Genomic DNA, 54,971 nt, shown 5'->3' with positions numbered 1-54,971 from the left:
CGAGGATCGCAAAGATGTTCGAGGTGTAGACGATGAACGGATCCGTGGTGATGGCAAACACCGCCGGGATCGAATCGACCGCGAAGATCAGGTCGGCGAGTTCGACCATGACCAGCGCCAGAAGCAGCGGCGTGATATAGGTCCGGACCTTGCCGGTCTTCTCGTCGGTCTCGCGCACCATGAACCGGTCCTCGCGAAGCCCGTCGGTCACCGGCAGGTGGCGGCGCAGGAATTTCAGCAACGGATTGCCGGAGACGTCGTATTCCTGGTCGGCCGAAAGCAGCATCTTGATGCCGGTGATGACCAGGAAACCGGCGAAGAGATAGAGAACCCAGTGATAGTTCTCGACGATCGCGGCACCGGCGGCAATCATGATGCCGCGCATGACGATCACGCCGAGGATGCCGTAGAGCAGCACCCGGTGCTGATAGGCGCGGGGAATGGCGAAATAGGAGAAGATCATCGCGATGACGAAGATATTGTCCATCGCCAGGCTCTTTTCGACCACGAAGCCGGTCAGATATTCAAGACCCGCCTGCGGTCCGGACTGGAACCACACCCAGCCGCCAAAGGCGGTGCCGAGCGCGATGTAGAAAGCCGAGAGCGCAAAACTCTCGCGCATGCCGATTTCGGCGCTCTTCTTGTGAAGAACACCAAGGTCGAGGGCGAGAAGAAAGAGAACAAGGGCGAGAAAGGAGAGCCACATCCAAGTAGCGGTCCCCAAAAAGTCGATCCAAAGAAAATCCATAAGGGTTTCCTTTGCCGGATGGTTGATGATTGCAGCTCCGACATCACGGGAATCCGGCACTCGCGTCAGAGGGGCCCGGTGCTGCAGTGACCGTTAGCTGGGGTGGATAAGGCGAAACTTCAAGGCGGGCGTTGACATTCCGACGTCCTCTGCGTAAAGACCGCGCAACGCCGGGCAGAAATGCCGGGCGTTTTACTGACATGTCCCGTGGTTCTCTCCATACGCTTTTTGTGAGAAGCCTGTCAGAGTTTCTAAATCGAAACTCAGAGGAGGGCGTGTTTCCTTGATCCGGTTTGGCAACAAACCGGTGTAACCTGTTGAAAGGAAATGCGATGAGCAAGCGCGCTTCATCCAAGTACAAAATCGATCGCCGCATGGGCGAAAATATCTGGGGTCGTCCGAAGTCCCCGGTCAACCGTCGCGAATACGGCCCCGGCCAGCACGGCCAGCGCCGCAAGGGCAAGCTTTCGGACTTCGGCGTGCAGCTGCGCGCCAAGCAGAAGCTGAAGGGCTACTACGGCGACCTGCGCGAAAAGCAGTTCCGCGCCACTTACGACGAAGCAAACCGTCGCAAGGGCGATACTTCGGAGAACCTGATCGGCCTGCTGGAATCGCGTCTCGACGCGATCGTCTATCGCGCCAAGTTCGTTCCGACCGTCTTTGCGGCCCGTCAGTTCGTCAACCACGGCCACGTCACGGTCAACGGCGTCAAGGTCAACATCGGCTCGTACCGCTGCAAGGCTGGCGACGTGATCGAAGTTCGCCAGAAGTCGAAGCAGCTGGTCACGGTTCTCGAAGCCGTTTCGCTCGCTGAACGCGACGTTCCGGACTATATCGAAGCCGACCACAACAAGATGGTCGCCACCTTCGTTCGCATCCCGGGCCTGTCCGACGTGCCTTACGCCGTCGTCATGGAACCGCAGCTCGTCGTCGAATTCTATTCGCGTTAATCGTCGCGATTGGGTATTCAGAAAGCCGCCCCTCGGGGCGGCTTTTTTTTTGGAAGAAGATGGGGATGTGCATGGATCTGCAGGCGATCATCGATGACATTGCCTTGGCGTTTGCCGAGCGGCGCGGCGAAGGCAAGGTTGCCGACTACATCCCGGAGCTTGCCAAGGTCGACCCCAAGCAATTCGCCATCGCCATCACCACGGTCGATGGCGCCGTCTACACTGCCGGCGATGCCGCAACGCCCTTCTCGATCCAGAGCATTTCCAAGGTCTTCATGCTGACCCTGGCGCTCGGCAAGGCCGGCGAGACCGTCTGGAACAGGGTCGGCCGCGAACCGTCGGGCTCCGCCTTCAATTCCATCGTGCAGCTCGAACACGAGCTCGGTATTCCCCGCAATCCCTTCATCAATGCCGGCGCGATCGTCGTCTGCGACATGGTGCTGGCCGGCTACAAGCCCAAGGAAGCGATCGGCGAATTGCTGCGTTTCGTGCGCTACCTGGCCGATGACGAGACGATCAGCATCGATCAGGCCGTGGCGAGATCGGAAACCCAAACCGGTTTTCGCAATTATGCGCTCGCCAATTTCATGCGCTCCTTCGGCAATCTGCATCACGATGTCGACCACGTGCTCGGCGTCTACTTCCACCAATGCGCCCTGTCGATGACCTGCCGGCAGTTGTCGCGGGCCGGCCTGTTCCTGGCCGCGCAAGGCGCCGATCCGATCAGCGGCTACTCCGTGGTCTCGCCGAAGCGGGCGCGCCGCATCAATGCGCTGATGCTGACCTGCGGCCATTATGACGGCTCGGGCGATTTTGCCTTCCATGTCGGCCTGCCCGGAAAAAGCGGCGTCGGCGGCGGCATCATGGCGATCGCGCCGGGCAAGGCGTCGATCGCCGTCTGGTCGCCGGGTCTCAACAAGGTCGGCAATTCCCAGCTCGGCTCTCTGGCGCTGGAGATGCTGGCTGCGCGCACCGGCTGGTCGGTGTTCGGCGCCTGATCGCTTGGCGCAGGCCCGCGCCATGCTGCGATCACACAAACGTGTTTGCATCGTCACCCCTGAACGGATTGCATGATCGGCAGATTGCCACTGTAGATACTGGGATTTAGGGCGCCGCATTTAAAGAAAAGGAAATAAAATGCCGTATGTAAATGTCTGGCTCCAAGATGACCGGAGAAGGACATGGCTTTACTGACGATCGTTGCACCTTTCTTGAACGAGCGCGATTCCGCTCTGGAGTTCGCGGCGTTTGCGAAACGGCTCGGCTCGGAAGTCAAGCGGCTTCATGATCTGGATCTGGAACTGGTCATGGTCGATGACGGCAGCACGGATGACAGCATCAAGATTTACCGTGAAAATCTCGAGGGCCAATGGCGCATCGTCGAACTCAGCCGCAATTTCGGCAAGGAGATCGCGCTGTTTGCCGGCATCGAGGAGAGCCGCGGCGACTATGTCATGATGGTCGATGCCGATCTGCAGCATCCCTATGACGTCTGCATGGAACTGATCTCGACGCTTCTGGCCGATGACGATCTCGACGTGGTCTACTCGATCCGCGACGACCGCCACAAGCAATCGATGAAAAAGGCCATTGCCGGCAGTTTCTTCTACTGGATGATCAACTCCAAGCAGCGCTTCATCATTCCGGAAGATGCCGGCGATTTTCGGATCATGCGCCGTCCGGCGGTGGATGCGCTGCTGCGGGTGCGGGACCGCCGCCGCTTCAACAAGGGTCTCTATGCCTGGACCGGTTTCCGGCAGAAGGGCATCTATTACACGCCGGATGTGCGCAGTGCCGGCGCCACAAAATGGTCGCGGCTGTCGCTGGTCGCCCTGTCGCTGGAGGGCATTACCTCGTTTTCCGCCATGCCGCTGCGGTTCGTCTCGCTCTGCGGTTTCGTCATCGGTACCCTCGGCATGCTCTATGGTCTTGAAATCATTATCTCGACGCTGATCTTCGGCGCTGATGTGCCGGGCTTTCCGAGCATCATGTCGGCCGTCTCGGTGCTCGGTGGCCTGAACCTCGCTTTGCTCGGTCTGCTGGGCGAATATGTCTGGGTGTCCGTCAGCGAAGGCAAGGATCGGCCGCTCTACATCGTGCGCCGGCTGCACAAGTCGGATGCCAAGGGATGAGCCTTGACGGCCGGCGGCTGCCGGACGGCACGCCTGACCGGCGCTTCGTTCTGGTCGCCGATGATTACGGCCTGTCGCCGGGCGTCAGCCGCGCCATCCGCGAATTGCTGGTCGCCGGAAAGCTGACCGGAACCGGCTGCATGACGCTGTTTGCGGAATGGCCGGGGGAGGCGGCAAAACTGCTGGAGCTGGCGCCGTCGGACCGCACCTGCATCGGCCTGCATTTGACCCTGACCGATTTTCGACCGCTGAGCGCAGCGCCTGACAAAGTCGCCATGCCGGCGCTCAAGCAGCGCTTGCTGGCAGCCTATGGCGGGCAGGGCGAGGAGGGTGCCATCCATGCCGAGCTGGATGCCCAGCTATCCGCCTTCGTCTCAGCCATGGGCCATGGCCCGGCCTATATCGACGGTCATCAGCATGTGCATTTCCTGCCGGTCGTGCGCCGCTGGCTGCTGGCCCGCAAAAGCCATCTGCAATCACTCGGCCCCTTGCCCTGGCTGCGCGGCGCCCCCAGCCTCGCATGGGCGCCAAATGTCAGGCTGCGGGCCAAGGTGGCCATCGTTGCCGTCATTGCTCTGGGGTTTGACCGTCAGATGCGGGCCGCCGGTTATCCGGTTAAGGGGCCGCTCGCAGGTTTTTACGACTGGTTGCAGCCTCAGGCCTTTCCTCCTCTGATGAACTTCCTTAAAGAGCGGGGGCAGCATGGCATGGTCGTCATGTGCCATCCCGGCCATGGCGATGACCTGCTGCGCGCCCGCGATCCGCTGGTCGCCGCCCGTGCGGTGGAATTTGCGGAGCTGATGGGCCGGGACAGCATGGCCCTGCGGGCACGCGACGCCGCATAGGGTTTAACCGTCGAGAGGCTTGCCAATGGATATGCGCGCGGTTCAGGATACCACCGCCGAGCTTGCAGACGACGGCGCCGACGACGCGCTGCGCCATCCGCTGTTTGCGGCGGCCCAAAGCTCCGTTTCGTTCAACAAGCTGCGCAAGCGCCTGCTGCGTCAGGTCCGCCAAGCGATCGGCGATTTCGACATGCTGAAGGACCAGCGTCGCTGGCTGATCGGTGTGTCGGGCGGCAAGGACAGCTACGGCCTTCTGGCGCTGCTGCTCGATCTCAAATGGCGGGGCCTGCTGCCGGTCGAACTGATTGCCTGCAATCTCGACCAGGGCCAGCCGAACTTCCCGAAACATGTCCTGCCGGACTATCTGAAATCGATCGGCGTCGCGCATCGCATCGAATATCGCGACACCTATTCGATCGTGAAGGAAAAAGTGCCGGAGGGTGCCACCTATTGCGCGCTCTGTTCGCGGCTGCGGCGCGGCAATCTCTATCGCATCGCCCGCGAGGAGGGCTGCGACGCCCTGGTGCTCGGCCATCACCGCGAAGACATTCTGGAAACCTTCTTCATGAACTTCTTCCATGGTGGGCGTCTCGCCGCCATGCCGGCCAAGCTGATGAACGACGAGGGCGACATGTTGGTGCTGCGGCCGCTTGCCTATGCCGCCGAGGATGACATGGCGAAATTCGCCGCCGCCATGCAGTTCCCGATCATCCCTTGCGACCTCTGCGGCTCCCAGGACGGCCTGCAGCGCAATCTGATGAAGGAGATGCTGGCCGGTATAGAAGCGAAGATGCCGGGCCGCAAGGATGCCATGCTGCGGGCGCTCGGCCACGTCAATCCGTCCCATCTGCTCGATCCGAAACTTTTCGACTTTTCGGGCCTGACTGTCACGAAGCCTTCTTGAGCCAGGCGCATGCGAGATTTTTGAGTTTTCACCAGCCTTGAGAGAGTTTTTCCGTGTTTCATGACCATGATATCGACGCCGTCCTGCAGATCGTCAAGGACGCCGCCGCAAGCCAGATCGCGCCCCGCTTTCGCCGGCTCGGTCATGCCGATATCGCCCAGAAAAAATCGTCGATCGATCTGGTGACGGAGGCCGATCTTCTGTCGGAAAAGCAGATGACGGAGGCGTTTCTGGCCCGTTGGCCCGGCGCTCTGGTGGTGGGCGAGGAGGCTTGCGAAGTCAATCCGGGCATGATCGGCGCCCTGAGGGATGCGGACCTGGCTTTCGTGATCGATCCGGTCGATGGAACCTTCAATTTTCAGGCCGGCCTGCCGCTCTACGGTACCAATCTCGCGGTCGTGGTGCGCGGCGAGACGGTGGCGGGCATCATCCATGAATCGGTGCTGGGCGATACCCTGGTGGCATCGCGCGGTGCAGGTGCGCATTTCCTGCGCGCCAATGGCGAGCGCACGTCCTTGAAGGTGGCCGCCGGCTGCGATCTCTCGTCCATGGTCGGAACGATCTCCATCAACGAATTGAAGGGCGACGAAAAGCGCCGCATCGCCGGCAACCTGACCAAGGCCAAGATGGCCTTTGCGTTTAATTGCTCGGCCTATGAATATTGGCTGGTGGCCACCGGCAAGGTGCATTTCATCGGCCACTATAAACTGATGCCCTGGGATCATCTGGCCGGCGTCCTGATCCATGCCGAGGCCGGCGGCTATACGGCGCGTTTCGACGGCAGCCCCTATCTGCCGGGCGATCTCTCCGGCGGCATTCTGTCGGCACCGGATCGCGACAGCTGGGACATGGTCTTGAAGGACGTGGTTCTCGCCTGAGCCGCCTCACACAGATATGCAAAATCACTGAAAGGAACTGTTATGGCCGAACTCGATATTGCTGCCCTTGCCAATCTGCTGCAGGAGGCAGCCTATACCGAGATCATGCCGCGCTTCCGCAATCTCGGCGATGGCGATGTGCGGATGAAGTCCGAGGCGATCGATGTCGTCACCGAGGCGGACGAGGCAGCCGAACGGCTGATCCGCGCCCGCGTTGCCGAGATCCTGCCCGATGCCGTGTTCATCGGCGAGGAGGCCGTGGCCGCCGACCCGTCCATCCTTGACAAGATTGCCGATGCCGAGCTTGCCGTGATCGTCGATCCCATCGACGGCACCTTCAATTTCGCCGCCGGCCTGCCGCTTTTCGGGGTGATGATGAGCGTGGTCAAAGCCGGCGAGACGGTGGCCGGCATCATCTTCGATCCGCTCGGCAACGACTGGGCGATCGCCGAAAAGGGCTCCGGCGCCTGGCTGTGCAAGCCGGACGGTTCCCAGGAGCAGATGTTCATGCGCCCGTCGCAGCCGCTGGCGCAGATGATCGGCATCGCCAATACCGGCTTCTTCGACATCGACACCCGCCGGCGAATCCTGTCCAATCTTGCCGACGTCCGGCTGTTCACCAGCTATCGCTGTGCCGCCCACGAATACCGCATCCTGTGCCAGGGCCATATGGACTTTGCCATGTACAACAAGCTGATGCCCTGGGATCACCTGGCCGGCACGCTGATGGTGCAGGAGGCCGGCGCCCATGCCGCCCGCTTCGACGGATCGCCCTATCTGCCGCATCACACATCAGGCGGGCTGCTGATTGCCGCCGACGAGGACGCCTGGCAGGAACTGCGCGACAAGATCTTTACTGTCTAACGAAAAAGGCCCGGATCGCTCCGGGCCTTTTTGTGTCTGCTGTGGCTCTTCAGCGCGGCGCGTTCTGGGCCTGGAACAGCCGGCCTTTTTCGCCGATCAGCACGAAGATCAATCCGATCAGCGACACGACGAAATAGCCGGTGACCATCGGTAGGGCCGTTCCGTCATAGGCCTGGCCGATCATCGCGCCGATCAGCGATCCGCCGACCGTGCCCATGAACCCCAGCACCGACGAGGCCGTGCCGGCCACATGGCCGAGCGGCTCCATGGCCAGCGAGTTGAAGTTCGAGCCGATCCAGCCGAACTGGAACATGGCGAGCGAAAACAGCGTGATGAAGATCGCAAACGGCATCGGCTGCGGCCCGAAATACTGGCCGAGAAACCATACGAAGGTGATGCCGATGAAACCGAGCAGCGAGGCATGCGACAGGCGCCGCATGCCGATACGCCCGACCAGCTTGGAGTTGACGAAGGACGACAGCGCCATGAACAGGGCGACGGCGGCAAAGGCGACCGGGAACCAAACCCCGAGCTGGTAGATGCCGACATAGACCTGCTGGGCGGAATTGATGAAGCCGAACAGCGCGCCGAAGATGAAGGTGCTGGCAATCGTGTAGCAAAGCGCCATGCGGTTGGTCAGCACGATCTTGAACCCGGCCAGGATCGACGTCACCGTGAACGGTCTGGTATCGGCCGGAGACAGGGTTTCCGGCAGGCGCAGATACATCCACAAGCCAACCACCAAGGCGGCAATCGCCATGAAGATGAAGATCAGGTGCCAGTGGCCGAGCAGCATCACCACCTGGCCCGTGCCCGGCGCAATGACCGGCACGACCATGAACACCATCATGATCAGCGACATGACCTCGGCCATCTGCCGGCCGCCGTAGACGTCGCGCACGATCGAGACGGTGATGACGCGCGTTGCCGCCGAACCGATGCCCTGCACGAAACGCAATACCAGAAGGCCGGCAAACGACGGCACGAAAATCACGGCCAGCGATGAGAGGACATAGATGCCAAGGCCGAAGAGCATCGGATTGCGGCGACCGAAGCGGTCGGCGATCGGCCCGTAGAACAGCTGCGCGACGCCGAAGCCGATCAGATAGGCAGTCACCACATATTGCCGGTGGTTCTCGTTCATCACGTTCAGCGACTGGCCGATCTCTTGCAGGCCCGGCAGCATGATGTCGATGGCCAGGGCATTCAGCGCCATCAGAAGGGCCATCATGGCAATGAATTCGACTTTGCCCATGCCTTTCAAGGCGGCAGGGGCCGTTTGTGACGGATTTGTCATAAAATTGGATCCTGAAACGGAAATAAGGCGTTGCTTGACGCAACGCCCCATATGCAATGAAACCGATGTGGTTCGGCCCCTTCAAACAAAGGGGCGTGGCGAGAGCTTATGCCGCGCCGCGAACGCTGATGCCCTGTTCCTGAAGGTGGCCCTGCAGCTCACCCGCCTGGAACATTTCCCGGATAATGTCGCAGCCGCCGACAAACTCGCCCTTGACATAGAGCTGCGGAATGGTCGGCCAGTTCGAATAATCCTTGATGCCCTGGCGGATTTCCGCATCTGCCAGCACATTGACGCCCTTGTAGTCGACGCCGAGATAGTCGAGAATCTGCACGACTTGGCCGGAGAAGCCACATTGCGGAAACTGCGGCGTGCCCTTCATGAAAAGAACGACATCGTTGCTTTTCACTTCATTGTCGATGAGGTCGTGAATTCCGCTCATAGGTCTGTTCCTTTCACATGCGGGGTCAAGATCCGCTGCTTGAAATCTGTTCTCTAGATAGCATGCGACGCGACAAATTCCAGCCCGAATTGAAACGAAAGCGTTTCTGCCGGTCCGCCATGATCATGCCTGGACCGGTGAACGGGGCCTTAGCGGCTCTTCCGGGTGACGCGGCGGGCGTTGCGGGCCCGCTTGCTGCGCGCCAGTTCCTTTTCTGCCGCCAGCTTCTTCTTGGCAGCGATCGTCGGGGCATCGACCCGGGGCTGCCGTCGCTTCGACTGGGACAGCTCCTCTGAAATGGACTTCACCAGCGAGCTGAAAAACGTACCGATAATATTCGCCATGGTCGTGTGCCTGTTGTGACTGTCAAAGCTCGGGAGGAATGGAGGTCTGCAGGGCGAGCGCATGCAGCACGCCGCCCATATTGCCCTTGAGGGCGTCATAGACCATCTGGTGTTGCTGAACGCGGGTCTTGCCGCGGAAGGCTTCGGCCACGACTTCGGCCGCATAATGGTCGCCGTCGCCGGCCAGGTCACGGATGACCACCTTGGCGCCGGGAATGCCTGCCTTGATCATGTCTTCGATGTCGCCGGGATTCATGGCCATGGGCAAGCTCCTTGTTCTTCGTCTTACTCTGCAGCGGCGAGCTGGTTGGTCTCGCCATCCATGAAATCAGGGAACCACGATTCATGGGCCCGGCGCAATTGCTCAATCGGCAGGGCAAAGAGGCCGTCGACCGAAAGGGCCGTGCCGCCCACCGTGCCGAGCCGGCGGAACGGAACGCCCGAGCCTTCGGCATTGGCGCAGATGAAATTGGCAAGCTCGGACGGTACGGCCAGCACGTAACGGGCCTGGTCCTCACCGAACAGCAGGGCATGGCTCATGCCGCGGCCTTCCGACAGATCGATGCTCATTCCCTTGTCCGAAGCCATCGCCATTTCGGCAAGGGTAATGGCAAGGCCGCCGCTGGAAATGTCGTGGCAGGCGGTCACCTGGCCGTTGCGGATCGCCGAGCGCACGAAGTCGCCATTGCGGCGTTCGGCATGCAGGTCGACCTCGGGTGCCGGACCGTCGACCACGCCGACGACGTCGCGCAGGTAGACCGAGGAACCCAGATGCGAGCCATCGACGCCGATCATCAGAAGATGGTCACCGTCCTTGGCCGTGCCGATCTTCGCCATGCGGCTCCAGTCGGGAAGTAAGCCGACGCCGGCAATGGTCGGGGTCGGCAGGATGGCCACGCCATTGGTCTCGTTGTAGAGCGACACATTGCCGGAAACGATCGGGAAGTCGAGCGCCCGGCAGGCCTCGCCGATGCCCTCGATCGCCTTGACCAGCTGGCCCATGATTTCAGGCTTTTCCGGATTGCCGAAATTGAGGTTGTCGGTGGCCGCCAGCGGCTCGGCGCCGGTCGCCGTGATATTGCGCCAGCATTCGGCCACGGCCTGCTTGCCGCCTTCGAACGGATCGGCCTCGACATAGCGCGGCGTCACGTCCGACGAGAAGGCCAGCGCCTTTTTCGGATGGGTCTCGACGCGCACCACGCCGGCATCGCCGCCCGGCAGCTGCAGCGAATTGCCCTGGATCAGCGTGTCATATTGCTCGTAGACCCAGCGGCGGCTCGACTGGTTCGGCGAGCCGACCAGCGTCATCAGCGCCTGGCCGTAGTCGGCCGGTTCGGCCACCAGATTGGCGGGCAGGGGCGCGCGCTTGGCGGGCTCGCGCCACGGCCGGTCATATTCCGGTGCCTGGTCGCCCAGGTCCTTGATCGGCAGATTGGCGACTTCCTCGCCCTGGTGCAGGACGCGGAAGCGCAGATCGTCGGTGGTCTTGCCGACGATGGCGAAGTCCAACCCCCATTTGACGAAGATCGCCTTGGCGACCTCTTCCTTGGAGGGCTCGAGAACCATGAGCATGCGCTCCTGGCTTTCCGACAGCATCATCTCATAGGCCGTCATGCGGTCTTCGCGCACCGGCACGGTGTCGAGATCGAGTTCAATGCCGAGATCGCCCTTGGCGCCCATTTCGACCGCCGAACAGGTAAGACCGGCAGCCCCCATGTCCTGGATGGCAATGACCGCGCCGGTCTGCATCAGCTCAAGGCAGGCTTCCAGCAGGCACTTTTCGGTGAAGGGGTCGCCGACCTGAACAGTCGGGCGCTTTTCCTCGATCGATTCGTCGAATTCGGCCGACGCCATGGTCGCGCCGCCGACGCCGTCGCGGCCGGTCTTGGCACCGAGATAGACGACCGGCAGGCCGACGCCCTTGGCTTCCGACAGAAAAATGCCGTCCGACTTGGCAAGGCCCGCCGCAAAGGCATTGACCAGGATATTGCCGTTATAGCGTTCATCGAATTCCACTTCGCCGCCGACCGTCGGCACGCCGAAGGAATTGCCGTAGCCGCCGACGCCGGCGACCACGCCCGACACCAGATGGCGGGTCTTGGCATGGTCCGGCGCCCCGAAGCGCAGGGCATTCATCGCGGCAATCGGCCGGGCACCCATGGTGAAGACGTCGCGCAGAATGCCGCCGACCCCGGTCGCAGCCCCCTGATAGGGTTCGATATAGGACGGGTGGTTGTGGCTCTCCATCTTGAACACAACGACATCGCCATCGTCGATATCCACCACGCCGGCATTTTCGCCGGGCCCCTGGATGACCCGGACGCCGGTGGTCGGCAGGGTGCGCAGCCAGCGCTTGGAGGACTTGTAGGAACAATGCTCGTTCCACATGGCGGAAAAGATGCCCAATTCCGTAAATGTCGGCTCGCGGCCGATCAGGTCCAGAATGCGCTGATACTCGTCCGGCTTCAGGCCATGGCTGGCAATCAGATCGGGAGTGATGGGGCGGGAATTGGAAATCGTCATCGGTGCCGTCAGATCCATTCAGGAGAGGTTCTGACGTCTCTTTAGCGCATGCCGCCAGCCGGTGCGACAGGAAAGTGTTGTCCTGAAGGCACGATTGCGCGGCAATCCACCAATTCCGCCGGGCGGCGCCCTTCAGGCATAGCTGTCATAGCCGGAGCGACCATTGTCGAGCAGGCGGCGCAGGGTCAGCATGCCCTGGCGCACCTCTTCGCGGTCGGCCGGAGCCGAATAGCCGATGCGGGCACGGTGGAAGACCTTGTCCGGCCGGCCCGCCTTGAACTCGTCTTCGTCATCGACCAGAACACCGGCATCAAGGGCTGCATTGCGGAACGTGCCGGACAGCCAAGGCTCCGGCAATTTCAGCCACAGGAATGGAATGTTGGGCAGCGACTGGTAGTCGAGACAGGACAGGATCTCGTGGGCGATGCGCTGGCGCGCATTGATCTCGTCGATGCATTTCCGGCGAATGGCCGCAGCCTCGCCCGACAGCACCAGCCGCGCGCAGATTTCGGCCAGCATGAACGGGATGCCACCGGTCACCATCTTGTGGGCAATGCGGATGCGCTGGCTGAAATGTGGGGGGCAGGCGACCCAGCCGCCGCGCACGCCGGCCGCCACCGATTTCGACAGGCCACCGACCAGAAAGGTGCGGTCAGGCGCCAGTTCTGCCAGCAACGGCAGGTCGTCGTCGGCCATCGAGCCGTAGAGATTGTCCTCGATCAGCCAGACGGAATGGGTCCGGGCGATCTCGGCGATCTGCTGGCGCCGCTTCAGGGAAAGGGTGGCGACTGTCGGGTTCTGCGCCGAGGGCATCAGGAAGGCGGCTCTCGGGTGTTGCTGCGCGCAGACCCGCTCGAAATCCTCGGGGATCAGCCCGTGTTCATCCGATTCCACCTGAATGCTGCGGCGACCGATCAGGCCGGCGCTGCGGCTGATCTGCGAATAGGTGAGGTTCTCGAAGACGATCTTGTCGCCGGGTGCGGTGACGGCCGACAGAACCGCCATGACGCCGGCATGGGCGCCGAGCGTCGGCACGATACTGTCGATCTCCGGCGACCATGGCCCGCGCGACAGCCATGTCTGACCGGCCTCGAACCAGGTCTGCGGAAAGCTGCGGGTGTAACTGGAGATCTCGGACGGATGGTCGCGCATCATCTCGGCGAACATCCGGCCAAGGATCACGCCCTGGCCGATATCGGGCGCTGCCGTACTGTCGAAGCGGATCTTGCCCGGTGGCGCGTTGATGACGCGCGTGCCGGCGAGGTTGACGCTGACCGGATCGAGGGCTGCATCCGGCGCCTCCGTTGAGCGGTCCAGCACATAGGTGCCCCGCCCGACTTCGCCGCTGACAAGGCCGCGCTCGCGGATCATCGTATAGGCGCGACCGATTGTACCGATTGTCACCCCGAGATCATAGGCGAGATTGCGCTGCGGCGGCAATTTGGCGCCGGGCGGCAGGGCGCCGTCCGAAATCGCCCGTTCGATCTGATCGGCAAGCCGACTGTAAAGCGGACCGGAACCCGCGGAGAGATTGGGAATCCAATTTGTCATGGTGACAATTCCCTATATTGTATCGGTATCTCTGTCAAGCTATCAGCATTGTCATCCGAAATCGAAGGATTGGCTGGAATGTTATGAGTGCAATCGATACAATATCTGGATGTCAATCACTGCTATCCGGTTCCACCGAGACGAAGGCGCTGCAGGCAAAGCGCGCGGGTCTGCTCTCCGCCGCTTGGTCCTGGTGCATGACGCGCATCGACAAGCGCCGCAGCCGCAAGACGCTGGCGGATCTGACCGACGAGCAATTGCGCGATATCGGTGTCACGCGGGCTCAGGCGCTCCGCGAGGCAAGCCAGCCGTTCTGGCGGTAATCTCTGGCGGTCGTCTCGGTCAGCAATCGCGATCTGCGCTGACGCCGATCAGCAGCCCTTGTCGCCGGCCGCCCAACGCTTGACGTCGGCGGCGATACGGGCAGCCGTCGGCTCGCCCATCATCGGACCGAAGGCGCTCAGCTTGGCAGGCCGGCCTTCGGCCTGCACGACCAGAACCGGGCGGATGTCCCGGCTGCCGCGCCGCACCAGCAGAAAACGCGGCTTGCCGCTGAAGGAATTCAGCTCCGGCGCCATCTCATAGGCCTTGAAGGCCGCATCGCCGGATTTCATCCAGCAGCGATTGGCGCCGACCGCCACTTTCTCCATGACGTCGAGCGCCGATTGCGTTCTGGCCGCGGGGCCGGGTGCCTTCGGCTGGCAGGCGGAGAGGGCCAGAAGGCCGAGGCAGGCGAAGACGGTAAGGGCAATGCGCATGAAATGCTTTCGGTTGGGGCTTTCGCCCTCCCTATCACGCTGACAGTTAAGCAGCGATTACGTCGAGTGCCGAGGCAAAGATGCCGCGGCCGTCATTGCCGCCATGGGCCGCTTCGATCAGGTTTTCCGGATGCGGCATCATGCCCAGCACATTGCCGCGCGCATTGATGACGGCGGCAATGTCGTTCATCGAACCGTTCGGATTGGTGCCGTCAGCATAGCGGAACACCACCTGGCCATTGTCCTCGATGCTTTTCAGCGTCTCGGCATCGGCGAAATAATTGCCGTCGTGATGGGCGACCGGGCAGCGGATCACCTGATCCTTGGCATAGGCGCGGGTAAAGTCTGTGTCGTCGTTGACCACCTTCAGCTTGATCTCGCGGCACACAAATTTCAGCGAGGCATTGCGCATCAACGCGCCGGGCAGCATGCCGGCTTCGACCAGGATCTGGAAGCCGTTGCAGACGCCGAGAACTTTGACGCCCTGTTCCGCCTTGGCCTTGATCGCCTGCATGACCGGCATGCGCGCAGCAATGGCGCCGCAGCGCAGATAATCGCCATAGGAAAACCCGCCGGGAATGACGATCAGGTCGACATCGGGGATTTCGGTTTCCGTCTGCCAGACGGTGATCGGCGCATGGCCGGAAATCTTGGTCAGCGCCGCCAGCATGTCACGGTCGCGATTGAGGCCTGGAAGTTGAACGACGGCTGATTTCATGGATGTGGCTCGAACCTTGATTGTGCTTCCTGGAGTTCACGCAACTCCAGCCGATTTTCGATGCGGTCTAGTCGTGTCTCGAAATGCGCGAGGGATCCGCGCATGGTATTGAAGTCGCCCTGCAGGAGATGAATCTGGTTGCGCAGGCTCAACAGGTCCTGCCGGATATCCTTTTGACCGTCCTTCAGGCCGGCCAGATCCGTATGCATCCGCTTCATCAGCTCAAATAAGAGCTCACTCGTGACTTCAGCCATCGCATCACCCTTCAACCGTTAGGCGAGAGCGATAGTATAGTTCTCGATGACCGTGTTGGCGAGCAGCTTTTCGCACATCGCCTTGAGGTCGGCCTCGGCCTTGGCCGTGTCGGTGCCGTCCAGTTCAAGATCGAAAACCTTGCCCTGGCGGATATGTCCGACGCCGTCGAAACCGAGCGCGCCGAGCGCGCCTTCGATCGCCTTGCCCTGCGGGTCGAGAACGCCATTCTTCAGTGTGACGGTCACGCGTGCCTTGATCACTTCCACTCTCTCCGTTGTTACTTGACCAGAACCGGTCCGGTGCCGCGCAGCGGCTCGTTCTCGTTGATGATGCCGAGACGGCGGGCGACTTCCTGATAGGCTTCCAGCAATCCGCCGAGATCCTGGCGGAAGCGGTCCTTGTCGAGCTTTTCGTTGGTCTCGATATCCCACAGACGGCAGCTGTCCGGCGAAATCTCGTCCGCCAGGATGATGCGCATCATGTCGCCTTCGTAAAGCCGGCCGCATTCGATCTTGAAATCGACGAGCTGGATGCCGATGCCGAGGAAGAGACCGCTCAGGAAGTCGTTGACGCGAATGGCCAGCGCCATGATGTCGTCGAGTTCGGCGGGATTGGCCCAGCCGAAGGCGGTGATATGCTCTTCGGAGACGATCGGATCCTCGAGCGCGTCGGACTTGTAATAGAATTCGATGATGGAGCGAGGCAGGACCACGCCTTCCTCGATACCGAGGCGCTTCGACAGCGAGCCGGCCGCCACATTGCGCACGACGATCTCGAGCGGAATGATCTCCACTTCCTTGATCAGCTGCTCGCGCATGTTGAGGCGGCGGATGAAATGGGTGGGGATGCCGATCTTGTTCAGGTTCGTGAACACATATTCCGAAATTCGGTTGTTCAGGACACCCTTGCCGTCGATGACATCATGCTTCTTCTTGTTGAACGCGGTGGCGTCGTCCTTGAAGAACTGGATCAGCGTGCCCGGCTCCGGTCCTTCATAAAGGATCTTTGCCTTGCCTTCGTAAATACGGCGGCGACGGTTCATGGCTGGTTGTCTCTGCTGTTGGCGTCGCTCAAGGGACGCGTTGGGTCGATCATTGAAGCGGTCCCTTAGCGGAAACCGGAGGTTTTCACAATGCGGCTGTTGTTCCTTCCCTTTATTTCGTCCAAATGGGAACAGGCCTTAGAATCGACAAACGGTGCATTGCACTTTGTACAGGCTTTTGATTAATGGGGGAAACAAACCCCGCAATCCACGGCATTATTTTGGGAGACGCAGATGAGCGGCATCAGTGATCGCGAAAAAGCTTTCGAAAACAAGTTCGCGCATGACCAGGATCTGAAGTTCAGGGCGGAAGCACGGCGTAACAAGCTGCTCGGCCTTTGGGCCGCCGGACTGCTCGGTCATGCCGATGCGGACGCCTATGCCAAGGACGTGGTGGCGTCCGATTTCGAGGAAGCCGGCGACGAGGACGTGTTCCGCAAGGTCCGCACCGACCTGACGGCCGGCGGCGTGTCCATCAGCGACGACGAGATCCGCGCCAAGATGCTGGAACTCCTGGCCCAGGCCGTGGATCAGGTCCAGAGCAACTAAGCGACTTTCAACACCGAACAAGCGCGCGTGACCCTGTCAACGCGCGCTTTTGTCGTTTTGGGGCCAGGTATAGTCCCCGACCGGTCTGCCTTGTCAGTGCGTTGGCTTGCGGCCGAGCATTCCCTGCCGCCAGGACTGGGCGGTGATGAAGGCCTGGACATCCGCGGAGGCCATGGGCCGGGCAAGGCCGAAACCCTGCAGCGTGTCGCAGCCCAGTTCCAGCAGCACATGGGCGTGATCCGCCGTTTCGACGCCTTCGGCGATGACGCCAATGTTCAGGGAATGGCCGATGTCGATGATCGCACCGACCAGCTTGCGCTGTTCCTTGGAGGTCGTGATCGACTGGATCAGCTGCCGGTCGATCTTGAGCGTACGCGGATTAAGCCGCAGCAGGCTGACGATCGAGGCGTGGCCGGTGCCGAAATCATCGATCTCGATGTCAATGCCCATATCTTGGAGATGGGCGAGGTTCTCGACAACCTGGTCGTCATGCTTGTCGAGAAAGATCGATTCCAGCAATTCGAACGATACGGTTCCCGGCTCCATGACCAAGGCACTGAGCGTCTTCTTCAGGGAAGGATCATGCAGGCGCCGCGCCGACACGTTGACCGAAAGTTTCGGAATGGCAAGGCCCGCAGCGCGCCATATGCCGAAATCAACGAGCGCCTTGTCAAGGATCAGGCCATCGATGTTCGCGACGACGTCGAGATCGTCGGCGATGGTGAGAAACGCGTCGGGCGTCAGAATGCCGCGCGTCGGATGCTGCCATCGCGCCAGCGTTTCGACGCCGACGATGTCAAGGGTCTTGGCATCGAACTGGAACTGGTAGTAGGGCGTGAATTCGTCACATTCGAGGCCGCGCAGGATCTCGTCCGAAACGCGCTTGGTCGCGACCATTTCGCGGCGCGAATCCGTCGAGAAGAATTCATACCGGTTCCGCCCGCGGTTCTTGGCATGGTAAAGCGCGATGTCGGCATTTAAGAGCAACTGGCGAGCGTCGATCTGCGGACCATTGCTGAACGCGATGCCGATGCTGGCTCCGACCCGGCACTCGTGGCCCTCGTAGTTGACGGGCTTGCGCATCTTGTCGATGATCCGGTCGGCGAGATGGGACAGCGCGCGCATGGATCCGTCGTATCGGGCAATGAACACAAATTCATCGCCGCCGATCCGCGCCACGAAATCGCCGCCGCGCACATTGGCCTTCAGCACTCTTGAGGCATGCTTCAGCATCATGTCGCCGGCATTGTGACCCAGCGTGTCGTTGATCTGCTTGAACCGGTCGAGATCTATATGCAGCACGGCAATGCCACCGCCCTGGCCGGCGAAATTCTGCGCCAAACCGTCCAGCATCTCATCGAGATAGCGCCGGTTCGGCAGGTCGGTGAGATGGTCGTGCAGGGCGATATGCTCGATATGCGCCTTGGTGATTTCCAACTCGCTGTTGCGCGCTTCGGCAAGGACCTTTGCCCGCTCCAGTTCGTGATGCAGGGCGAGATCCGCCGTGACGTCCCAATTGGCGCCAATCATCTTGCGGTGTCCGTCGTTGTCGATGAACGGCATGGTCCGCGAGCGGATGTAGCGCTCCGAACCGTCCTGCAGGATGATCCGATATTCGTCGGAAAAGGGTAAGAGATTCTGGACGTGATAATCGACCCGTTCGAACACCCGCTTGGCATCGTCGCGATGCAGCATCTGCTCCCATTTTCCGCCGATCTCGACCGTTGTCTCGCCGCGCTCACCGCTAAGGCCGAAAATGCCCAGCATGCCTTCGTCCCACTGGGCTGTGCCGGCGTCGAAATCGGCTTCGAAGACACCGATGCGCGAGACTTCAAGCGCCAGTTTCAGCCGGCGCGACATGCGTGCCAGCATTTCCTCCGACGCCTTGCGCCCGCTGATATCGGTGTCCGTGCCGATAATGCGCGCCGGCTGGCCGTCAGCATCCCATTCGACACAGGCGCCGCGGCATTCGATCCAAACCCAATGGCCGTCCTTGTGACGCTCCCGGTATTCGAAAGTGGTATAATTTGGATCGCCGGCGTTTTGCCGTTCGATGCTGTGCAACACGCCGACCCGGTCGTCGGGATGGACCAGTTCCAGCCATTCCTCCGTGGTCGGTGGATAGGGATCTCCGGGCCCCAGCCCGCGGATTTTGCGCCAGACATCCGAATAATACATCTGGCCGTTATCCAGGCGATGATCCCAGACACCCGACGCCGAGCAGATCAAAGCGGAATTCCAGCGGCTTTCGGTCTCGGTCAGGTCGGCCAAAGCAGTCTTGTTGGCGCTGACATCGGTAAACTGCACGATCAGGCTCGGAAGCGAACCAGAGATGCCGCGCGCCAGCGGGGCGATGGCCGCCGCCACAAAGCGGTCACGGCCCGAAAGGTCGATCAGGCGAAGTTCCGTCTGTCGTGGTCGGACCGTCGGCATGGCCGAGGTCAGCATGGCCTGAAAGATGGCCCGGTCGTCGGGATGGATGAGATTGGCAAGCGGTGTGCCGAACAGGCTCCATTCGTTTCGGCCGCAAAGCTCGCAGAACAGCGGATTGACCGACTGAACGCTCCCGTCGTGGCCAAGCAGCGCGGCCGGCAGCGGCAAGCTATCGAAAAACCACCTGAATCCAGTGGCTTCGCTCTTGTCTGCGTCTGCGGGTTCAAGATGGCGCAAGGGCAACTCTTCGTCTGCTTACATCTCAGGTTGAGACAAGCTAGCGAATGTTGCTTAAGGTGGATTTAATTCGTCAGGTTAAATCTGAGTAATCCGGCTGGAAACGCGAGGTCTGGCTTCGGGAGAAGCCCGACATCAGGCCCTGGCTGTTACGGCTGCAGGCGGCTCAGGAACTGGGCAAAGACCATTGTGCCTTCCGGCCATGGCCCGTGGCCGGAATCGGCATTGATATGCCCGGCTTCGCCGGCATCGACCAGCATCGAACCCCAGGCATTGGCCATCTCGTCGGCATGCTCATAGGTGCCGAACGGATCGTTGCGGCTGGCAATGGTCATCGACGGAAAGGGCAGGGGATCTCGCGGATAAGGCCCGAAGGTCATCAGGTGCTTGGGCCGGATGGCGGGATTGGCGACATCCGGCGGCGCCACGAGAAAGGCACCGGCAACCGGCACCTTGAACTGCGGAACGGCATGGATCGTGGTGGCAACGCCGAGGGAATGGGCGACCAGCACCACCGGCTTGGTCGAGGCATTGACCTCCTCCACGAGACGCTGAACCCAGTCTTCGCGCACCGGCTTCGACCATTCGGCCTGCTCGACGCGCCGCGCCGTCGACAGCTTGTTCTGCCATCGGGTCTGCCAGTGGTCTGGTCCGGAATTGGTATAGCCGGGAACGATCAGAATATGTGCGTCTGCTACCTTCATGGGCCTTATCTGCGTATCGTCGGGGGTTGCGTCAAGGTCTGGCAGGCGTTCGGGCGGAAAAAGGCCCGGCAATACCGGGCCTCAGCCATTTGTGATGGCTCGGAGCTTAGCCGAAAACCCGCTTGAAGATCGTGTCGACATGCTTGGTGTGATAGCCAAGGTCGAATTTTTCGCGGATCTCGGCCTCGGGCAGGGCGGCCCGCACCTCTTCGTCGGCCAGCAGTTCCTCCAGGAAGTCGGCTCCCTTTTCCCAGACGCGCATCGCATTGCGCTGCACCAGGCGGTAGGAATCTTCGCGGCTGACGCCGGCTTGCGTCAGCGCCAGCAGCACCCGCTGGCTCATCACCAGACCGCGGAACTTGTTCATGTTTTTCAGCATGTTTTCCGGGTAGATCACCAGCTTCTCGACCACGCCGGCGAGGCGATTCAGGGCGAAGTCGAGGGTGATGGTGGTATCGGGCCCAATCGCCCGCTCGACGCTCGAATGGCTGATGTCGCGCTCGTGCCACAGCGCCACGTTTTCCAGCGCCGGCACCACCGACATGCGCACCAGCCGGGCAAGGCCGGTGAGGTTTTCGGTCAGCACCGGATTGCGCTTGTGCGGCATCGCCGACGAGCCTTTCTGGCCGGGCGAGAAGAATTCTTCCGCCTCCAGCACTTCGGTGCGCTGCATGTGACGGATCTCGATCGCCACATTCTCAATCGACGAAGCAATGACGCCAAGCGTTGCGAAGAACATCGCATGGCGGTCGCGCGGAATGACCTGGGTCGAGACAGGCTCGGGGGTGAGGCCGAGCTTGGCGCAGACATGCTCCTCGACGGCCGGATCGATATTGGCAAAGGTGCCGACGGCGCCGGAGATCGCGCCGGTGGCGACCTCAGTGCGGGCGGCCACCAGCCGGGCGCGGTTGCGGCTCATCTCGGCGTAGAAACGGGCAAAGGTCAGGCCCATGGTGGTCGGCTCGGCATGAATGCCATGGCTGCGGCCGATGCGCACCGTGTCCTTGTGCTCGAAGGCGCGGGTTTTCAGCGCCGCCAGAACCCGGTCGACGCCGACGAGCAACAGGTCTGCCGCCCGCACCAGCTGGATGTTGAACGTGGTGTCCAGAACGTCGGACGAGGTCATGCCCTGGTGCACGAAACGGCTGTCGGGCCCGATGAACTCGGCCAGATGGGTCAGGAAGGCGATGACGTCATGCTTGGTGACGGCCTCGATCTCGTCGATGCGGGCGACGTCGAAGGTGGCGCTGCCGCCCTTTTCCCAGATCGTCTGAGCCGCCGATTTCGGAATGACGCCGAGCTCGGCCAGAGCGTCGCAGGCATGCGCCTCGATCTCGAACCAGATGCGGAACTTGGTTTCCGGCGACCAGATGGCAACCATGTCGGGTCGGGAATAACGCGGGATCATGGGCTTTCAGCTTTCTTTCAAGATGCGGCGGTTGGCGCCGCTTTAGCAAAGACCGGCGGCAATCTCAACGGCTGCGATGGGCAAGCAGCAGACTTGCGCCCGTCAGGAACAAAAGCCCGAGCGGCAGATAGAGCCGCAGGCCGAGAACGGCGAACTGGTAGGCGGCGGAGGCCGAGGTGAAAACGAACTGGAAGGCCCAGATCCGGGTCCCGAACGGCGCATGCCATTGCGCATAGAATAGCCGGTATTGCAGGGCAAAGATCAAGGCTGTTGCCGCCGTCGTGCCGATCGTCAGGAACAAAAACGAGGCGGCAAAGCGGGTCTCCGGCGCCCGGCCGAGGGCACAGAAGCGGATCAGCGGCAGAGTGATCAGCCAGGCCAGCATGCCGCCGGCGAAATAGACGAGGAGCAGCCGCGGCAGGTGGATTTCCGGCAGGCGCTGGTTCAGCGTCAGCGAGAAACAGATGCAAAGCGCCATGGCCAGGCCCCAGAGCGCGGCGCCGATGGTCCATTCGCCAGGGTCTGGCCGCGCTGCCCTGAGCCTCGCGGAAAAGCCTCTCACGCCGACACAGCCGTGGCATGGGGGGTCGACGGGGCGAGAGCATTCGTCACGGGCGCACCGGCAGGGCGATCCAGCGACCGTCGCGCCCTTCGAAGCCGTGGCTCAGCACCATGACCAGCGCGATGTGCAGCGTATCGCCATTGTCCGGCTGGAAGGTCATCACGCCGCCGAGGCGATAGCCGGTCGGGCAATTGCGGCTGCCCGGCACATGGCCGTCCTCATAGACGGTTTCCTTGACCGCAGCACCGTCGCGCTCCGTCAGCAGCAGCCGGAAACCCTTGACCACCTTGACCACGTCCTTGCAGGCCGCCGGCGGTGCCTCTTCCAGCTCCTCGATCTGCAAGGTGAAGGGTTCGCCGACAGCCGGCTCGGCGGGGAAGGCGCGATAGCGGATATGGTGCGGATCGGCGCCGACTTCGCTGACCGGATCGAAGGCAACGATCTGGCCGGGATGGTCGGCCAGTCTGTGCTTGGCAATCCACGCCTGCGCCTGGGCAAGGCTTGTCGCGCGGGCCTCCCCGACACCGGCCGCTTCGTTTTCGATGCGGGTCCGGATCGGCGTTCCGGGCAGGAACGTGTCGTCGACGGTATTGATGGCGTAGATGTTGGAATAGGGGAAACCGGAGCCATCCTGAACGCCGTATTCCTCGAACGCGAATAGGCTGCCATCCGGCGAAAAGCCGATCGGCGAGAAGGCCGCGATATCGCCGGCGCAGACCGGGCCTGCCAGCAGTGCAACAAGCACGGCAGCGGCCAGTCGCTTCACCCTCATGATCAACGGCGTCCTCCTTCAGCGGCTTTTTTCAAACTGTCGACCGTTTTGCGATAATCGTCAACGCCTTCGCCCTTGAAGATCGCCGAGCCGGCGACCAGCACATTGGCGCCGGCCTTGGTGGCAAGCGGTGCCGTCTCGACCGTGATGCCGCCATCGACCTCCAGGTTGATCGGCCGGTTGCCGATCAGCGCATGGGCCTGGGCGATCTTGTCCACGGCATAGGGAATGAATTTCTGGCCGCCGAAGCCGGGATTGACGCTCATGATCAGGATCAGGTCGAGATCGTCGAGGACGGTTTCCAGCACCGAGACGGGGGTTGCCGGATTGATCGACACGCCGGCCTTTTTGCCGAGTGAGCGGATGGTCTGCAGCGAGCGGTGCAGATGCGGCCCGGCTTCGGCATGCACGGTGATCACGTCGCAACCGGCATCGGCGAAGGCCTCGAGATAGGGATCGGCCGGCGAGATCATCAGATGGCAGTCGAACACCGCCTTGGTATGCGGCCGAAGCGCCTTGATGACGGCCGGACCATAGGAGATGTTGGGTACGAAATGGCCATCCATGACATCGAGATGGATCCAGTCGGCGCCGGCCTCAGTCACGTCGGCGACTTCCTGGCCGAGTTTGGCGAAATTGGCGGCAAGGATCGACGGGGCGATCAGAAGCGGGCGGGTCATCGGGTTGGCTCCTTGGATGGTCGTGGCTGTCGGCGGTGCCATAGCATCGGGAACCCCAGCTCACAACCATGCCCTTGGTCGAGAGGCCGTCCGGGCGCGCTGGAGTTTGCCGGTGTCTGGCGGTCGGCACCGGGATGATGTTATGTGCGGCCAAGAGGAACCGCAGCCACAGCGGACGGGCGGCGCAGCATATTGGGGAGGCATGCATGACGAAATGTGCGATCATCACCGGCGGCAGCAGCGGCATCGGCCGGCAGCTGGTCATGTCCTTTGTCGAGGCCGGCTATGCCGTCGCCTTCACCTATATCGGCAGTCCGACCGAAGCCGACCGCCTGGTGATGTCTTTGGGCCGCAAGGGCGCCAAAGTCGAGGGCTTTGCCTGCGATGTCGGCCATGGCGAGTCGGTGGCTGCGTTCGTCAAGAAGGCCTGCGAATGGTTCGGCGGCGCGCCGGATGTGCTGGTCAACAATGCGGGCATCCAGACCTGGTCGTCGCTGCTCGATCTGACGGAAGAGCAGTGGAACAAGGTCATCCGCACCAACCTGACCGGCTGTTTCCTCAACACCAAGATCGTCGCCCAGGCGATGATCGATGCGAAAAAGCCCGGCTCGATCATCAATCTCGGCTCCGGCTGCAACAAACTCGGTTTTCCCCATCTGGTCGATTACACTGCCTCCAAGGGCGGCGTCGAACAGTTCACCAAGGTGGCGGCGATCGAACTGGGGCCGAAGGGCATCCGCGTCAATTGCGTGGCGCCCGGCGCCATCCTCACCGAACGCACCCTCGACGAGGCGCCGGATTATGATGCGGTCTGGTCGAAGGTCACGCCGCTGCGCCGGGTCGGCACGCCGCTCGATATCGCCGGTCCTGTGTTGTTCCTGGCCAGCGAGCAGGCGGCATTCGTCACCGGCCAGACCCTGTGGGTCGATGGCGGCGTCTTCTCCCAGGCCACCTGGCCCTACGACTTGCCGGCCTGATCGATTTGGCGGCCTATTCGGTTGCCGGCGTTGGCGCGACGAAACCCGTGCCGCGCCATTCCAGCAGCCGGTACGGATTGTCTTTGAGTTCGTGACCGGCGGTAAAGGCGATCGGTCCGAGAACCGTCTCGAACGTGCCCTTGGCGATCGTATCCTTGAGGGCCGCGCCGCTCGCTGCCGAACCGTCCGCGGCCGTCTTCACCAGCGTGATGGCGGCATAGGCCGGCAGGACATAGCCTTCGGGTTCGATACCCCGCTCGCGAAAGGCGGCGGCAACCGTTGCTGCGGATGGCGCGTCTGCGTAATTGGGCAGGGTGACGGCCCGGACTCCATCGGCAAGCGGCACCGGCTGGTTGGCGGCCGTCATCGCATCGCCGCCAAGCAGCGACAGCGCAATGGCCTCAGAGGCCGCATCCCGGGCGATGATCGCCACGTCATTGCGGTCGCCGCCGACAAAGACATGGGTCGCACCGGTCTTCTGCAGGCGCCGCACCAGGGCCACCTGTTGTTCCTGGCCGGGGCGGTAGGTGTCGGCAAAGACCGGCTTCATGCCGCGCTCTTCGAGCGAGACCCGGATTGCATCGGCCAGTTCGCGGCCGTGGATGGTGCCGTCGTCGATCAGCGCAAAGGCCTCGCCGGGCCAGTCGCGTAAGATCACCTCGACCAGCTTCTCGGCCTCGGCATCGGTGCTGGGCGCCATGCGGAACAATGGCCAATCCTGTTTCAACGCATCTTCCATGACGATGGTCCAGCGCACCGACAGGGTCAGCGCCGGGATTTTGGCAGCACTCAAGACCGGAAGCGCGCCGTCAAGGCTTTCGCTGCACAGAAAGCCGATGGCAGCCTCCGCCTTGGCTGCCTTCAGCTGTTCGGCGATCGCCGCTCCGCTGCCGGCCTCGCAGCTCTCGTCGATGAAGGTCAGCACCGTGCCATTGGCCGCAGCGGCGGCTGCCGCACCGTCGCGCAGCTGCTGCCCGAGCAACTGGTAGGGCCCCGATTGCGGCGCGACCACGCCGATGGTGAGAGCTAGTGCCGGTGTCGCGACTACGAGAACCGGCAGGCAGAGCAGCGTGGACAGGTGGCGCAGGTAGGTCATGAAATTCGGATATCCGTTTCAGGCAAGACGTGGCCGCCATTCTAACCGCGCCGCCCCAAACCGCAATCCTTGCATGACAACGCAGCTGCGAAGGAATTTATTGATACGGTGGTAGAAAACGTAACCCTTCGACGTCATATTCCCTTGCACGGATCAGCAAGCAGGCCCACGGCCGGGAGAATGTCATTGTCGAGTGAACAGCCGATGGACCCTGTCCTCTATCGCGAGGCGATGAGCCGCTATGCCGGCCATGTGCAGCTGGTGGTGACGGAATTGGGCGGGGTGCGGCGCGGCGTGACGATCACCGCCGCCTGCTCGGTCTCCGACCAGCCGCCGAGCCTGCTGGTCTGCCTCAACAACACCAATGAAAAGAATGCGCTGTTTTTCGAGAGCGGCCGGTTTTCGCTGAATTGCCTGAGCGCCGAGCATCAGGAGCTCGCCAACGGCTTTGCCGGTTTCGGCGGCTTGAGCACCGACGAGCGCTTTGCGCGGGGTCGCTGGGATACGCTGGTGACCGGCGCTCCGGTTCTGGTCGACGCCATCGCCTCCTTCGACTGCTTCGTCACCGACAGTAAGGTGACGGCGAGCCATACGGTGCTGTTCGGCGAGGTCGCCGCCATTCGGCTCGGACCAAAGGCTCCGGCGCTGATCTATCTGGACCGGGGCTACCGCGCCCTGTAAGCTCCCTTGAAAAAGGGAGGAACCATGCCGGATCTGTCACGCAAGGACCAGCCCAACTCGGATCTGCCGGGATCGATCGATGCCATGGTCGACCTGCTGGCAAGCGGCGACTACCTGGCCGGCCGTCCGTTGGCGACCGTGTTGTTTCTGGCGCTGAAGATGCAGCGGCCGCTGTTTCTCGAAGGCGAGGCCGGCGTCGGCAAGACGGAGATCGCCAAGGTCCTGTCGAAGGCGCTGGACCGGCCGCTGATCCGCCTGCAATGTTACGAAGGTCTCGATATCGCCTCGGCCGTCTATGAATGGAACTATCCGGCCCAGATGCTGGAAATCCGTCTGTCGGAAGCGGCTGGGATCTCGGACCGCGACAGGCTTGAACACGATATCTTTTCCGAGCGTTACCTGATCCGCCGGCCGGTGCTGCAGGCCCTTCAGAGCCAGAACGGCAAGGCGCCGGTCTTCCTGATCGATGAACTCGACCGCACCGACGAGGCCTTCGAGGCCTTTCTTCTGGAGGTGCTATCCGATTTCCAGGTGACCATCCCGGAATTCGGCACCGTGCGCGCCGAGACGCCGCCGATCGTCATCGTCACCAGCAACCGCACCCGCGAGGTGCATGACGCCCTGAAGCGCCGCTGCCTCTATCACTGGGTCGATTATCCGAAGGCGAGGGAAGAGCTCGAAATCATCCGCCGCAAGGTGCCGGGCTGCAATGCAGCACTGTCGGCCGAGATCGTCGCCTATGTGCAGAAACTCAGGACCATTGACCTCTTCAAGAATCCGGGCGTGGCCGAGACCATCGACTGGGCGACGGCTTTGACCGAACTCGACCGGCTGGCGCTCGATCCGGAAACCATTTCCGATACGCTCGGCACGTTGCTGAAATACCAGGACGATATCGCCCGCATCCAGGGCGGCGAGGGGCAGAAGCTGCTGGCCGAAGTGACAGCCGAACTCAGGGCGGCGGGGTAGGCCATGGCAGGCGCGCAGGCAGACGGCATCGTGGTGGCACCGCCGAGCCTCGGCGACGGCCGTTTTGCCGACAATATCGTGTTTTTCGCCCGCGTGCTGCGCAAGGCGGGTCTGAAGCCGGGACCGGGCGCGGTCGCCGATGCCATCGCGGCGGTGGCCGCCATCGGCATGGGCTCGCGCATCGAATTCCACGCGGCGCTCTCCTGCGTCTTCGTCAAGCGCCATGAGGACCAGGCGGTGTTCGACGAGGCCTTTCGGCTGTTCTGGCGGTCGCGTGATCTGGTCTCCAAGATGATCGCCATGATGTCGCCGGTGGCCCCCGACACGCGCGACAAGGAAAAGGCCAAGGCCGGCGCCTCGCGGGTCAGCGATGCGCTGTTTGCCGAACGGGAGCGCCAGACCCGCGAGCGCGATCCGGAGATCGAGATCGACGCACGGTTTACGACCTCCGGCACCGAACTGTTCCGCCGCATGGATTTTGCCCAGATGTCGTCGGCCGAAATCGCGCTCGCCCGCCGCGAGATGGAAAAGCTGGTGCTGCCGTTCGACACGGTCAAGGTGCGCCGCTTCCGGCCGTCCCATCTGCCGCGCTCGATCGATGCGCGGGCGATGATGCGCGCCTCGCTGCGCACCGGCGGCAGCCTGATCCTGCCGAAATATCGCGCTCGACGGGAAATTCACCCGCCGCTGGTCGTGCTGGCCGATATTTCCGGCTCGATGAGCCAGTATACCCGCGTCTTCCTGCATTTCCTGCATGTCATCACCGAGAAGCGCCGCCGTGTGCAGACCTTCCTGTTCGGCACGCGGCTCACCAATGTGACGCGGCAGATGCGCAATCGCGATCCCGACGAGGCGCTCGACCAATGTGCCGGTGCCGTCACCGACTGGTTTGGTGGCACGCGGATCGGCGAGACCCTGCTGGAGTTCAACCGGCTGTGGGCGCGGCGCGTGCTGGGGCAGGGCGCCGTGGTGCTGCTGATCACCGACGGGCTGGAGCGCGACGATGTCGGACAACTCTCCCACGAGATGGACCGCCTGCACCGCTCCTGCCGCAAGCTGATCTGGCTCAATCCGCTGCTGCGTTTCGACGGTTTTGAGGCGCGCGCCCGCGGTGTGCGGGCCATGCTGCCGCATGTCGACGAATTGCGCGCCGTGCACAACCTGAATTCCTTGAGCGATCTGGCCGCAGCGCTTGGCGCCAAGGCCGCTCCCGATGCCGATCCCCGCCGTTACATGGACAGACTGCGAGCCGTATCATGACCCTCTCCGCCGAAAATCTGGATCCCCTGATGATTGCCGAGGACTGGCGGTCGAACGGCCGCGATGTGGCGATCGCGACCGTCATCGAGACCTGGGGCTCGGCGCCGCGCCCGGTCGGCAGCCATCTGGTGATCGACGGCGACGGCAATTTCCACGGCTCGGTGTCGGGCGGCTGCGTCGAGGGTGCCGTCATCACCGAGGCGCTCGACGTGCTGGCGAGCGGTGAACCGAAGATCATCGAGTTCGGCGTCGCCGATGAGACCGCCTGGCGGGTCGGCCTGTCCTGCGGCGGGCGCATCCGCGTCTATGTCGAAAGGCTCGGCTGATGGATCCGCTGGTTCTGCAACGGCTGAACGCCGCAAGGGCCGGTCGCAAGGCGGCCGTGCTGGTGACCGATCTGGGCGACGGCGGCAATCGGCTGGTGCTGGAGGGCGAAACGGCGACGGATGCTCTGGGCACTGAGATCGCCGCACGGCTGCGCTCCGGCAAATCGGGCCTGTTCGAGGTGGAGGGACAGTCGATCTTCCTCAACGTCCATCTGCCGCCGCCGCGCATCGTAGTGATCGGCGCGGTGCATATCAGCCAGGCGCTCTATCCGATGGCCGCCCTTGCCGGCTACGACCTGTCGATCATCGATCCGCGCACCGCCTTTGCGACGCCCGAGCGCTTCGAAGGCGCCGATCTCTCCGCCGACTGGCCGGAGGATGCCCTGAAGGTCCGTCCGCTCGATGCCTACACGGCCGTGGTCGCCGTCACCCATGATCCGAAGATCGACGATCATCCCATCGCCGAGGCGCTTAAGGCCGGCTGTTTCTATATCGGCGCGCTTGGCAGCCGGAAAACCCATGCCAAGCGGGTCGAACGCCTGAAGGCAGAGGGATTTGGCGATGGTGACATCGCCCGCATCTCCGCCCCGATCGGCCTTGATATCGGCGCATCGAGCCCGGCGGAGATTGCGGTGGCCATCCTGGCCGATATCATCCAGGCCTTTCGTCGGCGCGACCTTAAAGAGACGGGAACGGCGCTGGCATGATCTTCGGCAATCTCCCTTTGGATCAGGTCGAAGGCGCGGTGCTGGCCCATGCGGTGCGCCTGCCGGGCGGCAAGCTCGCCAAGGGCCGCAGGCTCGAGGCCAGCGACGTGGCGCGGCTCAGGGCGGCCGGCATCGGCAGCGTCGTCGCCGGACGGCTGGAGCCGGGCGACCTGCTGGAAGACGACGCGGCGCAAAGGCTGGCCGATGCGCTCGGGCGCGATCACATGCGGCTGACGCCGGCCAATACCGGCCGGGTCAACGTCTATGCCACGGTCAACGGCCTGTTCACCGCCGACAGAGAGCTGGTCGATCGCTTCAACCGCGTCGATCCGGCCATCACGCTCGCCTGTCTCGCCGATCATGCGCCGGTCATGGCCGGCGACATGGTGGCGACCATCAAGATCATCCCGCTCGCCGTCTCCGGGGCCAGCGTCGAAGCCGCCCGCGCCATCCTGCAGGAGGCCTCGCCCTTTGCGGTCAGCGCCTATCAACCCCATGCCGTGACGCTGATCGCCACCGAACTGCCGTCGCTGAAATCCACGGTGATGGATAAGACGGCGCGCCTGCTGGAGCAGCGCCTGGTGCCGAGCCATAGCCGTCTGGTGAAGGAGATCCGCGTCGCCCACACGGCCGAGGCTGTCGCCGCCGCATTGCGGTCCAGCCTGACCGAGAAAAATTCTTTGCCGCCGATGATTGTCATCTTCGGTGCCTCTGCGGTCTGTGACCCCTATGACGTCATCCCGCAGGCGATCCGGCTTGCCGGTGGCCGGGTCGAGCAGGTCGGCCTGCCGGTCGATCCCGGCAATCTGCTGGTGCTCGGCTTCATGGACGATATCCCGGTGGTCGGCGCGCCCGGCTGTGCGCGGTCGCCGAAGGAGAACGGTTTTGACTGGGTGCTGAGCCGGCTACTGTCGGGCGAGGTTCCCGATGCCTTCGCATTGTCGGGGCTTGGGGTCGGAGGATTGCTGATGGAAATTGCCAGCCGGCCGCTGCCGCGCGATCTCGTCCAGAAAGGCGAGCAACCGCCGGCCATCACCGTGGTCATCCTGGCCGCCGGCCGCGCCAGCCGCATGGGGAGCGACAGCGGCCACAAGCTGCTCGCCGAATTCGACGGCGTGCCGCTGGTGCGCCGCGTTGCGGAAATCGCCGCTGCGGCATCGCCGAACGGCCTCGTGGTGGTCACCGGCTATCGCGGCGAGGAGATCGCCGCCGCGCTCGACGGTCTGGATCTCACCATTCGGCCCAATCCCGACTATGCCTCCGGCATGGCAAGCTCGCTGCGGGCGGGCCTCAGCGATCCCTTAGCCGTCGAGGCCGATGGCGTGCTGGTCATGCTGGCCGACATGCCGGGCGTCATCACGCCGGACCTGCGCCTGCTGATGGCCACCTTCCGCCGCGCCGGCGGACGGGCGATCGTGCGCGCCGTGGCCGATGGCAAGCGTGGCAATCCGGTCATCCTGCCGCGCACCACCTTTGCCGCCGTTCTGAAGCTCGAAGGCGATATCGGCGCCCGCCATATCGTCGAGACCTCGGGCCTCGATGTCATCGACGTCGAAATCGGGGCGGCTGCCCATATCGATGTCGACACACCCGAAGCGGTGATTGCCGCCGGCGGCATCCTGAAAGGCTGAGGCGATGGATAATGACGCGATCGAGGAGATGTTCGAGGCGCTTGGCCCCGTCACCATCAAGCGCATGTTCGGCGGCAAGGGCATCTATCACCAGGGCCTGATCCTGGCGCTGGATTTCCGCGGCGATATCCTGCTGAAGGCCGACACGGAAAGCGCGCCACTCTTCGCGGAAGCCGGCGCCGCGCAATGGACCTATCCCGGCAAGACAGGCAAACCGGTCGCCATGCTCTATTGGTCGATCCCCGATGAAGCTCTGGATGATCCGGATATCATGGCGAAATGGGTGAGGCTCGCCTTCGAGGCGGCGCTGCGGGCGAAGTGATCTATTTGAGATAAGGCAGAACGGCGACGGTGAAGGCCGATAGCGGAGCGGGCAGGGCGTCGAGATCGAACCAGCCGAAATCCGACAGCTTGTCCGGTTCGGTCAGCTGCGGTTCGCCCTTGATGTCGTCGGTCTTGTAGAGCAGCGAGATCCAGTGCTGCCGGTCGGCCGCGATGATCTGCTCGGTATGGCCGAGGAATTCCAGCCGGCCGATGGCAAGGCCGGTTTCTTCTTCGGCCTCGCGGCGCGCCGCATGTTCGGCGGGTTCCAGGTGATCCACCTTGCCGCCGACAATGTTCCAGAAGCCGGCTTCCGGCGGCTTCATGCGGCGATAAAGCAAGAGGCGGCCGTTACGCATGATCGCAAGGCCGACGCCGACGCCCGGAAAATCTAGGCCGGGAGACGCCATTAGGCCTTGGCGCTGGCAACGATCAGCATGAAGGCGGGGATGTCGTCGCCGAAGCCGACCGGCGTCGGGCCGTCGTCGTGATCGCGGTAATGGCTGCGGCGGCGCTCGCGGTGATCGTCATTGGCCGGGTTCGGCCTGATATCACGATTGTTCTGCTGCGGCCGCTTGTCTGCCTTACGTTCTGGTTTCACGCTTTCCACCTTCGCTGGTGCCGGCTCTTCAACGGGAGCAGGCTTAATCTGTTCGATTTGGGTGTCCGTTTTATGACTGGCGGCTGGGCGCCGATCACGATCGCGATCACGACCTCTGTCGCGGTCCCGTCCGCGGTCCTTGGAGCCCGGGCGGCTGCGGCCTTCGTCATGGCTTTCGGCAGCGGGTGGCAAGGCGGCGATATCGCCGTTCAGCCATTCGATCTTCTGATTGATCAGCTTTTCGATGGCGTCGAGATGCTTGGCATCGGACTTGGTGACGATCGTAAACGCACGGCCTGAGCGGCCGGCGCGACCGGTGCGGCCGATCCGGTGCACATAGTCCTCGGCATGGATCGGCACATCGAAGTTGAAGACGTGACCGACATCGGGAAGATCGAGGCCGCGGGCGGCGACATCGGAGGCCACCAGAAGCTGGATCTGGCCATCGCGGAAGTTCTGCAGCATCGTGGTGCGCGAGCGCTGGTCCATGTCGCCGTGCAGCGCGCCGACCGAGAAGCCGTGACGTTCCAGCGAGCGGAACAGGTCGGCCACATCCTTCTTGCGGTTGCAGAAGATGATGGCGTTCTTCAGGTCGTCCTGCGCCTTGATCACCTCACGCAGCGTCGACCGCTTCTCGTAATCCTTGTTATGGGCGGCAATCAGGCGCTGCGTCACGGTGGTGGCCGTCGAAGACGGCAGCGACACTTCGATTCGCTCCGGGTTCTGCAGGAAGCGATCGGCCAGCTTCTGGATTTCCGGCGGCATGGTCGCCGAGAAGAACAGCGTCTGGCGGGTGAACGGGATCATCTTGGCGATGCGTTCGATATCCGGAATGAAGCCCATGTCCAGCATGCGGTCGGCTTCGTCGATGACCAGGATCTCGACACCGGTCATCAGCAGCTTGCCGCGCTCGCAATGGTCAAGCAGGCGGCCAGGGGTGCAGATCAGCACGTCGGCGCCGCGTTCCAGCTTGCGGTTCTGGTCTTCAAACGACACGCCGCCGATCAGCAGTGCGACGTTAAGCTTATGATTCTTGCCGTATTTTTCGAAATTTTCGGCAACCTGTGCGGCCAGTTCGCGCGTCGGCTCGAGGATCAGCGTGCGCGGCATACGGGCCCGCGCTCGGCCGTTCTCAAGAAGTGTCAGCATCGGCAGGACGAAGGAGGCGGTCTTGCCCGTTCCGGTCTGGGCAATGCCGCAGATATCTCGGCGCTGCAGCGCCGGCGGAATGGCACCCGCCTGGATCGGGGTCGGGATCGTGTAGCCGGCATCGGTGACGGCTGATAATACTTTTTGGCTCAGGCCAAGGTCAGCAAATGTGGTCAAAGGGAAATTTTTTCCGTTCAGTTCTTACGAACAGTGATGAAGCGCCCTGAAACGCGGACGATTACGCCAGCGCGAGATAGTGCCAAAACACCGAAAAGTCAAGGAATACGCTCGGCGGGCCGTAACGCAGGCTTAATATACACTCAATATTGGCAATTGATCAGCGACGGGTGGCAACAATGGCCAATCCTGCGGCGGCCAGGAAGCTGCCGGTGATGCGATTGGCCCGCCTGACGATGGACGGCGTGCGCAGCAACCGGCGCGCCCGGGTCGCAAGCCAGACATGGCCGCCGATCACCACGACCTCGACCAGCAGGATCACCGCCACCAGCGCCAGGAAGGTCTCAAGCCCCACCGTGTCCGATACGAAATTCGGCAGCAGGGCCAGATAGAAGAGCGGCATTTTTGGATTGCCGAGATTGAGCGCGATGCCGGTCAGGAAGACCGGCAGCAGGCCCTGGCGCTCGCGCATCGGCTGCAGGGCCGGCACGACGGGCTCGGCCATCCACAGCCGGATGCCCATCCACAGCAGATAGGCCGCACCCGCATAGCGCAGCACCGTCATCAGCATGCCCATTTCGCTGGCCATCAGCGACAGGCCGACAAAGGCAAGGCCGAGATAGACGAGGATGCCGGCAACCGTGCCCATGCCGTAAGCGACCCCGGACAGGGCGCCATGCGAGACGGTGCGGGCAACGATGGTCATATTGTCGGGGCCGGGGCTGGCGGCAAACACGAAAAAGGCTGCGGCAAAGCCCAGGAGCGTCTGTCCATCCATGCCAAGCCCTCCGTTATGTTGCGCTGCCAGAGAATAACCGCGGTCGCGCGCCGACGTCAATTCGAAAGCAGGATCAGTTCAGAAGGCCGCTCAGTTTCAGTCCGGCATTGAGAAACCGCATCGGATCGACCGCATCGCCATTGCGGCGCACCTCGTAATGCAGATGCGGACCGGTGGAGCGTCCCGTGCTGCCGGCCAGGCCGATCGTATCGCCAACGGCGACCGTATCGCCGACACTGACCAGCACACGGGACATGTGCCCGTAGCGTGTCGATATGCCATGACCATGGTCGATCTCGACCATATTGCCGTAGCCGCCGGCAGAACCGGCCGCGGTCACCACGCCGGCCCCGGCACTCTGGATCTCGCCGCCGGTGCTCGCCCGAAAATCGATGCCGGCATGCATGGCAAGCTTGCCGAGGAAGGGATCGACCCGATTGCCGAATCGGCTGGTGATCTCTTTGCCCGGCGCCGGATTGGCAAACGGCAGCTTGCGGGCGGTGTCTCTGACCGTATCGAGGCGGCTCAGCGCCGAATCGAGGTCATCCAGCGACGTCTCGAACCGCAGCGGCATTTGCGGCTCCAGATAGGGGCCGCCGAGCGCATCCGTCTCCGGCTTCAGGTCGGTCGGCTCCACCGTGATGCCGTTACGGTCGAGAATGGTCTCGATGGCGGATGCCGTTTCCGTGGCGCCGACGGTCAACCGCTGGATGCGGTCGAGCTGCTCCTGCTCGATGGTCTTCAAGGACAAGGTGACCTTGGAAAACACCCGGTCGGCGCGGTCGGCCACGGTCTCGCGCAGCGGCACATAGGCAAGCGTCACATTGTCGGGCGTGGCTTCAGCCGTGGTGTCGGTGCCCAGCAGACTGTCGATCGCCCGATGGCCGTCTCCGGACAGGCTGGCCTTCTGCAGCGGCTTTGCCGGGGCGATGACCGGGGTCTCCTTGGCGACGATGCCGGAATCTTCGGCCCGGTCCAGCAGTGAGCCGAGCTTGCCATGCCGCGACGACAGCGCCACCTGCTGCTCGAGCAGCTTTTCGACCTTGTCTTCGACCACCTGCTGGTCGAGCAGCTGCCGCGACGTGACGCGGTCGACCTGGGCCCTGAGCGCCGCGATGCGGTCTTCGTAATCGTGCTGCATGCGCGCCTGACGGGCCATGGTGGCGCCGATCAGGTTGTCGCGCAGCACCAGATAGGAGGTCGCGGCGAGATAGCCGATGGCCATCACGCCCAGGAACGAGAAGGCAAGGGCCGCCATCCACGGGCGGACCGTCATGTGGCGGATCTTGTCGCCGCTGGCCAGAATGATGATGTGCTGCTGACGGCGTTTTCCGAAGGTGCGATTCTCTGTTTTGTGGGTCACAGGGTCTCATCCTCTCGCCATTCCCATCGCACACGCCAGTCCTCTGCGGCGTCGCGAAAGCCTTGCCCGTCCGGTGCCGGCCAGAGGCCGGCGCCTCCCGCCGGGAAAGCCGGGAGCTGACTGGATTACACACGCTTATGGTTAATAAATCCTTGATCCGACGACGGATCGGGCCGGTCTTTCGGCCGGATTGCCACTTTTTTTAGGCGTGGCTGATAGAGGCGAGGGCGCGGTAGAAGGAAGGGGTGAGGCCGGCTTCCGCCCGGGCGATGTCGTTGAACGGCGCCTTCAGCGCGCCGCGAAAATTGGCGCGCACCAGGGCCTGGAAAGTCTTTGCCGGGTCCTTGCGCTCGCGGGCACAGAGGAAGCGGAACCACTTTGCGCCGATCGCCACATGGCCTTTTTCGTCCTCGTAGATGATTCTCAGCACCTCGGCGCTGTCCAGGTCGCCAGTCTCGCGCATCTTGTCCTGCAGGGACGGGGTGACGTCGAGACCGCGTGCTTCGAGGATGAGCGGCACGACGGCCAGCCGTGCCGTCAGGTCGTTGCGCGTCGAATGCGCCGCCTGCCACAGGCCGTCATGGGCCGGCAGGTCGCCGTAGTCAGCCCCGAGCGCCCGCAGCCGGTCGCAGACCAGGTTGAAGTGCTTGGCCTCCTCGAAGGCCACCTGCATCCAGCCGTCGAAGAACGAATGCGGCACCGGTTCGGAGGCGAATCGCGCCACGATGTCCAGCGCAAGGTCGACGGCATTGAGTTCGATATGCGCCAGCGCATGCAGCATGGCGATCCGTCCGGGCACCGTGTGCAGGGAGCGCTTCTCCGTGTGGCCCGGCCGCACGAGCTCCGGTTTTTCAGGCCGACCGGGTCGCTCCGGCAGGGCGGGATCGAGCGGCGAGCGCAGCGACAGCCGGCGCTGATGCCAGCGCCGGGCGGTTTCCTGTGCCAGCCCCGTCTTAAGCCTCAGATCGCTGGCCGCGATTGCGGCTGTCGCACCGGCGCGCAGCGAGGCGATGGGCGGCAGCGGCTCGCTCATCAGCGGGCGGGCAGTTCGGTAACGGCCTTCAGCACCGCCTCGGCATGGCCCGGAACCTTCACCTTGCGCCAGATCGCAGCAATCTTGCCGTCCGGATCGATCAGGAACGTGCTGCGCTCGACGCCCATATAGGTCTTGCCGTACATGCTCTTCTCTTTCCAGACGCCATAGGCCTCCAGCACCGACTTGTCCTCGTCGGCCCCCAGCACAACGGACAATCCGTGCTTGGCGATGAACTTGTCGTGGCTTTTGACCGAATCAGGCGAAATGCCGATCACGGTGGCGCCTGCAGCTGCGAAGTCGGCGGCCATCGACGAGAAGGCGATCGCCTCCGTGGTGCAGCCGCTGGTATCGTCCTTGGGATAGAAATAGACAACGACGGACCCGCCGCGCAGGGATGACAGGGTCAGGCTGCCGCCGCCGCTGCTGGGCATTGTAAAATCGGGGGCCGGGCTGCCGGTCGTCAGTTCTGTCATGGTGCACCTTTCTTTCGCCAGCTTTATGGATCACTATCGTCAATATCGCTATATAGTCAGCTGAGGTTTTCCAGCAATCGCCATTGCCGGAACAATTCGTTATCGGGAGACATTCGCCAGCGCATGGGAGACATCCGGGGCGAAAAGATCAGTTTTCGGAAGCAGGATATCGTGCCCCTGCATCATCTGCCATCCGCGCAGATCGAGGACCCATTGATCGTTCATTGCCCGGCGCGCGTTCGGTTCGCCGGCAGGGCTGGCCGATTCGCGCTCTGGCTTGTTTTCGCTGCCATTTTCGTCTCCGGCTTGGTCGTTCTCGCCGTCGAGACCGGGTCGCTCGACCGCACCCTGTCGAATGGAGCGCGATCCGTCCTGCAGGCCGCCATCGGGCCCAAATACCGGACCGATATCGGCTCGACGGCCATCCGCTTTTCGAAATCCCTGCATCTGGCGCTCGAAGTCCGGAACGTCTCCGTGATTGCCGCCACCTCGGGCGAGGTCCTGTCACGAATCGATGCCGTCCGCCTCGTGCTCGATCCCGTGTCGCTGCTGCGCGGGCGCGTGTCGGTCAGCGAGGTCGAGGCCGAGGGACTGACGCTCGATGCCTCGCTCTTGCCGAAAGGCGGATCGATCGATCTGGCATCCCGGCGCATCGACGAGATCCCGGCGGTGCTTGAGGCGGCATTCGTGCAGATCGACGGAGCCCGGGATTTCATTGCCCGCGGCGGGCTGGACAGCCTGCGCATCGGTGGCGTCGAAATTGCCATGCTGGGCTCCGGCGCCAAGCCGCTGGCGGTCTCGATCGATGATATGGTGATGCGGCGCAGCGATAGCGGGGCGCTGCTGTTCAACGGACAGTTCTCGGTCAACGGCCATGTCAGCACGCTGACCGCCGAGGCACAGAGTGGCGGCGACCGCGCCACATCCCTGAACGCGACCCTGTCCGATGTACATGTGACCCCCTTTCTATTGAAGATTATCCAGGGCAAACCCCGTCAGGGACTGGACGGCAAGGTGGACATCGCCCTGTCCGCCGGTCGTGGCAGTGCGCGCGGCGCGGCATCCCTGTCTGCAACGGTCAAGGCCCATCCGGGCCAGATCTATGTCGACGGCGATCAGCAGGAACTGACGCGAGCCAATCTCAACCTGGCTTACGATTTTACCAAGCAGACGATCGAACTGAGGCCGTCGCTGGCAGTCTTCGGGCAGATGCGCATGCCGTTTACGGGCGGGCTGATCGATCTGGACCGGCTGCCCGATGGCGCCGGTCAGGGCAAGGGCATCGGCATCGATTTCCTCGTCAACGACGGCCTGGCCTCGGTGGCGACGTCGGGTGAAACGCCCATTCCGTTCTCGATGAAGGCCTATGGCCGCTACCTGCACGGCACCCGGGAATTGCAGATCGGCGATCTGACGGTCGCCACTCCGTCCGGCCGCATGACGGGCACCGTCAATGTCCGCTTCGGCGACAAATCGCCGGAAATCCGCTTCAACGGCTCGATTGCCGACATGCACACATCCGTGGTCAAGCAGATGTGGCCGTATTGGATGGCGATGAAGCCGCGCGCCTGGGTGATGTCCAATCTCTATGGCGGAACGATCACGCAAGGGTCCATCGAGGTCTTCCTGCCGGCCGGCCGGCTTCCGGTCATCCCGCACCCGCTGGATCTGGACGAAAACGAGTTGAAGATCAGCTTCGACATCGTCAATGCGCGCATGAACATTGCCGGCGACATTCCGCCGATCCGCGACACCGCGGCCCATTTCGATCTCAAAGGCCAGCGGCTCGAGGTCAATATCGCCAGCGGCACATCCTATTTTCCGTCCGGGCGCACGGTGCGCGTCGACGGCGGCGATTTCATGATCGCAAACACCTATAGCAAGCCGCTGATGGCGGATCTGAAGATCGCGGTTTCGGGCGCTGCCGACGCGGTGGCGGAACTGGTCACCTTCCGGCCGATCGGCGCCCTGGAGCGCACCGGTTTCAAGGCCAGCGATTTCAGCGGCGATGTGTCCGCCGATGTCGAGGCGCGGATCGGTCTGATCAATGATCAGAAGCCGCCGCCACCGGACTGGAAGGCGCATATGAACCTGTCCGGTGTCGATCTGAAGCCTGACTATGCCGGCCGCCGGATCAGCAGTCTTGACGGGACCCTGGACATCGACCGTCAGTCGGCGCGGCTGGAGGCCAAGGGCAAGATCGACGATATACCGATGGAGGTCTCCCTGACCGAGCCGGTGGAAACTGGCTCGACCGTCGAAAGGACGCGTGTCATCCGGTTCGACCTGGACAATGCCGACCGCAAGAAGCTGGCGCCGGGGCTGGAGGATCTGGTCGATGGCCCGATCGCCTTGGAAATTGCCCGTGTCGATGACACGCACCAGTCCGTCAAGGCCGACCTGACCCGCGCGACGGTGACCCTGCCATGGGTCGGCTGGAGCAAGGGCAGCGGCATCAAGGCGAACACCGAGCTGCAGTTTGCCGAGAAGGACGGTGTGACCACCATCGACAATTTCACCTTCGATGGCGACGGGTTTGGCGCAGCCGGCAAGCTGCAGATCGGCAAAACCGGACTGATTTCGGCCGATCTCAACCGCATGCGCCTGTCCCCTGCCGACGACTATGCGGTATCGGTGCGTCTGGTCAAAGGCATCTACCGCGTCAACGTGTCGGGGACTGCCGCCGATGCACGTCCGCTGCTGGCCATGATGAAGACCTCGGCACAGGGGGCTGGCGCGAAAGATGGCGACGACGATGGCACCGGCGCAACGGTCGAACTGGCACTCGACACGCTTATAGGATTCAACGACGAGACCCTGCGCAACGTCTCGATGCTCTATGCGACGCGCGCCGGAAAGACGACGGCGCTTGATATGAAGGCCACGACCAAGAGCGGCGAGGCAGTGGTCTCGCAGCTCAAGAAAGGCGATCGCGGCAATGAAATGTCTGTCATCACCAGCGACGCCGGCGCTCTGCTGCGGCTGACCGATCTTTACAGCCGGATGCGCGGCGGTTTGCTGGATTTCAAGCTGCGGGGCGATATCGGCCAGAAATGGAACGGTTCGATCGATATCCGCAATTTCGGCGTCGAGGATGAGGAGCGGCTACAGTCGATTGTCTCGACCCCGGCCAGCGCCGACGGCCAGAGCCTCAACAGCGCGGTGAAGCGCGACATCGACGTGCGCTCGGAAAAATTTCAGCGCGCCTTTGCCAGGGTGATCTATGCCGACGGTGCGCTGCGCACCGAAAACGGCGTGGTCCGCGGCCATCAGGTCGGAGCGACCTTTCAGGGCACCGTGCGCGACGGCGCCGGAAACATGGATATGACCGGCACCTTCATGCCGGCCTACGGGCTGAACCGGCTGTTCGCCGAATTGCCGGTCATCGGCATCCTGCTCGGCAATGGCCGGGACCGCGGCCTGCTCGGCATCACCTTCAAGCTGACCGGGCCGACGGAAACGCCGAAGCTGGCGATCAACCCGCTGTCGATCATCGCGCCCGGCGTGTTCCGGCAGATTTTCGAGTTTCAATAGACAAAAAGACCGGCGATTGCGCGCCGGTCCGTTCTGTCAGTGATTTTGTCCCTGAGGCAGCTTAAGCAGGGCGCACCAGCATATGCTTCTTCTTGCCCAGGGACAGCTTGATCACCCCATCACCGGTCACATCCGATGTGCCGATGATCAAACGTTCGTCGCTGACCTGGCTGTCGTTGATGCGCACGGCACCACCCTGTACATGCCGGCGGGCTTCGCCATTGCTGGCGGCAAGACCGGCCCGCACGATCAGGCCCAGCAGGCCGAGGCCGGCTTCGAGTTCGGCAGCGGTCACATCGATCGACGGCAGGTTGTCGGCAATAGCACCTTCCTCAAACGTCTTGCGCGCCGTCTCCGCCGCTTCGTCGGCGGCCGCACGGCCATGCAGGATCGCCGTCACTTCGGTGGCGAGGATCTTCTTGACCTCGTTGATCTCGGCGCCGCCCAGTGCCGACAGGCGAGCGATCTCGTCCATCGGCAGCGTGGTGTAGAGCTTCAGGAAGCGCGCCACGTCGGCATCCTCGGTGTTGCGCCAGTACTGCCAGAAGTCATAAGCCGATAGCATGTCCGGGTTCAACCAGACGGCGCCATTCATCGACTTGCCCATCTTGGCGCCCGACGAGGTGGTCAAAAGCGGCGAGGTCAGAGCATAGAGCTGCGGCGTGCCCATGCGATGGCCAAGATCGATGCCGTTGATGATGTTGCCCCACTGGTCGGAGCCGCCCATCTGCAGCCGGCAGCCGGTGCGCTGGGCAAGCTCTACGAAATCATAGGCCTGGAGGATCATGTAGTTGAATTCCAGGAAGGACAGCGACTGCTCGCGGTCAAGGCGCGTCTTGACGCTGTCGAAGGCAAGCATGCGGTTGACCGAGAAATGCCGGCCGACATCGCGCAGGAATTCGAGATAGTTGAGCGAGCGCAGCCAGTCGGCATTGTTGATCATCAGCGCGTCCTTGGGACCGTCGCCGTAGGCCAGGTAGTTGGAAAAGACCCGCTTGATCGAGGCAATGTTGCCCTCGATCGTGTCGACCGTCATCAACTGGCGGGCTTCCTCCTTGAAGGAGGGATCGCCCACCATGCCGGTGCCGCCGCCCATCAGCGAGATCGGCCGGTGGCCGGTCGCCTGGAACCAGTGCAGCATCATGATCTGGATCAGCGAGCCGGCATGTAGCGAGGGTGCGGTCGGATCGAAGCCGATATAGGCCGTCACGGTTTCCTTGCACAGGAGGTCGTCGAGGCCGGTTTCATCGGAGACCTGATGAATGAAGCCGCGCTCGGACAGCGTCTGCAGGAAATCGGACTTGAACTTCGTCATGGCAGTCATGCTTTCTGGAGTGGTCTGAATGGGGAAATTCGCGGGCGCTTTAGCATTGTTTTTTGAAATATGCACCTGTTTCGGCCATGAATGTTTTCAATGAGACCGATCGCGAGTCGGGAAAGGATCTTGGATTTGGGCAGGATATACCGGGCCATCGGCCTGATGAGCGGCACGTCGATGGATGGAATCGACGTCGCCATGGTCGCAACCGATGGCGAGCGCGTCATCGAACGCGGACCCTTTCTGGCGGTCGCCTACGAGCCCGCTTTCCGCGACCGCCTGAAGCAGGGATTGGAGGAGGCCAAGACGATCAAGCGCAGGACCGACCGTCCCGGTGACCTTGCGGCACTGGAGCGCGACCTTACGCAACGTCATGCCGAGTCTGTTGTAAGATTTCTGAGCGGTAACAATCTCTTGGCCGGCGATATCGATGTGATCGGCTTTCACGGCCAGACCGTGCTGCATCGCCCGGATGAGGCTCTGACGGTGCAGATCGGCGACGGCCCGCTGCTGGCGCGGCAAACCGGCATTGCCGTGGTCCACGACATGCGCGCCAATGACATGGCGCATGGCGGGCAGGGCGCGCCCCTGGTGCCGGCCTATCACGCCGCGCTGGCAGCCCAGTTGAAAGACGCCCGGTGGCCGGTGTGCTTCGTCAATATCGGCGGCATCTCCAACCTGACCTCGATCGACCGCGACGGCACGATCACCGCCTTCGACAGCGGGCCGGGCAACACCCTGATCGACCAATGGGTCGAGGCCCATGCCGGCATTCCCTTCGACCAGGGCGGCATGATCGCCTCGGAGGGCCGGATCGTCCACACTCTGGCCGATCGTTATCTCGACAATCCGTTCTTCACCGCCGACAGCCGCCGGTCGCTCGACCGCAACGATTTTCTGCCGCCGTCCGGCGGCGAGGCCGAACTGTCCGACGGCGCCCGGACGCTCGCCTATGTCAGCGCCGCGTCGGTGATCAAATCGACGGGTCATCTGCCCTTTATGCCGAAGGCTTTTGTCATCTGCGGCGGCGGTCGGCTCAATCGGGTGATCATGGCGGATCTGAAGGACCTCGCAGCAGGGCACGGTGCCGTCGTCCTGTCGGCCGAGGAAGCCGGTTTCGATGGAGATGCCATGGAAGCGGAGGCTTGGGCCTATCTGGCCGTGCGGTCGCTCATGGGCCTGCCCTTGACCTATCCGGCAACGACGGGTGTCAGGGCGCCGGTGTCGGGCGGGGTTCTGACGGAGCTATAGTGCGCATTGGCTCCATAGATACCGTTATACAATCGGATAAGGCGGCAGACGGAACTACCGCCGCAACAACGCGAGCGCTTCGGCCTCGCGCCCTTTGCCGCGCTCCGCCCGCTCACGAAATCGCCGTTCCACGTCGTAGTCCTCGATCATCGCTCGGGTCATGTCGAGATAAAGCTCTGCCACAGGAATGTTGCGCTCGGACGCGATCGCCTCGATCTTGTCTCGAAGATCCTTTGGGAGTTCTATACTGATCGCGTTCATCGGTTGAGTTCCTCGAGAAAGCGTGTGGGGCTGACGACCGCTATATGCTCAAATCTCAGTTCGGCGCCTCGGAAGTCACGCGTATTGCTTGTGATGACAAAGCGAGCATTTCCGGCGACCGCGAGATCCATGATGTGATTGTCGGATTCATCGCTGAGGTTAGGACGCCATCTGAAGTATACGTCCGGACGGTCGCACTTGCCAAGGAAGATATCGAAGAGCGCATTTCGCTCTGCTAAATTGAGGCGGGCGCGTCTGAAAATATCGTCTCGCGCTATGACGTCCTCGTATTCAAGATAAAGCGCTTTGCCGATCAAGGGCACCGCCCTGCCTTCGATGCACGCCTCAATCACCTTGGAAGCATCACCGCGGCCGATACAAGCGCTTATGAAAACGTTCGTATCGACCACGATCCGCATATCTCTGGTTACCGGATGCGCTTGGCGGCCGGTTCGGGGACCAGTTCGCCTTCGAGGCGGCGGTCGAGATAGTCTTCGCATTCGCCCATCAGGGTATCGACCTGGCCATTGAAGAAATGGTTGGCGCCGGGCAGCGTCTTGTGGGTGATCAGGATGCCCTTCTGGCTCTTCAGCTTGTCGACCAGACCCTGGACGTCCTTTTCAGGCGCCACCTTGTCGCTGTCGCCATGGATGATCAGGCCGGACGACGGGCAGGGGGCGAGGAAGGAGAAGTCGTAGGTATTGGGCTGCGGCGCGATCGACATGAAGCCTTCGATCTCGGGCCGGCGCATCAAGAGCTGCATGCCGATCCAGGAGCCGAACGAATAACCGGCGACCCAGCAGCTTTTCGAATCCGGATGCAGGCTCTGCACCCAGTCGAGCGCGGAAGCCGCATCCGACAATTCTCCGGCGCCATGGTCGAATTCGCCCTGGCTGCGGCCGATGCCGCGGAAGTTGAACCGCAAGGTCGTGAAGCCGCGCTTCTGGAACATGTAGAACAACTGGTAGACGATCTGGTTGTTCATCGTTCCGCCAAACTGCGGATGCGGATGCAGGATGATGGCGATCGGGGCGCTTTTTTCCTTGGATGGCTGATAGCGGCCTTCAAGGCGACCCGCGGGGCCGTTGAATATGACTTCGGGCATAGATACTCCGGTCCGTGTCTTTTTTTGTGTCCGATCCCGTTCAATTCGGCAAGATGACTTGACGGGACCAGTCAACTTTTCTAGAACTCAGTTTAGAATTGTTCGAAACTGGTATGGCTGTTATACCTGTTGGAACGTGTCATAGGACAAGCCCGTCGCTCATTTCAAGGAAAATGCGCCGAACGGCCAGAACGCATCGGAATCCGGACGATAACATGGCGAAAGAGCGCATTTATCTCGACTGGAATGCCACGGCGCCGCTTCTGGACGAGGCACGCACGGCCATGCTGGACGCGCTTGTGCTGTCGGGCAATCCGTCGTCTGTGCATCAGGAAGGCCGTGCCGCCCGCGCCATGATCGAGACGGCGCGGCGCCAGGTGGCCGACCTAGTCGGGGCTGCGCCTGCCAATGTGATCTTTGCCAGCAGTGCCACCGAGGCTGCCAACCATGTGCTGACGCCGCATCTGCGCATGGGCCGCGCGCCGCTTGCCGCCTCCCGTCTGTATGTCTCGGCGATCGAACATCCGGCCGTTCGGTTGGGCGGTCGGTTCGACGCAGAGGCCATGTCCGAGATAACAGTCCTGCCGTCCGGCATCGTCGATCTGGCCGCGCTGGAGGCTTCACTCAACGCTCATCCGCGCGAAGCCGGCCTGCCGATGGTGGCCATCATGCTGGCCAATAACGAGACCGGCATCGTCCAGCCGGTGGCGGAAGCGGCAAGGCTCGTCCATGCCCATGGCGGTCTGCTGGTGGTCGATGCCGTGCAGGCAGCCGGCCGCATGCCGATCGATATCACTGCGCTGGACGCGGATTTTATCATCCTCTCGGCCCACAAGCTGGGTGGCCCCAAAGGTGCCGGCGCCCTGGTGGCGCGCGGCGAGACCCTGATGCCCGTGCCGCTGATCCGCGGCGGCGGTCAGGAAAAAGGCCATCGCGGCGGCACGGAAAATCTGGCGGCGATCGCCGGATTTGGTGTGGCGGCGGCATTGGCTGCAAAAGACATCGAACCGCGCAATGCGGCAATCCGCGCCTTGCGCGACAGGCTGGAAAACGGCATGCGCAAGGCGTCCCCGGATGTGGTCATTCACGGGTCGGGCGTCGAGCGGCTGGCCAATACCTGTTTCTTCACGCTGCCGGGCCTGAAGGCGGAAACCGGGCAGATCGCGTTTGATCTGGAAGGCCTGGCGCTTTCGGCGGGGGCTGCCTGCTCCTCCGGCAAGGGCGGCGAGAGCCATGTGCTGAATGCCATGGGGCTGGACGCCAAGACCGGCGGGCTGAGACTGTCTCTAGGGCCTGCCACGGATGCGGCGATGATCGACCGGGCCGTTGAAATCTTCGGCAAGATCGGTGCGCGGCGTGGACTCTCGGGCAAAGCCGCGTGATAAGGGCGGCATAATTGCGGAAAATCAATTTTCCGCAGGACCATAGGGGTGAAATTTTGCCCCTGACCACCACATAGAAGCGGAACCCCGCTTCAAACGTTGACAAGCCGTCGGACCTTGGACCCGGCGAGATTGGAGAACGCAGATGGCTGCAGTGCAGGAGACGATCGATCAGGTGCGCCAGATCGATGTCGATCAATATAAATACGGTTTCGAGACGATGATCGAAGTCGACAAGGCCCCCAAGGGTCTGTCGGAGGACATCGTTCGTTTCATTTCGGCCAAGAAGAACGAGCCGGAATGGATGCTGGAATGGCGCCTCGACGCCTACCGCCGCTGGCTGACGCTCGAAGAGCCGAGCTGGGCCCGCGTCAACTATCCGAAGATCGATTTCAACGATATCTATTACTATGCCGCGCCGAAAAGTACGGCCGGCCCGTCTTCGCTGGAAGAAGTCGATCCGGAATTGCTGAAGGTCTACGAAAAGCTCGGCATCCCGCTGAAAGAGCAGGAAATGCTGGCCGGCGTGAAATCGTCGCGCATCGCCGTCGATGCGGTGTTCGATTCGGTCTCGGTTGTCACCACCTTCAAGGAAGAGCTGAAAAAGGCCGGCGTGATCTTCATGTCGATCTCGGAGGCGATCCGCGAACATCCCGATCTGATCAAGAAATATCTCGGCACGGTCGTTCCGCCGACCGACAACTATTATGCGACGCTGAACTGCGCCGTCTTCACCGACGGGTCGTTCGTCTATGTGCCGAAGGGCGTTCGCTGCCCGATGGAACTGTCGACCTACTTCCGTATCAACGAGAAGAACACCGGCCAGTTCGAGCGCACGCTGATCATCGCCGAAGAGGGCGCCTACGTCTCCTATCTCGAAGGCTGCACCGCGCCGCAGCGCGACGAGAACCAGCTGCATGCGGCCGTCGTCGAACTGGTGGCGATGGACGATGCCGAGATCAAGTATTCGACGGTCCAGAACTGGTATCCCGGCGATAAGGACGGCAAGGGCGGCATCTACAACTTCGTCACCAAGCGCGGCGATTGCCGCGGCAAGAATTCCAAGATCTCCTGGACCCAGGTCGAGACCGGCTCGGCGATCACCTGGAAATACCCGTCCTGCATCCTTCGTGGCGACGGTTCGCGCGGCGAATTCTATTCGATCGCGGTCTCCAACGGCCATCAGCAGGTCGACAGCGGCACCAAGATGATCCATCTCGGCAAGAACACGTCGAGCCGCATCATCTCCAAGGGCATCGCCGCCGGCGTCAGCCAGAACACCTATCGCGGCCAGGTCTCGACCCATCGCAAGGCCGAGAATGCCCGCAACTTCACCCAGTGCGACAGCCTGCTGATCGGCGATCGCTGCGGTGCCCATACGGTGCCCTATATCGAGGCGAAGAACTCGACGGCGCAGTTCGAACACGAGGCCACCACCTCGAAGATCTCCGAGGATCAGCTGTTCTACTGCCTGCAGCGCGGCATTCCGCAGGAAGCAGCGATCGCCCTGATCGTCAACGGCTTCGTGCGCGAAGTCATCCAGGAACTGCCGATGGAATTTGCCGTCGAAGCCCAGAAGCTGATCGGCATTTCGCTGGAGGGGAGCGTTGGGTGATGAACGAAAAGGTCGAGCATCTCATTCTCGAGCATTTGCGCGCCCTGCGGGCCGAGATTGCTGGAATGGGTGAAGAGATCCGTGGGATTCGCAGTGAAATGCGGTCGATGAAACAGCATATGGCTGCCTTCATGTCTCATGAAACGGCGCAGGATGGCGACATCGCGTCGGTCAAACTTCAGCTCGAACGCATCGGCAAGCGTCTAGACATCGTGGAATGAGCAGGAGCGGCGCTTGAAGGCGCGCCCTCGTTCCGTAAGAGCAACATTTGAATTTGGAAGAGAACCATGCTTGAAATTCGCAATCTCCATGCCCGTATCGCTGAAGACGGTACCGAAATCATCCGCGGCCTAAACCTGACGGTCAAGGCCGGCGAAGTCGCTGCCATCATGGGGCCGAATGGCTCCGGCAAGTCGACGCTGTCCTATATCCTGTCGGGCCGCACCGACTATGAGGTCACCGAGGGCGACATTCTCTATAACGGCGAGAGCATCCTCGGCCTGGATGTCGCCGAGCGCGCCTCCAAGGGCATTTTCCTGGCTTTTCAGTATCCGGTCGAAATTCCCGGCGTCGCCACCATGCAGTTCCTGAAAGTGGCGATGAACGAGCAGCGCAAGGCGCGCGGCGAAGCCGAACTGACGACGCCGGACTTCATCCGCCGCGTCAAGGATGCCGCTGCCAGATTGCAGATCGACATGGACATGCTGAAGCGGCCGCTCAATGTCGGCTTTTCCGGCGGCGAGAAGAAGCGCGCCGAAATCCTGCAGATGGCGCTGCTGGAGCCAAACCTTTGCATTCTCGACGAGACCGACAGCGGCCTCGACATCGACGCCCTGAAGATCGTTGCCGATGGCGTCAACGCCCTGAAGTCGCCGGACCGGGCGGTGATCGTCATCACCCATTACCAGCGCCTGCTCGACTATATCGTACCCGACACCGTCCACGTCCTCTACAAGGGCCAGATCATCAAGACTGGCGACAAGAGCCTCGCCCTGGAACTCGAAGCGAACGGTTATGCCGATATCATCGGTGAAGCGGCCTGATCGCGGCGGAAAGGAGCATGCCCATGAACATTCAGGCAGCCAATCGGCCGACGGCCGCCGAGGCGGCCCTTCTGGAAACCTATACGGACCAGATCGGCGAATTGCCGGGTGACGGCGCGGTGCTTGCCGCCCGCGACCGGCTGTTCGATGACTTGAAGCGCGGCGGTCTGCCGACGCGCCGAATCGAATCCTGGCACTACACCGACCTGAAATCCCTGCTGCGGGCGATCCCGGACAATGCGCCGGGAGCCGAAGGCAGGGCTGTTGCCGCCATCGTGCCGGGCGCCACCGTGCTGGCCTTCGAACACGGCAAGGCCGTGGCTTTAAGCGGTCCGGACGGCGTCAGCGTCGTCTCCTACGGTGCGGCCCTGACGGACGGCAGTGCCGCTGCCGGCCTCATCGCCTATGACCGTGACGATGCGATCGGCCGGATCAACGGCAGCTTCGTGCGCGACGGCTATGTCCTGTCGATTGCGGCCGGCACCGAACTGGAACAGCCTTTGGAACTGCAGGCGATCCATGGCGCCGGCCAGGTGCATGGCCGCTTCCCGGTCGAGTTCGGCAGTGCCAGCAAGGCGACCGTCATCGAGCGTCATCTGAACGCAGCCGGAGGCGCTGCCTTCGTTTCGACCGTCAGCGATATCAAGATCGGCGACGGCGCTGAGGTCACCTGGATCATCGTGCAGGCGCAAGGGCTTGAGGATACCCATCTCGGGCAGATCAAGGTCGAGATGGGCGCGAACGTCAAGTTCCGCCTCTTCGTGATCAATGCCGGCGGCAAGCTCGTTCGCCAGGAGATCCATGTCTTCACCGCCGGTGAAGGTTCGGATTTCACCCTGCGCGGCGTCAACCTGCTCGGCGGCGAGAGCCATACCGACGTCACCATGACGCTCGGCCATGACCTGCCCAACACCACCTCCACCGAGATCGTCCGCAATGTCGTGTTCGATCGCGCCAAGGGCGTGTTCCAGGGGCAGATCCGGGTCGCCCAGGATGCCCAGAAGACCGATGCCCGCATGGCCTGCAACACGCTGCTGATGTCGGACGAAGCCGAGATGCTGGTCAAGCCGGAACTCGAGATCTTCGCCGATGACGTACAATGCGCCCATGGTGCGACGGTGGCCGATATCGACCACAAGCATCTCTATTACCTGATGGCCCGCGGCATTCCGGAAAAGCCGGCGCGTGCCTTGCTGATCAATGCCTTCGTCGCCGAGATCGTCGAGGAACTCGATGACGAACCGCTGATCGAAGCGCTGGAGGGCGTGATTGCCGACTGGCTGGAAAGCCATGAGTGAGCGCGTCAGCCTCGACCACTGCGTTATCCATGTGTCCGACTGGGAGCAGGCGCGGGACTTTTATACGCGGGTGATCGGGGCCGAGGCCATTGCCCGGCCGGATGGCGGCTATGTATTCCGCTTCGGGCAGCAACAGCTCAACGTCCATGGGCCGGGCGTACCCGCCCACCCGCTGGCGCGGGTGCCGGTGATGCCGGGAAACAGCGACCTGTGCTTGCGCTGGCACGGGCCGATCGACACCGCGAAAGCCCATCTCGAGCATGAGGGCGTGGCGGTGGAATTGGGACCGGTGCGGCGCTTCGGCGCGCTGGGTGAGGGTATAAGCCTTTATTTTCGCGATCCGGACGGGTCGCTCATGGAGTTTATCAGCTATGAAGCCTGAATTCGCCAGTTCCGGCGCAGCTTACGACGTGGAAGCCGTCAGGCGGGATTTCCCGATCCTGTCGCGCACGGTCTATGGCAAGCCGCTGGTCTATCTGGACAATGGTGCCTCGGCGCAGAAGCCGCAGATGGTGATCGATGCGATCAGCCATACCTATTCCAACGAATATGCCAATGTGCATCGCGGCCTGCATTTCCTGTCGAATGCGGCAACCGACGCCTATGAAGCGGCGCGCGAAAAGGTGCGGCGCTTCCTGAATGCCGGATCGGTGGACGAGATCATCTTCACCAAATCCTCGACCGAGGCGATCAACACGGTGGCCTATGGCTATGGCATGCCGCATATCGGTGAAGGCGACGAGATCGTCATCTCGATCATGGAGCATCACTCCAACATCGTGCCGTGGCATTTCATCCGCGAACGCCAGGGTGCCAAGATCGTCTGGGTGCCGGTCGACGAAAACGGTGCCTTCCATATCGAGGCCTTCGAGAACAGTCTCACGGACAAGACCAAGCTCGTCGCGATCACCCACATGTCGAACGCGCTCGGCACGGTCGTTCCCGTCAAGGAGATCTGCCGGATCGCCCATGAACGCGGCATCCCGGTGCTGGTCGATGGCAGCCAGGGCGCCGTGCATATGCCGGTCGATGTCCGCGATATCGACTGCGACTGGTATGTGATGACCGGCCACAAGCTCTATGGCCCGTCCGGCATCGGCATCCTCTATGGCAAGGCCGATCGGCTGAGAGAGATGCGGCCCTTCATGGGCGGCGGCGAAATGATCGTCGAGGTGACCGAGGAGACCGTCACCTACAATGATCCGCCGCACCGGTTCGAGGCCGGCACGCCGCCGATCGTCCAGGCGATCGGGCTTGGCTATGCGCTCGACTATATGGAGACGCTCGGACGCGAGGCGATTGCCGCCCATGAGGCGGATCTGGCGGCCTATGCCCATGAACGGCTGTCGGCCATCAATTCCCTGCGCATTTTCGGCAATGCGCCGGGCAAGGGCGCGATCTTCTCGTTCGAACTGGCCGGCATCCATGCCCATGACGTGTCGATGCTGATCGACCGGCAGGGCGTGGCGGTGCGCGCCGGCACCCATTGCGCCCAACCGCTGCTGGCCCGTTTCGGCGTGACCTCTACCTGCCGGGCCTCGTTCGGCCTTTACAATACCCGTGCCGAGGTCGATGCTCTTGCCGATGCGCTCGACCATGCCCGCACCTTCTTTGCATGAGGATAGATTGATGAGTGTCAACCAGAGCGAAGCAAAGCCGGATGTCCGGGACGGCATCGTGCACACGTCCATTCCGGCCGACGAGGTGGCGCGTCTCAGCGACGATATCATCGCCGCGCTGAAGACCGTCTACGACCCGGAAATTCCGGCCGATATTTTCGAACTCGGGCTGATCTACAAGATCGACATCGAGGACGACCGCATGGTCAAGATCGTCATGACGCTGACAGCGCCCGGCTGCCCGGTGGCCGGCGAAATGCCGGGCTGGGTGCACAATGCGGTGAGCGCCGTCGAGGGCATTTCCGGCGTCGATGTCGAGATGACCTTCGATCCGCCATGGACCCCGGACCGCATGTCGGAAGAGGCGCAGGTCTCGATCGGCTGGTACTAGAGCAATTCCAGCAAAAGTGCGCAGCGGTTTTGCGTCCGGAATTGCGTAAAAACAAAAGGACAGAGTGTTCTCGCGATTCGAAGAAAAGCGGAAACGCTCTGGACGCCAGCGATGCACCATCCGGAACAGTCCGGGTGGTATTGATCGGTTAACGCACCGATCTTACATTGTTATTCGAAGCGCCGGACCTTGAACCCGGCTGCGGAAGGAGAATTGAGATGGGATTTGCTGTGATGAGCCTGACGGAAGCGGCCGCTGCCCGCGTCAAGGCGATCGTCGAGAATTCCGCAACGGAGGCCATGGGCGTCCGAGTCGGGATCAAGAAGGGCGGCTGCGCGGGCATGGAATATACCATCGACCTCGTCACCGAGCCCCATGCCAAGGACGACCTGATCGAGCGCGACGGTGCCCGCGTCTGGATCGAACCGTCCGCCGTTCTCTACCTGCTCGGCACGCAGATGGACTACGAAACGACGACGCTTCGCGCCGGCTTCACCTTCCACAATCCCAACCAGACCTCGGCCTGCGGCTGCGGCGAATCGGTGGAATTGAAGGCCGCCGATCTGGCCCTTCTGGCGCGCGAGCAGGGGGCGGCCGCGGTCAGCAACTGACCGGCTCGACAGAGACGCATGCGAAGCCCGGCCCTGTGCCGGTTTTTTTATGTCTGACCGCAACTCTTGCGGCGGCAGACCGCTTTCGCGACCGATCATGCGGAATATCCGAGCCGAACAATAAATAACGTTGAATATCTGGAAAATGCCGCATATATTGCGGACATGGATTTCATCGACCGCAAAATCATCGGATTACTCGCCGCCGACGCCCGGCGCTCCCTTGCCGATATCGGCGAGCGCGTCGAGCTGTCGGCCTCCGCCGTCAACGAGCGCATTCGCCGCCTGCATGCGAGCGGCGTCATTCGGCGCTTTACCGTCGAGGCGGACCCGGACAGCCTCGGCTATCCCGTGTTGGCCTTCGTCTTCGTGGCGCTCGCCGCCGATGCGGACGAGGGGGAATTCCGGCGCTTTTCCGCCAGCCACCCGGCGGTGCTGGAATGCCACCATGTCACCGGTGGCTGGTCCTATCTGATGAAGGTGCGGCTGCCGGTCATCGGCGATATCGAGGATTTCCTGTCGCTCTTGAAAGAGCGCCGTTATCTCGCCCGCTCGGAAACGATGATCGCCCTGTCCTCGGCTGTCGAGCGCACCCTGACCGATGGAGCGACCTCGCCATGACCCTTTCGATCCTGCTCTTTGCCAAGGGTCTGCTGCTGGGGCTGGCGATTGCCGCGCCGCTCGGGCCGATCGGCGCGCTGTGCATCTCCCGCACCCTGGAACGCGGCTTCTGGGCCGGCGTGGCCGGCGGGCTGGGCACCGCGCTGGCCGATGGCGCCTATGCGCTGATGGCGGCGGCCGGTTTCGCCGTCTTTGCCTCGGTGCTCGATGGGATCTCCCTGCCGCTGCGGCTGGTCGGCGGCCTGTTCCTGCTGTGGCTCGGCTGGAAGAGCTTTCAGCCCAAACCCCCGGTGGTGGCCGCGACCGTCGGCGCGCGCGATCTGCTGAGCACCGCGGCCGCGACCTTCCTGCTGACCGTCACCAATCCGGCCACCATCCTGTCCTTTGCGGCGATCTTCGCCGGGCTTGGCCTGGCTGAGGCCGGCGAGGGTCTTGAGGCCGCCATCGTGGTGGCCGGTGTCTTTGTCGGATCGCTCGCCTGGTGGTTTTTCTTAAGCGGCACCGTGGCGCTGCTGCATAAGCGTCTGCCGCAAGGCTTTGCCACCTGGGTTTCTCGGATTTCCGGCGGTGTCATGGTGTTGTTCGGGCTGGTGGCGCTCGGCTCTGTGCTGGCCGAATGGATGTCGGCGTCTACGACATAGACAGCTGGGACATGCGGCTTTTTTCCCGGCTGCGTTGCTCATGGGGCAGACGACAGCTCAGTCGCGCTTGATGCTCATCAGCACATCCCACATGTCGGCACCGGCCTCGAACACCGAGGCATTGGCCTTATAGCTCAACTCCGTTTCGATCAGGTCGAGCATTTCGGTGCCAAGATCGACATTGGAAGAGCCGGGCAGGGTGGGCTCGCCCGATGGCGCGACGGAGGCGGAGACGCCGCCTAAGGACCGCGACGTGAGCGAGGTTACGGAGCGGTCGTAGCCTGGCGTCAGCGCATTCGCCACATTGTTGGATGTGGCCGACAGCCGCGTGGTCTGAGCCTGCAGGCCCGATACGGCATTGTTCATCATCGCATTCAGGCTCATCGGCCGGGTCCTCTGGGGGCAACTGTTGTCCTTGTAGCCGATCGCCGTTCAGGAATGCTGAACGAGCAGGGTTGACGAAATCTGTCGGCCGCGGCCGGTCTGTGCCGCAATGGCACGGGTTTTCGTAAAAGTCGGCACGCTCGGAACGGGCGTGACAGGACACCGGCCGGGCCAAAAATCCCTCCGGGTGAAAACAGTCTGGTCGGACGGGGTGCCGGAGCTGCCCTGTTGAAATTTCAAAAACAATGGCACCTGCCGGCACCCCGTTCGGCGGTCTGTCGTCCTGGCTCTGGCCTTTCTACGGGCTGTTGGCATCTTTGTCAGAGATCGGCTCGCGGGCTTGGTATCGTTGTTGTGCTTTCGCTGCCCGGGCCGTCCGAAAGGCCGTTTTCAAGGCACGGCGATGGAGCTCCGCAGACCTGTCGACCGCAGCATCGTCGCGCCGTTCCGGCAGGTTTTTGTGAAAACCCCGCCGTCCGACCGGTCGCCATCCCGATACCAAGTCTCGATGATGAAAACCTATCGGTTTCCATCATCGAGACTTGGTATGATGTCCCAGGGTGCAAGATCCGGAAAACACCGGCTTTCGCACCCGCACGCCATCATTGCTGCTGGCAGGTCCATTTCCCACAACGCCTCCCGGCTCGCCCCGCGTCAAAGGCTCCCCAAAAGCGCCGGCCCGCGGCAACGCAGACCGGTGTATCCGAAGGCGGAACGGGACAAGTGTGGCACAGGTTTTGGGGGCGGGGATGCGGG

At 62.5% G+C, this 54,971-nt stretch carries 60 protein-coding genes (1 of these 60 running past the window's edge); 30 read left to right on the top strand and 30 right to left on the bottom strand.

Features of this window, described 5'->3' with window-relative positions; all coding sequences use genetic code 11:
• Nucleotides 1–748, bottom strand: partial view of a TerC family protein gene (locus HGO38_RS26470; RefSeq protein ID WP_250958802.1) — the 5' portion only. The gene continues 251 nt to the left of window position 1, outside the view; only the first 748 of its 999 coding nucleotides appear in the window; its start codon is at nt 746–748; its stop codon lies off the left edge, out of view.
• Nucleotides 749–1,080: 332 nt separating this feature from the next.
• Here HGO38_RS26470 and rpsD point away from each other — a divergent pair, with 332 nt between their 5' ends.
• The 7 genes from rpsD to HGO38_RS26435 all read left to right on the top strand — a co-directional run bounded on the left by rpsD (nt 1,081) and on the right by HGO38_RS26435 (nt 7,321).
• The gene (gene rpsD / locus HGO38_RS26465; protein ID WP_168472955.1) at nt 1,081–1,698 is read left to right on the top strand and encodes a 30S ribosomal protein S4; all 618 of its coding nucleotides are present in this window, start codon (nt 1,081–1,083) and stop codon (nt 1,696–1,698) included.
• A gap of 71 nt (nt 1,699–1,769) precedes the next feature.
• Nucleotides 1,770–2,696, top strand: coding sequence for a glutaminase (locus HGO38_RS26460; RefSeq protein WP_250958801.1), 927 nt, complete (start codon nt 1,770–1,772; stop codon nt 2,694–2,696).
• Nucleotides 2,697–2,879: 183 nt separating this feature from the next.
• Nucleotides 2,880–3,830, top strand: a complete 951-nt coding sequence (locus HGO38_RS26455; RefSeq protein WP_250958800.1) for a glycosyltransferase family 2 protein — start codon at nt 2,880–2,882, stop codon at nt 3,828–3,830.
• Nucleotides 3,827–4,675: a ChbG/HpnK family deacetylase gene (locus HGO38_RS26450; RefSeq protein ID WP_250958799.1), complete on the top strand. Its 849-nt coding sequence runs from the start codon at nt 3,827–3,829 to the stop codon at nt 4,673–4,675. Before HGO38_RS26455 ends, HGO38_RS26450 begins: the two co-directional genes overlap by 4 nt.
• Before the next feature lie 31 nt (nt 4,676–4,706).
• Nucleotides 4,707–5,579, top strand: a complete 873-nt coding sequence (gene ttcA, locus HGO38_RS26445; protein ID WP_250958840.1) for a tRNA 2-thiocytidine(32) synthetase TtcA — start codon at nt 4,707–4,709, stop codon at nt 5,577–5,579.
• 53 nt (nt 5,580–5,632) lie between these two features.
• On the top strand, nt 5,633–6,457 hold the full coding sequence (locus tag HGO38_RS26440) for an inositol monophosphatase family protein (RefSeq protein WP_250958798.1): 825 nt from the start codon (nt 5,633–5,635) through the stop codon (nt 6,455–6,457).
• Between the two features lie 42 nt (nt 6,458–6,499).
• Nucleotides 6,500–7,321 (top strand): inositol monophosphatase family protein, encoded by an 822-nt coding sequence (locus HGO38_RS26435; RefSeq protein ID WP_250958797.1) that lies wholly within the window; start codon nt 6,500–6,502, stop codon nt 7,319–7,321.
• Between the two features lie 49 nt (nt 7,322–7,370).
• Here the strand turns inward: HGO38_RS26435 and HGO38_RS26430 are convergent, their stop codons facing one another.
• The 6 genes from HGO38_RS26430 to HGO38_RS26405 all read right to left on the bottom strand — a co-directional run bounded on the left by HGO38_RS26430 (nt 7,371) and on the right by HGO38_RS26405 (nt 13,478).
• Nucleotides 7,371–8,618 carry a multidrug effflux MFS transporter gene (locus tag HGO38_RS26430; RefSeq protein ID WP_502941637.1) on the bottom strand — a complete coding sequence of 416 codons (1,248 nt, stop codon included), beginning with the start codon at nt 8,616–8,618 and terminating at the stop codon, nt 7,371–7,373.
• A 106-nt stretch (nt 8,619–8,724) separates the two neighbouring features.
• The gene (gene grxD, locus HGO38_RS26425) at nt 8,725–9,060 is read right to left on the bottom strand and encodes a Grx4 family monothiol glutaredoxin (RefSeq protein ID WP_168472950.1); all 336 of its coding nucleotides are present in this window, start codon (nt 9,058–9,060) and stop codon (nt 8,725–8,727) included.
• A gap of 149 nt (nt 9,061–9,209) precedes the next feature.
• Complete coding sequence (locus HGO38_RS26420; RefSeq protein WP_250958796.1) at nt 9,210–9,404, bottom strand: hypothetical protein; 195 nt, start codon at nt 9,402–9,404, stop codon at nt 9,210–9,212.
• 22 nt (nt 9,405–9,426) lie between these two features.
• Entirely contained in the window at nt 9,427–9,666 is a 240-nt protein-coding gene (locus HGO38_RS26415) for a BolA/IbaG family iron-sulfur metabolism protein (RefSeq protein ID WP_250958795.1), read from the bottom strand.
• 23 nt (nt 9,667–9,689) lie between these two features.
• Nucleotides 9,690–11,927 (bottom strand): phosphoribosylformylglycinamidine synthase subunit PurL, encoded by a 2,238-nt coding sequence (purL, locus tag HGO38_RS26410; protein WP_250958838.1) that lies wholly within the window; start codon nt 11,925–11,927, stop codon nt 9,690–9,692.
• Nucleotides 11,928–12,059: 132 nt separating this feature from the next.
• A complete protein-coding gene (locus HGO38_RS26405) occupies nt 12,060–13,478 on the bottom strand; it encodes an aminotransferase-like domain-containing protein (protein ID WP_250958794.1) in 1,419 nt (472 codons plus the stop codon).
• A gap of 197 nt (nt 13,479–13,675) precedes the next feature.
• Between HGO38_RS26405 and HGO38_RS26400 the strand changes: the two genes are divergently transcribed.
• A complete protein-coding gene (locus HGO38_RS26400) occupies nt 13,676–13,801 on the top strand; it encodes a DUF1127 domain-containing protein (protein WP_250958793.1) in 126 nt (41 codons plus the stop codon).
• 48 nt (nt 13,802–13,849) lie between these two features.
• Here the strand turns inward: HGO38_RS26400 and HGO38_RS26395 are convergent, their stop codons facing one another.
• The 5 genes from HGO38_RS26395 to purC are packed head-to-tail and all read right to left on the bottom strand — an operon-like array spanning nt 13,850 to nt 16,251.
• On the bottom strand, nt 13,850–14,236 hold the full coding sequence (locus tag HGO38_RS26395; protein WP_250958792.1) for a hypothetical protein: 387 nt from the start codon (nt 14,234–14,236) through the stop codon (nt 13,850–13,852).
• 46 nt (nt 14,237–14,282) lie between these two features.
• Nucleotides 14,283–14,954: a phosphoribosylformylglycinamidine synthase subunit PurQ gene (gene purQ, locus HGO38_RS26390; RefSeq protein ID WP_250958791.1), complete on the bottom strand. Its 672-nt coding sequence runs from the start codon at nt 14,952–14,954 to the stop codon at nt 14,283–14,285.
• Nucleotides 14,951–15,208, bottom strand: coding sequence for a hypothetical protein (locus HGO38_RS26385; RefSeq protein ID WP_250958790.1), 258 nt, complete (start codon nt 15,206–15,208; stop codon nt 14,951–14,953). Before HGO38_RS26385 ends, purQ begins: the two co-directional genes overlap by 4 nt.
• Nucleotides 15,209–15,226: 18 nt before the next feature.
• A complete protein-coding gene (gene purS / locus HGO38_RS26380; RefSeq protein WP_250958789.1) occupies nt 15,227–15,469 on the bottom strand; it encodes a phosphoribosylformylglycinamidine synthase subunit PurS in 243 nt (80 codons plus the stop codon).
• Nucleotides 15,470–15,486: 17 nt separating this feature from the next.
• Complete coding sequence (gene purC, locus HGO38_RS26375) at nt 15,487–16,251, bottom strand: phosphoribosylaminoimidazolesuccinocarboxamide synthase (protein WP_250958788.1); 765 nt, start codon at nt 16,249–16,251, stop codon at nt 15,487–15,489.
• Nucleotides 16,252–16,485: 234 nt separating this feature from the next.
• Between purC and HGO38_RS26370 the strand changes: the two genes are divergently transcribed.
• Nucleotides 16,486–16,800 (top strand): DUF1476 domain-containing protein, encoded by a 315-nt coding sequence (locus tag HGO38_RS26370; protein WP_250958787.1) that lies wholly within the window; start codon nt 16,486–16,488, stop codon nt 16,798–16,800.
• 93 nt (nt 16,801–16,893) lie between these two features.
• On the opposite strand, the gene HGO38_RS26365 is transcribed toward HGO38_RS26370, so the two are convergent.
• The 6 genes from HGO38_RS26365 to rpe all read right to left on the bottom strand — a co-directional run bounded on the left by HGO38_RS26365 (nt 16,894) and on the right by rpe (nt 23,596).
• Nucleotides 16,894–19,476 carry a sensor domain-containing protein gene (locus HGO38_RS26365; RefSeq protein ID WP_502941636.1) on the bottom strand — a complete coding sequence of 861 codons (2,583 nt, stop codon included), beginning with the start codon at nt 19,474–19,476 and terminating at the stop codon, nt 16,894–16,896.
• 143 nt (nt 19,477–19,619) lie between these two features.
• Complete coding sequence (locus HGO38_RS26360; RefSeq protein ID WP_250958785.1) at nt 19,620–20,174, bottom strand: RBBP9/YdeN family alpha/beta hydrolase; 555 nt, start codon at nt 20,172–20,174, stop codon at nt 19,620–19,622.
• Nucleotides 20,175–20,280: 106 nt separating this feature from the next.
• On the bottom strand, nt 20,281–21,582 hold the full coding sequence (purB, locus tag HGO38_RS26355) for an adenylosuccinate lyase (protein ID WP_250958784.1): 1,302 nt from the start codon (nt 21,580–21,582) through the stop codon (nt 20,281–20,283).
• A 64-nt stretch (nt 21,583–21,646) separates the two neighbouring features.
• Nucleotides 21,647–22,144, bottom strand: a complete 498-nt coding sequence (locus HGO38_RS26350) for a hypothetical protein (RefSeq protein WP_250958783.1) — start codon at nt 22,142–22,144, stop codon at nt 21,647–21,649.
• Nucleotides 22,145–22,190: 46 nt separating this feature from the next.
• Nucleotides 22,191–22,916: a DUF2259 domain-containing protein gene (locus HGO38_RS26345; RefSeq protein ID WP_250958782.1), complete on the bottom strand. Its 726-nt coding sequence runs from the start codon at nt 22,914–22,916 to the stop codon at nt 22,191–22,193.
• Between the two features lie 2 nt (nt 22,917–22,918).
• On the bottom strand, nt 22,919–23,596 hold the full coding sequence (gene rpe / locus HGO38_RS26340) for a ribulose-phosphate 3-epimerase (RefSeq protein WP_250958781.1): 678 nt from the start codon (nt 23,594–23,596) through the stop codon (nt 22,919–22,921).
• Nucleotides 23,597–23,802: 206 nt separating this feature from the next.
• Here rpe and HGO38_RS26335 point away from each other — a divergent pair, with 206 nt between their 5' ends.
• A complete protein-coding gene (locus tag HGO38_RS26335; RefSeq protein ID WP_250958780.1) occupies nt 23,803–24,573 on the top strand; it encodes an SDR family NAD(P)-dependent oxidoreductase in 771 nt (256 codons plus the stop codon).
• Between the two features lie 13 nt (nt 24,574–24,586).
• On the opposite strand, the gene HGO38_RS26330 is transcribed toward HGO38_RS26335, so the two are convergent.
• Entirely contained in the window at nt 24,587–25,669 is a 1,083-nt protein-coding gene (locus HGO38_RS26330; protein ID WP_250958779.1) for a branched-chain amino acid ABC transporter substrate-binding protein, read from the bottom strand.
• Nucleotides 25,670–25,873: 204 nt separating this feature from the next.
• On the opposite strand from HGO38_RS26330, the gene HGO38_RS26325 reads away from it, so the two are divergent.
• Genes HGO38_RS26325 through HGO38_RS26295 form a run of 7 tightly spaced genes read left to right on the top strand, consistent with a single transcriptional unit; the run spans nt 25,874 to nt 31,565 of the window.
• Entirely contained in the window at nt 25,874–26,350 is a 477-nt protein-coding gene (locus HGO38_RS26325; RefSeq protein ID WP_502941641.1) for a flavin reductase, read from the top strand.
• A 24-nt stretch (nt 26,351–26,374) separates the two neighbouring features.
• On the top strand, nt 26,375–27,319 hold the full coding sequence (locus HGO38_RS26320; RefSeq protein ID WP_502941635.1) for an AAA family ATPase: 945 nt from the start codon (nt 26,375–26,377) through the stop codon (nt 27,317–27,319).
• A gap of 3 nt (nt 27,320–27,322) precedes the next feature.
• Complete coding sequence (locus tag HGO38_RS26315; protein WP_250958777.1) at nt 27,323–28,579, top strand: vWA domain-containing protein; 1,257 nt, start codon at nt 27,323–27,325, stop codon at nt 28,577–28,579.
• Nucleotides 28,576–28,905 carry an XdhC family protein gene (locus tag HGO38_RS26310; RefSeq protein ID WP_250958776.1) on the top strand — a complete coding sequence of 110 codons (330 nt, stop codon included), beginning with the start codon at nt 28,576–28,578 and terminating at the stop codon, nt 28,903–28,905. The genes HGO38_RS26315 and HGO38_RS26310 overlap by 4 nt, the downstream gene beginning before the upstream one ends.
• Nucleotides 28,905–29,612 (top strand): XdhC family protein, encoded by a 708-nt coding sequence (locus tag HGO38_RS26305; RefSeq protein WP_250958775.1) that lies wholly within the window; start codon nt 28,905–28,907, stop codon nt 29,610–29,612. Before HGO38_RS26310 ends, HGO38_RS26305 begins: the two co-directional genes overlap by 1 nt.
• Nucleotides 29,609–31,243, top strand: a complete 1,635-nt coding sequence (locus HGO38_RS26300; RefSeq protein ID WP_250958774.1) for an NTP transferase domain-containing protein — start codon at nt 29,609–29,611, stop codon at nt 31,241–31,243. The genes HGO38_RS26305 and HGO38_RS26300 overlap by 4 nt, the downstream gene beginning before the upstream one ends.
• A gap of 4 nt (nt 31,244–31,247) precedes the next feature.
• Entirely contained in the window at nt 31,248–31,565 is a 318-nt protein-coding gene (locus tag HGO38_RS26295; RefSeq protein ID WP_250958773.1) for a TfoX/Sxy family protein, read from the top strand.
• Between the two features lies 1 nt (nt 31,566).
• Here the strand turns inward: HGO38_RS26295 and HGO38_RS26290 are convergent, their stop codons facing one another.
• From HGO38_RS26290 to HGO38_RS26265, 6 genes are all read right to left on the bottom strand, one after another.
• Nucleotides 31,567–31,974, bottom strand: coding sequence for an NUDIX domain-containing protein (locus tag HGO38_RS26290; protein ID WP_250958772.1), 408 nt, complete (start codon nt 31,972–31,974; stop codon nt 31,567–31,569).
• A complete protein-coding gene (locus HGO38_RS26285; RefSeq protein WP_250958771.1) occupies nt 31,974–33,491 on the bottom strand; it encodes a DEAD/DEAH box helicase in 1,518 nt (505 codons plus the stop codon). The genes HGO38_RS26290 and HGO38_RS26285 overlap by 1 nt, the downstream gene beginning before the upstream one ends.
• 160 nt (nt 33,492–33,651) lie before the next feature.
• The gene (locus HGO38_RS26280; RefSeq protein ID WP_250958770.1) at nt 33,652–34,269 is read right to left on the bottom strand and encodes a LysE family translocator; all 618 of its coding nucleotides are present in this window, start codon (nt 34,267–34,269) and stop codon (nt 33,652–33,654) included.
• 73 nt (nt 34,270–34,342) lie between these two features.
• Complete coding sequence (locus tag HGO38_RS26275; RefSeq protein ID WP_250958769.1) at nt 34,343–35,632, bottom strand: peptidoglycan DD-metalloendopeptidase family protein; 1,290 nt, start codon at nt 35,630–35,632, stop codon at nt 34,343–34,345.
• A 202-nt stretch (nt 35,633–35,834) separates the two neighbouring features.
• Nucleotides 35,835–36,665 (bottom strand): ferritin-like domain-containing protein, encoded by an 831-nt coding sequence (locus HGO38_RS26270; RefSeq protein ID WP_250958768.1) that lies wholly within the window; start codon nt 36,663–36,665, stop codon nt 35,835–35,837.
• Entirely contained in the window at nt 36,665–37,141 is a 477-nt protein-coding gene (locus HGO38_RS26265) for a peroxiredoxin (protein ID WP_250958767.1), read from the bottom strand. Before HGO38_RS26265 ends, HGO38_RS26270 begins: the two co-directional genes overlap by 1 nt.
• A gap of 171 nt (nt 37,142–37,312) precedes the next feature.
• Between HGO38_RS26265 and HGO38_RS26260 the strand changes: the two genes are divergently transcribed.
• Nucleotides 37,313–40,675: a YhdP family protein gene (locus HGO38_RS26260; RefSeq protein WP_250958766.1), complete on the top strand. Its 3,363-nt coding sequence runs from the start codon at nt 37,313–37,315 to the stop codon at nt 40,673–40,675.
• Nucleotides 40,676–40,736: 61 nt separating this feature from the next.
• On the opposite strand, the gene tyrS is transcribed toward HGO38_RS26260, so the two are convergent.
• Nucleotides 40,737–41,990, bottom strand: a complete 1,254-nt coding sequence (gene tyrS / locus HGO38_RS26255) for a tyrosine--tRNA ligase (protein WP_250958765.1) — start codon at nt 41,988–41,990, stop codon at nt 40,737–40,739.
• A gap of 135 nt (nt 41,991–42,125) precedes the next feature.
• On the opposite strand from tyrS, the gene HGO38_RS26250 reads away from it, so the two are divergent.
• The gene (locus HGO38_RS26250; protein WP_250958836.1) at nt 42,126–43,244 is read left to right on the top strand and encodes an anhydro-N-acetylmuramic acid kinase; all 1,119 of its coding nucleotides are present in this window, start codon (nt 42,126–42,128) and stop codon (nt 43,242–43,244) included.
• A 54-nt stretch (nt 43,245–43,298) separates the two neighbouring features.
• Here the strand turns inward: HGO38_RS26250 and HGO38_RS26245 are convergent, their stop codons facing one another.
• The 3 genes from HGO38_RS26245 to HGO38_RS26235 are packed head-to-tail and all read right to left on the bottom strand — an operon-like array spanning nt 43,299 to nt 44,610.
• Nucleotides 43,299–43,505 (bottom strand): hypothetical protein, encoded by a 207-nt coding sequence (locus tag HGO38_RS26245; RefSeq protein ID WP_250958764.1) that lies wholly within the window; start codon nt 43,503–43,505, stop codon nt 43,299–43,301.
• On the bottom strand, nt 43,502–43,924 hold the full coding sequence (locus tag HGO38_RS26240; protein ID WP_250958763.1) for a putative toxin-antitoxin system toxin component, PIN family: 423 nt from the start codon (nt 43,922–43,924) through the stop codon (nt 43,502–43,504). The genes HGO38_RS26245 and HGO38_RS26240 overlap by 4 nt, the downstream gene beginning before the upstream one ends.
• 8 nt (nt 43,925–43,932) lie before the next feature.
• Entirely contained in the window at nt 43,933–44,610 is a 678-nt protein-coding gene (locus HGO38_RS26235) for an alpha/beta hydrolase (protein ID WP_250958762.1), read from the bottom strand.
• A 215-nt stretch (nt 44,611–44,825) separates the two neighbouring features.
• On the opposite strand from HGO38_RS26235, the gene HGO38_RS26230 reads away from it, so the two are divergent.
• From HGO38_RS26230 to HGO38_RS26180, 11 genes are all read left to right on the top strand, one after another.
• Nucleotides 44,826–45,992 (top strand): cysteine desulfurase family protein, encoded by a 1,167-nt coding sequence (locus HGO38_RS26230; protein WP_250958761.1) that lies wholly within the window; start codon nt 44,826–44,828, stop codon nt 45,990–45,992.
• Between the two features lie 145 nt (nt 45,993–46,137).
• The gene (sufB, locus tag HGO38_RS26225; RefSeq protein WP_250958760.1) at nt 46,138–47,607 is read left to right on the top strand and encodes a Fe-S cluster assembly protein SufB; all 1,470 of its coding nucleotides are present in this window, start codon (nt 46,138–46,140) and stop codon (nt 47,605–47,607) included.
• On the top strand, nt 47,607–47,828 hold the full coding sequence (locus HGO38_RS26220) for a hypothetical protein (RefSeq protein WP_250958759.1): 222 nt from the start codon (nt 47,607–47,609) through the stop codon (nt 47,826–47,828). The genes sufB and HGO38_RS26220 overlap by 1 nt, the downstream gene beginning before the upstream one ends.
• Before the next feature lie 66 nt (nt 47,829–47,894).
• Entirely contained in the window at nt 47,895–48,650 is a 756-nt protein-coding gene (sufC, locus tag HGO38_RS26215; protein ID WP_250958758.1) for a Fe-S cluster assembly ATPase SufC, read from the top strand.
• A 23-nt stretch (nt 48,651–48,673) separates the two neighbouring features.
• Complete coding sequence (sufD, locus tag HGO38_RS26210) at nt 48,674–49,948, top strand: Fe-S cluster assembly protein SufD (protein WP_250958757.1); 1,275 nt, start codon at nt 48,674–48,676, stop codon at nt 49,946–49,948.
• Nucleotides 49,941–50,330, top strand: coding sequence for a VOC family protein (locus HGO38_RS26205; RefSeq protein ID WP_250958756.1), 390 nt, complete (start codon nt 49,941–49,943; stop codon nt 50,328–50,330). The genes sufD and HGO38_RS26205 overlap by 8 nt, the downstream gene beginning before the upstream one ends.
• Nucleotides 50,320–51,567: a cysteine desulfurase gene (locus HGO38_RS26200; RefSeq protein ID WP_250958755.1), complete on the top strand. Its 1,248-nt coding sequence runs from the start codon at nt 50,320–50,322 to the stop codon at nt 51,565–51,567. Before HGO38_RS26205 ends, HGO38_RS26200 begins: the two co-directional genes overlap by 11 nt.
• 10 nt (nt 51,568–51,577) lie before the next feature.
• Nucleotides 51,578–51,958: an SUF system Fe-S cluster assembly protein gene (locus tag HGO38_RS26195; protein ID WP_250958754.1), complete on the top strand. Its 381-nt coding sequence runs from the start codon at nt 51,578–51,580 to the stop codon at nt 51,956–51,958.
• 218 nt (nt 51,959–52,176) lie between these two features.
• Entirely contained in the window at nt 52,177–52,569 is a 393-nt protein-coding gene (gene sufA, locus HGO38_RS26190) for a Fe-S cluster assembly scaffold SufA (protein ID WP_250958753.1), read from the top strand.
• 165 nt (nt 52,570–52,734) lie between these two features.
• Nucleotides 52,735–53,190: an Lrp/AsnC family transcriptional regulator gene (locus HGO38_RS26185; protein WP_250958752.1), complete on the top strand. Its 456-nt coding sequence runs from the start codon at nt 52,735–52,737 to the stop codon at nt 53,188–53,190.
• Nucleotides 53,187–53,831 (top strand): LysE family translocator, encoded by a 645-nt coding sequence (locus HGO38_RS26180; RefSeq protein WP_250958751.1) that lies wholly within the window; start codon nt 53,187–53,189, stop codon nt 53,829–53,831. The genes HGO38_RS26185 and HGO38_RS26180 overlap by 4 nt, the downstream gene beginning before the upstream one ends.
• Nucleotides 53,832–53,888: 57 nt before the next feature.
• Here the strand turns inward: HGO38_RS26180 and HGO38_RS26175 are convergent, their stop codons facing one another.
• On the bottom strand, nt 53,889–54,215 hold the full coding sequence (locus HGO38_RS26175) for a flagellar basal body protein (RefSeq protein ID WP_250958750.1): 327 nt from the start codon (nt 54,213–54,215) through the stop codon (nt 53,889–53,891).
• Nucleotides 54,216–54,971: the final 756 nt, after the last annotated feature.

Origin of the sequence: Rhizobium sp. CG5 (assembly GCF_023701945.1) — a bacterium.
Taxonomy (GTDB): domain Bacteria; phylum Pseudomonadota; class Alphaproteobacteria; order Rhizobiales; family Rhizobiaceae; genus Allorhizobium.
The sequence above is the reverse complement of the archived record's forward strand: the minus strand, read 5'-3'. Positions and strand labels throughout refer to the sequence as shown.

Bases quoted from the DNA above. Each gene is read 5' to 3' on its own strand.
- rpsD (WP_168472955.1), top strand. From the start codon at position 1,081: ATGAGCAAGCGCGCTTCATCCAAGTACAAAATCGATCGCCGCATGGGC.
- HGO38_RS26460 (WP_250958801.1), top strand. From the start codon at position 1,770: ATGGATCTGCAGGCGATCATCGATGACATTGCCTTGGCGTTTGCCGAG.
- HGO38_RS26455 (WP_250958800.1), top strand. From the start codon at position 2,880: ATGGCTTTACTGACGATCGTTGCACCTTTCTTGAACGAGCGCGATTCC.
- HGO38_RS26450 (WP_250958799.1), top strand. From the start codon at position 3,827: ATGAGCCTTGACGGCCGGCGGCTGCCGGACGGCACGCCTGACCGGCGC.
- ttcA (WP_250958840.1), top strand. From the start codon at position 4,707: ATGCGCGCGGTTCAGGATACCACCGCCGAGCTTGCAGACGACGGCGCC.
- HGO38_RS26435 (WP_250958797.1), top strand. From the start codon at position 6,500: ATGGCCGAACTCGATATTGCTGCCCTTGCCAATCTGCTGCAGGAGGCA.
- HGO38_RS26430 (WP_502941637.1), bottom strand. From the start codon at position 8,618: ATGACAAATCCGTCACAAACGGCCCCTGCCGCCTTGAAAGGCATGGGC.
- grxD (WP_168472950.1), bottom strand. From the start codon at position 9,060: ATGAGCGGAATTCACGACCTCATCGACAATGAAGTGAAAAGCAACGAT.
- HGO38_RS26420 (WP_250958796.1), bottom strand. From the start codon at position 9,404: ATGGCGAATATTATCGGTACGTTTTTCAGCTCGCTGGTGAAGTCCATT.
- HGO38_RS26415 (WP_250958795.1), bottom strand. From the start codon at position 9,666: ATGGCCATGAATCCCGGCGACATCGAAGACATGATCAAGGCAGGCATT.
- purL (WP_250958838.1), bottom strand. From the start codon at position 11,927: ATGACGATTTCCAATTCCCGCCCCATCACTCCCGATCTGATTGCCAGC.
- HGO38_RS26405 (WP_250958794.1), bottom strand. From the start codon at position 13,478: ATGACAAATTGGATTCCCAATCTCTCCGCGGGTTCCGGTCCGCTTTAC.
- HGO38_RS26400 (WP_250958793.1), top strand. From the start codon at position 13,676: ATGACGCGCATCGACAAGCGCCGCAGCCGCAAGACGCTGGCGGATCTG.
- HGO38_RS26395 (WP_250958792.1), bottom strand. From the start codon at position 14,236: ATGCGCATTGCCCTTACCGTCTTCGCCTGCCTCGGCCTTCTGGCCCTC.
- purQ (WP_250958791.1), bottom strand. From the start codon at position 14,954: ATGAAATCAGCCGTCGTTCAACTTCCAGGCCTCAATCGCGACCGTGAC.
- HGO38_RS26385 (WP_250958790.1), bottom strand. From the start codon at position 15,208: ATGGCTGAAGTCACGAGTGAGCTCTTATTTGAGCTGATGAAGCGGATG.
- purC (WP_250958788.1), bottom strand. From the start codon at position 16,251: ATGAACCGTCGCCGCCGTATTTACGAAGGCAAGGCAAAGATCCTTTAT.
- HGO38_RS26370 (WP_250958787.1), top strand. From the start codon at position 16,486: ATGAGCGGCATCAGTGATCGCGAAAAAGCTTTCGAAAACAAGTTCGCG.
- HGO38_RS26360 (WP_250958785.1), bottom strand. From the start codon at position 20,174: ATGAAGGTAGCAGACGCACATATTCTGATCGTTCCCGGCTATACCAAT.
- purB (WP_250958784.1), bottom strand. From the start codon at position 21,582: ATGATCCCGCGTTATTCCCGACCCGACATGGTTGCCATCTGGTCGCCG.
- HGO38_RS26345 (WP_250958782.1), bottom strand. From the start codon at position 22,916: ATGAGGGTGAAGCGACTGGCCGCTGCCGTGCTTGTTGCACTGCTGGCA.
- rpe (WP_250958781.1), bottom strand. From the start codon at position 23,596: ATGACCCGCCCGCTTCTGATCGCCCCGTCGATCCTTGCCGCCAATTTC.
- HGO38_RS26335 (WP_250958780.1), top strand. From the start codon at position 23,803: ATGACGAAATGTGCGATCATCACCGGCGGCAGCAGCGGCATCGGCCGG.
- HGO38_RS26330 (WP_250958779.1), bottom strand. From the start codon at position 25,669: ATGACCTACCTGCGCCACCTGTCCACGCTGCTCTGCCTGCCGGTTCTC.
- HGO38_RS26325 (WP_502941641.1), top strand. From the start codon at position 25,874: ATGGACCCTGTCCTCTATCGCGAGGCGATGAGCCGCTATGCCGGCCAT.
- HGO38_RS26320 (WP_502941635.1), top strand. From the start codon at position 26,375: ATGCCGGATCTGTCACGCAAGGACCAGCCCAACTCGGATCTGCCGGGA.
- HGO38_RS26315 (WP_250958777.1), top strand. From the start codon at position 27,323: ATGGCAGGCGCGCAGGCAGACGGCATCGTGGTGGCACCGCCGAGCCTC.
- HGO38_RS26310 (WP_250958776.1), top strand. From the start codon at position 28,576: ATGACCCTCTCCGCCGAAAATCTGGATCCCCTGATGATTGCCGAGGAC.
- HGO38_RS26305 (WP_250958775.1), top strand. From the start codon at position 28,905: ATGGATCCGCTGGTTCTGCAACGGCTGAACGCCGCAAGGGCCGGTCGC.
- HGO38_RS26300 (WP_250958774.1), top strand. From the start codon at position 29,609: ATGATCTTCGGCAATCTCCCTTTGGATCAGGTCGAAGGCGCGGTGCTG.
- HGO38_RS26295 (WP_250958773.1), top strand. From the start codon at position 31,248: ATGGATAATGACGCGATCGAGGAGATGTTCGAGGCGCTTGGCCCCGTC.
- HGO38_RS26290 (WP_250958772.1), bottom strand. From the start codon at position 31,974: ATGGCGTCTCCCGGCCTAGATTTTCCGGGCGTCGGCGTCGGCCTTGCG.
- HGO38_RS26280 (WP_250958770.1), bottom strand. From the start codon at position 34,269: ATGGATGGACAGACGCTCCTGGGCTTTGCCGCAGCCTTTTTCGTGTTT.
- HGO38_RS26270 (WP_250958768.1), bottom strand. From the start codon at position 36,665: ATGAGCGAGCCGCTGCCGCCCATCGCCTCGCTGCGCGCCGGTGCGACA.
- HGO38_RS26265 (WP_250958767.1), bottom strand. From the start codon at position 37,141: ATGACAGAACTGACGACCGGCAGCCCGGCCCCCGATTTTACAATGCCC.
- tyrS (WP_250958765.1), bottom strand. From the start codon at position 41,990: ATGACGAAGTTCAAGTCCGATTTCCTGCAGACGCTGTCCGAGCGCGGC.
- HGO38_RS26245 (WP_250958764.1), bottom strand. From the start codon at position 43,505: ATGAACGCGATCAGTATAGAACTCCCAAAGGATCTTCGAGACAAGATC.
- HGO38_RS26240 (WP_250958763.1), bottom strand. From the start codon at position 43,924: ATGCGGATCGTGGTCGATACGAACGTTTTCATAAGCGCTTGTATCGGC.
- HGO38_RS26235 (WP_250958762.1), bottom strand. From the start codon at position 44,610: ATGCCCGAAGTCATATTCAACGGCCCCGCGGGTCGCCTTGAAGGCCGC.
- HGO38_RS26230 (WP_250958761.1), top strand. From the start codon at position 44,826: ATGGCGAAAGAGCGCATTTATCTCGACTGGAATGCCACGGCGCCGCTT.
- sufB (WP_250958760.1), top strand. From the start codon at position 46,138: ATGGCTGCAGTGCAGGAGACGATCGATCAGGTGCGCCAGATCGATGTC.
- HGO38_RS26220 (WP_250958759.1), top strand. From the start codon at position 47,607: ATGAACGAAAAGGTCGAGCATCTCATTCTCGAGCATTTGCGCGCCCTG.
- sufC (WP_250958758.1), top strand. From the start codon at position 47,895: ATGCTTGAAATTCGCAATCTCCATGCCCGTATCGCTGAAGACGGTACC.
- sufD (WP_250958757.1), top strand. From the start codon at position 48,674: ATGAACATTCAGGCAGCCAATCGGCCGACGGCCGCCGAGGCGGCCCTT.
- HGO38_RS26205 (WP_250958756.1), top strand. From the start codon at position 49,941: ATGAGTGAGCGCGTCAGCCTCGACCACTGCGTTATCCATGTGTCCGAC.
- HGO38_RS26200 (WP_250958755.1), top strand. From the start codon at position 50,320: ATGAAGCCTGAATTCGCCAGTTCCGGCGCAGCTTACGACGTGGAAGCC.
- HGO38_RS26195 (WP_250958754.1), top strand. From the start codon at position 51,578: ATGAGTGTCAACCAGAGCGAAGCAAAGCCGGATGTCCGGGACGGCATC.
- sufA (WP_250958753.1), top strand. From the start codon at position 52,177: ATGGGATTTGCTGTGATGAGCCTGACGGAAGCGGCCGCTGCCCGCGTC.
- HGO38_RS26185 (WP_250958752.1), top strand. From the start codon at position 52,735: ATGGATTTCATCGACCGCAAAATCATCGGATTACTCGCCGCCGACGCC.
- HGO38_RS26180 (WP_250958751.1), top strand. From the start codon at position 53,187: ATGACCCTTTCGATCCTGCTCTTTGCCAAGGGTCTGCTGCTGGGGCTG.
- HGO38_RS26175 (WP_250958750.1), bottom strand. From the start codon at position 54,215: ATGAGCCTGAATGCGATGATGAACAATGCCGTATCGGGCCTGCAGGCT.